Below are 55830 nucleotides of genomic sequence, written 5' to 3'. Positions count from 1 at the left end.
GCAAGCTCGACGGTGGGGTGGTGGTCGACCGCGAGTGCACGAAGATCGTCCGGGCCGGCGTGCAACTCGTCCCGGATCCGTCGATCCCGACGGAGGAGACCGGCACCCGGCACCGCACCGCCGAGCGGGTCAACAAGCAGACCGGCTACCCGGTGGTCTCGGTGAGCCAGTCCATGCGCCTGATCGCGCTCTACGTCAACGGTCGGCGGCACGTCCTGGAGGACTCGGCGGCGATCCTGTCCCGGGCCAACCAGGCGCTCGCCACGCTGGAGCGCTACAAGCTGCGCCTCGACGAGGTGTCGGGCACGCTGTCCGCCCTGGAGATCGAGGACCTGGTCACCGTTCGCGACGTGTGCGCGGTGTCCCAGCGGCTGGAGATGGTGCGCCTGATCGCCCGCGAGATCGACGGCTACGTCACCGAGTTGGGGGTCGACGGCCGGTTGCTCTCGCTGCAACTCGAAGAGTTGATCGCGGGTGTCGAGGACGACCGCAAGCTGGTCGCCCGCGACTACGTGCCGGAGCGTGCGATCAAGCGCGGCCGGACCGAGGCCGACGTGCTCGACGAACTCGACGGCCTGGCCCACGCCGATCTGCTCGACCTGCAGACGGTGGCCCGCGCGCTCGGCTTCACCTCGGGCCACGAGGTCCTCGACTCGGCGGTCAGCCCCCGCGGCTTCCGACTGCTCGCCAAGGTCCCCCGGCTCCCACCGGTGGTGATCGAGCGGCTCGTGGAGCACTTCGGCGGCCTGCAGAAGCTGCTCGCGGCCAGCGTGGACGACCTCCAGGCGGTGGACGGCGTGGGCGAGGCCCGGGCCCGCAGCGTCCGCGAGGGCCTGTCCCGCCTCGCCGAGTCCTCGATCCTGGAGCGCTACGTCTGACCGCTCGGCGGTGACACGGGAAGGGCCCCGGCGCTCGGCGCCGGGGCCCTTCCCGTTGTGTTCTCGTCCCGCGTTCGGATCCCGCCGTGTCGGTCCGCCGTTATTTGCCGACGGTGGCGGTGAAGATGAACTCGCCGGAGGGCTCCAGGCCCGCCAGCACGCCCTTGGCCCGGTAGGCGGCCTTGTCCGCCGGGGCGGCCTTGGTCTGTCCGCCGTTGGTGGCGCACTGCCGAGCGTCGGAGCGGGTCCAGCCCCAGTCCCGGGTGATCGACACGGCCTGCGAGGCGCCCTGCTGGATCTGGCGCAGGTCGGTGCCCGGGCCGGTCGCGCAGTCGGCCGAACTCCACAGCCGGTCGCTGCCGGACAACACCTCGATGTAGGCGTGGCTCGGCGCGAGGTCGACGTAGCAGGTGGGCCCGGACTCGTTGGTGACGATCACCTTCAGGGCCACGTTCTGCGAGGCGTTGTAGGCGCTCTTGCCCGCCTCCACCGGCTGGATCTGCACCCGGATCATGGCCGGCGTGCACCAGGTGCCCCCGCCCGGTGCGGGCTTGCCGCCACCCGGGACCGTGCCGCCGCCGGGGTTGCCCGCGCCGCCCGCCGACTGGCCGCTCTGCCCGCTCTGCCCACCGGGCTGACCGGAGGCTCCTGCCGATGTACCGGCGGAGGTGCCCGAGGTGCCGCCCGGCGTGCCCGTACTCCCGCCCGGGATCGGCGGGTTGGCGCCGTTGGTCGGGTTGGCCCCGGGCGTGATGGCGCTCGGATCGGGCGAGACCGAACCCGACGGGATCGGCTTCTTGTCCGAGGCGTTCTTCTTGTCGTCGGAGTCCCCACCGGCAGTGCATGCCCAGGCCACCAGCGCGATCAACAGCGCGAGGGCGAGCAGCACGACGACCCGCCGACGCCAATAGACGGTTGACGGCAGGTGACCCACGGGACGGCGCATCGAGTCCACGCGCAAACTCTAGGGGAGATCGTTACGCCGTCCGGTGTAGCCACACCGTCCGAAGCGTTGGATTTTCCGGCCGTGTCGCGCCCGAAGAAGCCCTGGTCGCGGGCCTATTCCGGCATTTGCGGGCAGAAGCCACCGTCACCCGCCCGAGTGAGCGCCCGTAACGTGCGAGGATCGGGGGGAGATGTCACACGCACTGCACGAGCCGATCCTCGACTGGTATTCGGCCAACAACCGCGATCTGCCCTGGCGCACCCCCGACGCGTCCGCGTGGGCGGTGGTGGTCAGCGAGTTCATGCTGCAACAGACCCCGGTGGCCCGGGTGTTGCCGGTCTACACGGCCTGGCTGGAGCGCTGGCCCACCCCCGCCGCACTGGCCGCCGACGAGCCGGGCGAGGCGGTGCGGATGTGGGGCCGGCTCGGCTACCCGCGCCGCGCCCTGCGCCTGCACGGTGCGGCGACCGCGATGGTCGACCGGCACGACGGCGAGGTCCCGCGCGCACACGCGGACCTGCTCGCGCTGCCCGGGGTCGGCGAGTACACCGCCGCCGCCATCGCCTCGTTCGCGTTCGGACAGCGGCACATCGTGCTGGACACCAACGTGCGCCGGGTGATCGGTCGGGCGATCGACGGCGTCGAGTATCCGCCGCAGGCCACCACGCCGGCCGAACGGCGCACCGCGACCACGCTGTTGCCCGCCGACGCCGAGACGGCGTCGACCTGGGCGGTCGCGATCATGGAGCTCGGCGCGCTGGTGTGCACGGCCAAGTCGCCCAGGTGCGTGGGGTGTCCGATCGCGGCGCTGTGCGCGTGGCGGCTGGCCGGCAAGCCCGCCTACACGGGTCCGCCGCGACGCGGGCAGACGTACGCGGGCACCGACCGCCAGGTCCGGGGCCGGCTGCTCGCGGTGTTGCGGGACAGCGCCGAACCGGTGGACCAGGCCGCGTTGGACGCGGTGTGGGACGAACCCGTCCAACGCGCGCGGGCGCTGGACGGGCTGGTCGCCGACGGGTTGGTGGAGCCGTTGGCGGCGGGTGTGTACCGCCTGCCGGCCGGTCCACTCAGTGACAGTACTTCTTCTCCGCGTCGATCGGATTCGTCGGAATCCGCATCGAATTCCGTTTCACCGAACCGGTGAAATTCTTCCAGAATCGGGACAACGACATCGGCTCGCGGGTCGCTTCCTGAAGTTCGCGAATTCCGCCGCAATTCAGCGCCCGACGGGCCGCCTCGACCTTTGCCGGGTCGACGTTGCGCAGGTCGAGCGGGGTGCCCGGCCGAGTGAAGTCGGCCAGAATCCATTCGATGTAGGTCAACTTGTCGTGCCCCGACCGGGTGCGGTAGTCGAGGTCGAGGTGTGCGCCGAGCGGATTCGCCAGGCCGAAGATGTCGATCGCCAGACCCGATGTCGGCACCAGCACGGCGGGCTGGCCGAGGGCGCCGTAGACGACCGAATCGGTGACCGGGACATGGTATTTGAGCGGCGCGGACCGGAAGTCGAAGTTCAACATCCAGAACTTGTCGGGCTCGTGGTAGTAGGTCAGATAGACGAACTGCGCGCCGGGCGTCGTCCGATCCGCCTGCCATTCCCTGCCGACCCCTTCGAGCCGCTTCACGAACGCCGCCCGATAGGACGCCGCGGTGACCGGGTTCGACTCGCCCGTCCAGGCCGTGTACCAGGTGCGGGTGTCCTCGATGTTCTTCGGCCCGAACCCCTGGTACGGCACCCGCATCGCCGCCGCGCAGACCAGCGACCACACGGCGAGCGCGGCCGCGGTACCCGCGTACAGCCGTTGCAGCGGCAGCACCAGGACCGGCAGCAGGAAGGCGAAGGTGCCCGGCAGCAGCAGCCGGGCGTGCATGAAGTCGCCGCCGACCACGATCACGTAGCCGAGCAGCACCGTGCCCGCGACCAGCGCCGTCCCGGTCAGCACCCGGATCCGGTAGCGCTCGAAGTCGCCCACCGAGCGGCCGACGGTCGCCAACAGACCGACCGCGACCACCGTCAGCAGCAGCGGCGCCCAGATGTTGTACGGGCTCGCGTAGTCCTCGAAGTACGTCCACCCGCGCCCGACGTCGGTCTTGGTCCCCTCCTTGGCGATCGCCGTGTTGGGCAGCAGCACGCCGTAGTAGCCCATCCGGAAGAGCTGGTACAGCACCGGCAGCAGCCCGCCGCACGCCGCGAGCACGGCCAGCCGCTTCCGCGTCGGCCGCAGCAGCAGCCAGGCGGCCACCGCGAACACGATGGTGCCGAGCGCGAGGTCGGGCCGCACCAGGACACCCATGCCGAGCGCGAACGAGGTCCACGCCTGGCGGCGGAACGAGGTCTCGCGGTCCAGCCGGACCAGCAGACACCAGCTCGTGCCCAACCAGACGAAGATCAGGCCCATCTCCAGGCCCGAGGTGGCGAAGTCCCAGAACGGCGGGAGCGCGGCGATCACGAGCGCGCCGGCGGGCAGCGGCCATCCGCCGCCGGGCAGGTCGCGGTAGAGCCGGCGAGTGCCCGCCGAGGCCAGCGCCAGGCCGACGACCGCGCAGGCGAGCGAGCCGTAGACCGCGACGGCCACCAGGTCGATCCCGGTCACCCCGCCGACCAGCGCGAGCAGCCACGGCCACAACGTCGAGGTCGCCGCCTCGGCCCGCTCGCCCACGTTGAAATTGGGTCCGTTGCCGTCCAGGATCTGCTGGGAGACGCGGACGAAGATCAGTCCGTCGTCGCCGATCCAGCGCCGCCGAAAGGCGGCCACGCCGAGCAGCAGGGCCGGGACCAGGACGACGGCGAGGGCCCATCCGGTCCGCGCGTCCGGCCGATACCACGGTCTTTGTGGCGATATTTCCGGACCGGAATTCTTCGCGCCCTCGACCGCGTGGTCCTCGACCAAGGCGCCTTCTACGCCCATCGTCCTGCCCCCGAGCTGTTGTGGTTCACACTTCGATCCGCGCGATAATAACATCGGTGAAATACGTGTTCGAATTACCCCTGCCCGAAGCCCGGCAATGCGATCGAAAACTGTATCGACCACCACGCCCGACATCGTCTTTGCGGGCCTATTCTTTTCCAACGTAACGAAATAACCGAGCGAACGCATTACCCGCCCACCCCGGCCCGAGCGACCGACGGTCCGAGGACCAGGGCCCCGGACCGCCCCTTCGCCGCGCGCCCCCGCTCCCCCGGCCGCCCGCGACGCGGCGCGGCGTTCTGCCCGGAATACCGGCGCGCGGCCCCCCGCCGGGCGAATACTGGTTGTGCACACGGCGGCTACGCAACGCGATCCGCCGCACAGCGCGGCGGTACACCGACAGCGAAGGGGGACGCGGTGATGGAGGACGCCGGCCACGACGAGCGCGGATCGGGCGACGCGATCCAGTGCATGGGCTGCCAGGGCACCGGCCTGGACACCTCGGGTCGGGTGTACCGCAGCCGGCACCGCGAGGTGTCGACGATCTGGGCGGGCACCCGCTGTCCGCACTGCCGGGGCACCGGTTGGCTGCGCAACGGCCCGACCGATCCCCCCGAGGGCTCCACGGGCGGCCCCTGGCGCACCGGCACCTGACTCGGGCGGACCCACCCTCAACCGCGCGCCGCACCACCCGCGACGGGTCGCAGATAACGCCGGAACCCCTGGGCGAGGGCATCGAACCCACAGGCCCGATAGAAGGCGTGCACCTCGGCGCCGTCGGCGGCGAGCAGTTGCACCTTGTAGCACCCGGCGTCGCCGGCGGCGGTGAGCGCGGCGGCCATCAGCCGCCCGCCGATGCCCCGCCGGCGATGCGACGCGGCGACCACGACGTTCTCCACGAACATGATCGAGTGCCCGCCCCGGGTCAGGTTGGGCAACACCACGCTGTCGACGGTGCCCACGACCGTCCCGTCCAGGTCGGCGACCAGCACCGTGCGCCCGCGTTGGGTGGCGATGTCCGCCCAGATCGGATGCGCCTGCTCGATCGGCAACGGCACGTCCCCGGGATGGAATTCGGCGTAGAGCGCGAGCAACCCCGACAGATCCCGGGCGGTCGCCGGGCGGATGGTCATGGTCATGCCGAGAGCCTACAAATCGGGACCGCCCGGGGCACGACGCCCGGCCGCTCCGGGGGGATCCCGGCGGATCGGGCAAAGCCTCCTACCGCCAAGCCGCCGCCTTGACCGGTCGATAGACCATGCCCAGACCCTGGTACATCCGGACGGCGGCGTGGTTCCACTCGTCGACCATCAGCGCCGCACGCCCGTGTCGGCCGCGGGCCTCGGCCAGTACGAACGCGCACACCATCCGACCCAGCCCGCGCCCACGCGCCGCCGGATCCACCCCGACCCCGGCCAGGAGCCCGATCCCGGGCGCGGACCAGGCGAGCGCCGCCACCGCGAGCAACCGGCCGTCGGCGTCGCGCACCCCCGCCCAGCGCTCCACCCCGGGCATCCCCGGCTTGGCATAGGAGCCGGGGAACCCGGCCTCGATCAGGGCGGCGACCTCGTCCGTCGCGTCCTCCCCCAACCACCGCGCCCGCCCGGCCCCGGCAACCGACGCCGGCGCCCCCTCGGCCATGTCCATCCACCCGAACGACCCCGCCTCGACCAGGCCGGGCACCCCCGCCACCAGCGCATCGATCCGCTCCGGATCGCCGAAGGGCCGATAACTCGGCCCCACCTCGGCCGACACCTCGCGCACCAGCGGCACCAGCGCGTCGACCGGCCCGTACAGCGCCAACCGGTCGTACCGGCACAACCCCGCCCCGGCCACCACCACGGCCCGCCCGTCCGCGCTCGCCCACGCCCGCCGCCCGCCGGTCAGCCCCTGCGCGACCCAGACACACATCGCGTCACCGCCGCAGCGGCGCACCAGTTCGTCGTGCTCGACCATCTCCCACACCGCACGAATCCTGCCGGAGCATGCCCGCCCCGCCCCCGCCGGGGCACCCCGCGCCGGCGACCACCCACTCACCCACTCGGGTGAAATCCCACCCGCCCGCGCACGAGCCGGCGTAGATCGCATTCCCCCAGTTGACGGCGCCGCACCGGGGTATCACCCGACCCCGCCCCGACCCCCTCCGGTTGTCGCTTCGCCCGATTCGCCGTCTGCTGGAGAACGAAGCTCCCACACGACTACCTCCGGCCGGCGGCACCCCCGCCGCGAGTCCGGGAACAGGAGCGTTGGCTCGTGAAGACGAATGTCACCCCCCAGGAACTGATCGGCCGCAAGGTCGTCGATTCCGAAGGCAGCAAGATCGGGACCATCGGCCAGGTGTACCTGGACGACCGCACCGGCGAGCCGGAGTGGGTCACCGTCAAGACCGGCATGTTCGGCGGACGCGAGAGCTTCGTACCGCTGGGCCCGGCCGACATGCAGGGTGACGACCTGCGTGTGCCGTTCGACAAGGAGCTGGTCAAGGAGGCGCCCAGTCTGGGTACCGACGAGCACCTGTCGCCGGAGGAGGAGGCCCGTCTCTACCGCCACTACAGCGTCACACCGTCGGGCGGCATGACCCGCACCGGCACCGCCGAAGGCACCGCCGGCACCGCCGCCGGAGCCGCCGGTACGGCCGCCGCCGCGGGCTCCCGGCAGCGGTCCGACATGTCCAAGTCCCAGCTCGCCGGTTCGGACGACGGCTACGAGGAGCTGACCGGCAGGCACGACCCGTCGGTGCGGACGAACGATCCGCCGGCCCGGGCCGCGGGCGCCCTGGACACCACGGCCGCGGGCACCGCGGGCGCCGTGAGCGGCCGGACCGCGCGGACCGACGCCGGGGCCGCCGGCGCCGCGACCCGGCCCGCCCCCGCCGCCTCGGGCACCGCCCGGACCGAGGCGACCTCCGGCAAGGCCGGCATGGAGTGGATGACCCGGTCCGAGGAACGCCTCGACGTGCATGTGGAGACGATCGAGGCCGGCCGCGCCGCACTGCGCAAGGTGGTCGAGACCGAGCGCGTCGACAAGGTCGTCCCGGTGATGCACGAGGAGTGGGAGATCGTCCGCGAGCCGATCGACGACTCCAACCGCGGCGCCGCACTCAAGGGCCCCGACATGCGGGAGAGCGCGCTGGAGATCGTGCTGCACGCCGAGCGGGTCGTCGTGCACAAGGAGGTCGTCCCGGTCGAGCGCATCCGGCTCGTCTCCAAGCGGGTGCAGGGCGAGCAGCGGGTGACCGAGGAGGTCCGCCGCGAGCGGATCGAACTGCACGACGGGGACAAGGTGCAGGTCCTCGACGGCAAGGGCGAACGGCTCGACAAGAACCGGTAACGCCGGCATCACACGAAGCCCCCGATCACCCCCGGTACATCACCTCCGGCGGCGATCGGGGGCTTTCGCGCGGGCCCGCGCGACCCGCACGGCCCGGGAAAATCGCGGGAAATCACCCCTTCCACCCGGCGTTACTCGCCAGTAGGGTCCGAACATGGACCTCACGGTGTTCGCCATTCCGGCCTTCACCCTCCTCCTGGTCGTCGAGTGGGTGTCGTATCGCTTCGCCCCCGACGACGACGAGCGCGGGTATGCGGTGAAGGACACCGCGACGAGCCTGACCATGGGCCTGGGCAGCATCGCCGCCGGCCTCGGCTGGGGTCTGTTGACCGTCCTGGCCTGGGACGGGCTGCACGAGCTGACCCCGTTGCGGCTCCCGCACACGTGGTGGACGTGGGTCCTGGTGATCGTCGGCGTCGACTTCTTCTACTACTGGGAGCACCGCGCCGGTCACGAGGTGCGGCTGCTGTGGGCGAGCCATGTCGTGCACCACTCCAGTCGGCACTACAACCTCTCCACCGCGCTGCGGCAGACCTGGACCGGTGCGCACCACATCGTGTTCATCGGGCCGATGTTGCTGCTCGGCTTCCCCTTCGCGATGGTGGTCACGTCCTTCTCGATCAATCTGCTGTACCAGTTCTGGATCCACACCGAGCGGATCGGCAGGCTCTGGAAGCCGATCGAGTACGTCTTCAACACCCCGTCGCACCACCGGGTGCACCACGGTTCGAACCCGCGATATCTGGACCGCAACTATGGCGGCATCCTGATCGTGTGGGACCGGCTGTTCCGCAGCTTCGAGCCCGAGGGCGAGCCGGTGAACTACGGGCTGACCAAGAACATCGAGACGTACAACCCGCTGCGGGTGGCCTTTCACGAATACGCGGCGATCGCGCGCGACGTGCGGGCCGCGCGTACCTGGCGGGTGCGGTTCGGGCGGGTGCTGCGCGGTCCCGGCTGGCAGCCCGCGCCGGCCGCGTCGACGGCCCCGGCGGGCGCCGCCGCCGAGGCCGCGGCGTGAGTGCTCGTGCGCTGCTCGTCGCCTACCTGACGCTGGGCGTCGCCGACTCGGTGCTCGCGGCGGCGGATGTGGACGGGCCCCGCTGGGTCACCAAGACGTTGTTGATGCCGGTGCTGATCGCCTTCGTGTGGGTGGCCGCGCGGCCCGGCACCGAGCACGACCTGCGGCTGCCGATCGGCGCGCTCGTGGGCGGGTTCGTCGGCGACGTGGGGTTGCTGGTGGATCGGGAGGCCACGTTCCTGGTCGGGATGGCCGGGTTCGCCGTCGGGCACGTCTGCTACCTGCTCGCGTTCCGGCGGGTGGGGATCACGCTGCCGCCGTGGCTGCCCGCGGTGTACCTGCTCGCCTGGGGCGCCATGATGGCCACCGTCCGCGGCGGACTGGACGATCTGCTGGTGCCGGTGCTCGGCTACAGCCTCCTGCTCACCGCGATGGCCGTGTGCGCGGCCGGGGTGGGTCGGCGCACCGGACTCGGCGGCGCGCTGTTCCTGGGCTCCGACGCGGTGATCGCCCTCGGCCTGGCCGATGTCGACCTGTTTCCGGGGCAGGCGGCGCTGGTGATGCCCACCTATGTGGCCGGGCAGCTGCTGCTGGCGCTCACCTGGGCGAGCCGGCCGTTTCCCCGCCGGCACGCCGACGAGGCGGCGGACCCTCGGTCCACCGCCTCGTCGGGTTGAGCGGGTCGGTCAGTCGGCGTACCTGGCCGCAGCCGCGGTGTACTCCGGCTCCGGGTTCATCGCCGCCGCGAGCCGCAGGTACGGCGCCGCCGCGGCCCCTCGGCCGGCCCGCTCCAGGGTGCGGCCGAGCGCGTGGGTGGCCCACGCGTCACACGGGTCCAGCTCGATCACCCGGCGCAGCGTGGCCTCGGCGCGGCGGAGCTGGAGCGAGAGGTAGTACGCCCGCCCGGCCAGTTGCTGCACGGCGACGTTGTCGCGCTCCTCGTCGAGGGCCGGCTCCAACAGGCGCAGCGCACGCAGCGGCTCGCGCTGCTCGACCAGTCCCTCGGCCATGCGGTAGGTCTCCAGGGTCAGCGTCACGTCGGCTCCCTTCGCGATGCTCGTGACGTCGTCGGACACCCTGCAGAACCGAATACCCCGGCCGGGTATTCCATGGGTGCGCGGGCCCCGCTCAGGCGCCCGGGACGAGCACCGCGCGACCGTTGATCCGGCCGTGGTGCAGCCGGTCGTACACCTCGGGGGCGTCGTCCAGCGTGAAGGTCTCCACATGCGCCTTCACCGCGCCGCGGCGGGCCAGGTCGATCAGTTCGATCAGCTCGGCGCGCGAGCCCCAGTACGGGGTGCTGACCGAGCACTCGTACGGGATCAGGCCGAAGCCGACCGGGAGGGTGCCGCCGCCGATGCCGACGATGGTCAGGTCGCTCTCCACGGCGGCGCACTTCGCGGCGAGGTCGACGGTGGGTTGTACGCCGGCGAAGTCGAGCACGAGTTGCGCGCCGCGTCCGTCGGTGGCCTCGCGGACGATGTCGGCGGCCTTGGCGTCGGAGGTGATCGCCATGTGCGCGCCGGAGGCCCGGGCCAACTCCAGCTTGTCCTCGCTCACGTCCAGCGCGATCACCTGCGCGGCGGAGAGCGCGCGAAGCAACTGCACGCCGATGTGGCCGAGGCCGCCGACGCCGATCACCACGGCCGTGCTGCCCGCGTACAGCTTGTCCAGCGAACGTTTGATCGCGTGGTACGGGGTCAGCCCGGCGTCGGTCAGCGGGACGGTCCGCACCGGGTCCAGGTCGCCGATCGGAACCAGGTGGCGCGGGTCGTCGATCAGCAGGTAGTCGGCGAGCGCACCGGGGGCGCCCAGGCCGGGCGGGCGGATGCCGAGTTCCGCGGCGCGCGAGCAGTAGTTCTCCCGGCCCTGCGCGCACGCGTGGCAGGTGCCGCAGCCCCACGGCCCGTACACGACGACGGCCTCGCCGATCTCCAGGCCGGTGACCCCCTCGCCGAGCGCGGCGACCACGCCGGCGCCCTCGTGGCCCAGGGTGAGCGGGGCGGCGAAGCCGAAGTCGGCGGGCGGGCGGCTCATCACGAAGATGTCGGAGTGGCACACGCCCGCGGCGGTGACCCGGAGCAGTACCTGCCCGGGGCCCGGTTCGGGTGCGGGGATCTCCCGCACCTCGACCGGCTTGCCGAACTCGACGTATTGGACGGCCTTCATGGGTTTCTCCCTTTCCGGCGTACCGGCCCCCATGCGGGCGACATGGCTGGTGCTCGGGTGGCACGGTGGGCCGGCGACGTCGTTTCCAGACTAGGACCCGCCAACCGGATGGATTACCGGGGCGGGGTATCCCGACGCGCGTGCTACGGCGCGGTGTAGCCGCCGTCGACCGGGTGGTAGCTCCCGGTGATGAACGAGGCGCGGTCGGAGAGCAGGAAGGCCACCGGTTCGGCGACCTCCTCGGGAGTGCCGAGCCGGCCCATCGGATGCAGCCGGGTCAGCGCGGCGCGCGCCTTCGGGTCGGCGTCGGCGAGCAGCGGGGTCTCGACGAAACCGGGACCGACCGCGTTGATCCGGATCCCGCGCTGCGCGTACTCGATCGCGGCGGTCCGGGTCAGGCCGAGCACGCCGTGTTTGGCGGCCACGTAGCCGGCCGCGTTCGGGAAGCCGACCACGGCGAGGATCGACGCCACGTTGACGATCGCCCCGCCGCCGCACTCCAGCATCGCCGGGATCTGGTGGCGCATCCCGTGGAAGACACCGCCGAGATCGACGTCGATCACCGTGCGCCAGCCGTCCGCCGGATATTCGCCGGTGAGCGCGTGCGGGCCGGTGACGCCGGCGTTGTTGACCGCGAGGTGCAGGCCGCCGAACGCCGCCACGGTCGCCCGCACCAGCTCCGCCCCGGAGTCCGGGTCGGCCACGTCCACCCGCATGCCCCGGGCGGTGCCGCCGGCCTCGGTGATCTCGGCGGCGACGCGGGCCGCGCCGACGTCGTCGAGGTCGGCGACCACGACCCGGGCACCGTCGGCCGCGAGCCGCCGGGCGACGGCCGCGCCGATCCCGGAGGCGGCCCCGGTGACGATGGCGGTCCTGGCGGCGAAGTCGGCGCTCATGCCTTCGATCCTGGGATCTACACACGACAGCCGCCCGCCGGAGAGGGCCTATCGGGGGACGGCGGCCGGAGCTACAGGCCGTTCAGCGCCACGTCGAGGCCGCGGCTGACGATGTCGGCCTTGACGTCGTCCGGGAGCCGGGCCAGTTCCGTGTCGAGGAGCAGCACGCTCAGGCCGTGCACGGCGGACCACATCACCACGTCGGAATACCTGCGCCGCTCCTGCGGGAGCCGGCCCAGCGCGACCAGTTCGTCCAGCGCCTCGGACATCAGCGCGTACGACTCGTCCGACACGTCGGGCGTGCCGTACCCCTTCCCGTCGTCGCCCTCGACCTCGGCCGTCTGCCGCCGGCCGACCATCGGCTCCTCCTCGGCCCCGCCGAAGAAGATGGTGCGGAACAGGCCGGGTTCGGCGAACGCGAAGCGCACATAGCCCAGACCCGCCGCGCGCAATCGGCGCATCGCCTCGTCACCGGGGTCCGGGCACGGCTCGCCCTTGGCCAACTCGGCCCGCATCGTCGCCGCGAGCAGCGCCAAGCCGTGGTCCTTGACCGCCACGACCAACTCGTGGTGGTTGGCGAAGTGCCGGTAGGCGGCGGTCGAGGACACCCCCGTCGCCCGCGCCGCCTCACGCAGCACGATCGCCTGCGGACCGGCCGCCCGGGCCCGCTCCACCGCGGCCTCGGTCAGCGCGTTCCGCAGGTCGCCGTGGTGATACCCGCGTCGGCTCGGCGTACCGGCGGCTTGCTCGCTTGGCATGGTTCTCCATTCGATCCAGCCCCATGTTGACACCGCGCACATTCAATGCAAAGTTATCGATGCCAACATTGTTATCGGCGTCAACATGACGCGCCGGACTCCGCACCCTCCGTTCCCCACGAATCGCATGGAAGGTCGATGATCATGCTCGAACGACTAGGGGACCTCGTCTTCCGCCGAGCGCGCGCCGTGCTCGTGATCGGCACACTGGTGTTGCTCGTCTCGGCCGGGGTGGGCTTCGGAGCCTTCGGCAAGCTGAAGTCGGGCGGGTTCGACGCGCCGAATTCGGCCTCCACCCGAGCCCAGAACGAGGTCAAGGACACCTTCGGCGGTCGCCCGAATCTGGTGATCGAGGTCCGGGCCAAGGACGGCTCCGGCGTGGACACCCCGGCCGTCGCGGACGCCGGACGGCGGCTCACCGCCGCCCTGGCAACCGCGCCGGGCTTCGACCAGGTGGCCTCCTACTGGACCACCAACGCACCCGGCCTCAAGGCCGACGGCGGACGCGGCGCGCTGCTCGTCGCCCACTCGGCCAAGGACGATATCGCCGAACTGCCCGAGGGCGCGCGACTGCCCGCCGACAGCCCGCTCCGGGTCCGGATCGGCGGCGATGCCGCGGTCGGCCCGGCGGTCACCGGCCAGGTCGGCACCAGTCTCGCGATCGCCGAGTCGATCGCCGTGCCGCTTACCCTGCTGCTGCTCGTGCTCGCGTTCGGCAGCCTGATCGCGGCCCTGGTGCCGCTGGTGATCGGCTTCGTCGCGATCATGGGCACGTTCGCCGAACTGTTCGTCCTCGGCAGCCTCACCGACGTGTCGATCTTCTCGATCAACCTCACCACGGCCCTGGGCCTGGGGCTGGCCATCGACTACGCGCTGCTGATCGTGGCCCGACACCGCGAACTGCTGCACTCCGGACACGACCTGCACGACGCGGTGGTGGGCACGGTGCGCACCGCCGGGCGCACGATCGTCTTCTCCGCAGCGACGGTGGCCGCCGCGCTCGCCGTGCTGCTGGTCTTCCCGCAGTACTTCCTGCGCTCGTTCGCCTACGCGGGCATCGGCGTGGTGATCATCTCCGCGCTCGCCGCGCTGATCATCGCTCCGGCCCTGTTGACCGTGCTCGGCCCACGCGTGGAGTCGATGCGCATCCGCGGCATCAGGGGCGTCCAGGGCGCCGAGGCACCGATCTGGTCCCGGCTCGCCGGCTTCGTCACCCGCCGGCCCGTGCTGACCGCGCTGCCCGTGGTCGCGGCGCTGCTGCTCGCCGCGTCGCCGCTGCTCGGGGTCACCTTCGGCACGCCCGACGAGCGGGTCCTGCCGACCAGCACCCAGGCCCGCCAGGTCGGCGACACGCTGCGCGCGGACTACAGCCTCGACGACACCCGCTCGCTCGACGTGGTCCTGCTCGGCACCGGCGCCCAGGCCCCGGTGGACGCCTACGCGGGTCGGCTCGCCGCGCTGCCCGGGGTGGCCCGGGTGGACACCGCCGGCCCCGACCGGATCCGCCCGAACGCGCGGCTGATCTCGGTGATCACCACACTGCCCGCCAAGTCGGACGCCGCACAGGACCTGGTCCACGACGTGCGCGCGGTGCCCGCCCCGAACGCCACCGAGGCCCTGGTCGGCGGCACCGACGCCCGCCTGGTCGACACCAAGGCCTCCATCGGCGACCGCCTGCCGCTCGCCTTCGGGCTGATCGTGCTCAGCACCTTCGTCCTGCTGTTCCTGTTCACCGGCAGCATCCTGCAACCGCTGCGGGCACTGCTCCTGAACGGGCTCAGCATCATGGCCGCGGTCGGCATCACCGTGTGGGTCTTCCAGGACGGGCACCTGTCGGGCCTGCTCGGCTTCACCCCGCTGCCGATGGACACCTCGATGACGGTGCTGCTGTTCTGCATCGCATTCGCGCTGTCCATGGACTACGAGGTGTTCGTGACCAGCCGGATCAAGGAACTGCACGACGCGGGCGCGTCCGACGCGGACGCGGTCCGCCAGGGTCTGGGTCGCACCGGGCGCATCGTCACCACGGCGGCTGCGCTGCTCGCGGTGACCTTCGTGGCGTTCCTGACCAGCACCGTGAGCTTCCTGCAACTGTTCGGCTTCGGCGCGGCGCTGGCGATCCTGCTGGACGCCACGCTGGTCCGGGGCGTGCTGGTGCCGGCGGCGATGCGCCTGCTCGGCCGGCACGCGTGGTACGCCCCGCCGGCGCTGCGCAGGCTGCACGCACGGGTCGGCCTGCGCGAGTCGGCCCCGGAGTCCGGCCCCGCGCTGCCCGCCCTGGCGGGCGCCGAGCGCGACACGGACGTGCCGGGCGCCGTGCGCTGACCTGTGCCGGACAATGCGGCGCCCGGCAGGCTCGCTCACGTACCGCCGCACCCTGTCACGCGGGGGAGGGTGCGGCACACGAAAAGGGGCCGCCCCCGGGATTCGCATCCCGGGGGCGGCCCCTTCGTCACACCTCGCGTCGGCTCGCGCCGGCGACTACTCCTTGGTCAGGTTCGGGCCCGAGCCGGTCGCCTCGACGGGCGGCGCGTCCGGCAGCGGTGCCTTCTCCATGCCCTCGAAGGTGAACTTCTCGTCCTTGCCCTCGCCCTCGGTGTCGACCACGATGATCGACCCCGAACGCAGCTCGCCGTAGAGGATCTTCTCGGAGAGGTTGTCCTCGATCTGGCGCTGGATCGTGCGACGCAGCGGCCGGGCGCCCAGCAGCGGGTCGTAGCCCCGCTTGGCGAGCAGCGTCTTGGCGGCCGGACGGAGCTCGATGCCCATGTCCCGGTCGCGCAGCCGCTCGTCCACCTTGGCGATCATCAGGTCGACGATCTGGATGATGTCTTCCTCGGAAAGCTGGTGGAAGACGATCGTGTCGTCGACACGGTTGAGGAACTCGGGACGGAAGTGCTGCTTCAGCTCTTCGTTGACCTTCGCCTTCATCCGGTCGTAACCGGTCTTGACGTCGGACGATCCGGAGAAACCGAGGCCGAAGCCCTTCGAGATGTCCCGCGTGCCGAGGTTGGTCGTCATGATGATGACGGTGTTCTTGAAGTCCACCACCCGACCCTGGGAATCGGTCAGCCGACCGTCTTCCAGAATCTGCAGCAGCGAGTTGAAGATGTCCGGGTGGGCCTTCTCGACCTCGTCGAACAGGACCACCGAGAAAGGCTTGCGACGGACCTTCTCGGTGAGCTGGCCACCCTCTTCGTAACCCACATATCCGGGCGGCGAACCGAACAGGCGCGAGACCGTGTGCTTCTCGGAGAACTCGCTCATGTCCAGTTGGATGAGCGCGTCCTCGTCGCCGAACAGGAACTCGGCCAGCGTCTTCGACAGCTCGGTCTTACCGACACCGGACGGGCCGGCGAAGATGAACGAACCACCGGGACGCTTCGGGTCCTTGAGTCCGGCGCGGGTGCGCCGGATGGCCTGGGAAAGCGCCTTGATGGCGTCCTTTTGGCCGATGACCCGCTTGTGCAGCTCGTCCTCCATGCGGAGCAGTCGCGCGGACTCCTCCTCGGTCAGCTTGAAGACCGGGATGCCGGTGGCGGTCGAGAGAACCTCTGCGATCAGTTCCTCGTCGACCTCGGCCACGACGTCCATGTCGCCGGCCTTCCACTCCTTCTCCCGCTTCGCCTTGTCGGCGAGCAGCTTCTTCTCGCTGTCGCGCAGGGACGCGGCCTTCTCGAAGTCCTGCGCGTCGATCGCGGACTCCTTGTCCCGACGCACGTTCGCGATCTTCTCGTCGAACTCGCGCAGGTCCGGCGGCGCGGTCATCCGACGGATGCGCATCCGCGAACCGGCCTCGTCGATGAGGTCGATCGCCTTGTCGGGCAGGAACCGGTCGGAGATGTACCGGTCCGCGAGCGTCGCCGCGGCCACCAGGGCCTGGTCGGTGATCGACACGCGGTGGTGCGCCTCGTAGCGGTCGCGCAGACCCTTCAGGATCTCGATCGTGTGCGGCAGGGACGGTTCCGCGACCTGGATCGGCTGGAACCGGCGCTCCAGCGCCGCGTCCTTCTCCAGGTGCTTGCGGTACTCGTCCAGCGTGGTCGCACCGATGGTCTGGAGCTCGCCCCGGGCCAGCATCGGCTTGAGGATGCTCGCCGCGTCGATCGCGCCCTCGGCGGCACCCGCGCCGACGAGCGTGTGCAGCTCGTCGATGAACAGGATGATGTCGCCGCGGGTGCGGATCTCCTTGAGCACCTTCTTCAGGCGCTCCTCGAAGTCGCCGCGGTAGCGGGAGCCCGCCACGAGCGCGCCGAGGTCGAGCGTGTAGAGCTGCTTGTCCTTGAGCGTCTCGGGCACCTCGCCCTTGACGATCGCCTGGGCCAGGCCCTCGACGACGGCGGTCTTGCCGACGCCGGGCTCGCCGATCAGGACCGGGTTGTTCTTGGTGCGGCGGGACAGCACCTGCATGACCCGCTCGATTTCCTTCTCTCGCCCGATGACGGGGTCGAGCTTGCCCTCGCGGGCCGCCTGGGTCAGGTTGCGCCCGAACTGGTCGAGCACGAGGGACGTCGAAGGCGTGCCCTCCTGCCCGCTGCCGCCCGGGGTCGCGGACTCCTTGCCGCTCGAGTAGCCGGAGAGCAACTGGATGACCTGCTGGCGGACCCGGTTGAGGTCGGCGCCGAGCTTCACGAGGACCTGGGCGGCGACGCCCTCGCCCTCGCGGATCAGACCCAGGAGGATGTGCTCCGTGCCGATGTAGTTGTGGCCCAGCTGAAGCGCCTCGCGCAGCGACAGCTCGAGGACCTTCTTCGCACGGGGCGTGAAGGGGATATGACCGGACGGGGCCTGCTGACCCTGGCCGATGATCTCCTCGACCTGCTGACGCACTGCCTCAAGCGAGATGCCGAGGCTCTCCAGGGCCTTCGCAGCGACGCCCTCACCCTCGTGGATGAGGCCAAGGAGGATGTGCTCAGTACCGATGTAGTTGTGGTTGAGCATCCGGGCCTCCTCCTGAGCCAGGACGACAACCCGCCGCGCGCGGTCGGTGAACCTCTCGAACATCGTTATCGCTCCTCAGAGCGGTCGTGCAGATCGGGGACGGTCCCCTCCCTGTCCTTCCGCATGCTAGTCCTGCACGCAGGACCGCTCGATTCGTCCGTGAAGACGGGCGACCCACGTGTTGCGGACCGCCTTGGACAACTAGTCAAACCCGATGGTGCGAGACGATGTTCCCGCCGGCCACGTACTGAGGCCGATTCCGAGTACGCCAGAAGCGAACGCGGCATTTTCGATCGCCGGTTTCGCCGTCGATCGCACCGAATCCGGCCGCCGTCGACGACTTCGCTTCCCCGTCTCCCCTCCATGTTCGGGTCATACCCCGGACGACACCCGCTGTATACCGGCAGGTCACGACCGGTGCGTACGCGACCGTGCCGGCACCGGGGGCGGCGCCGCGCGGCGAGCCCTCGAACCATGTCACTCATCGCGGTTGGCATATCACCTTTCGTAACCTCGCCGTCGTCCCGGAGTTGAACACGGTATGGCAGCCACGCTTGTTTTCGCGTCCCGTTCGGCGCCCGTCGTGCCCGGTCCGTTGGACGAGGCCCTGTGGTACGCGCGGGCCCTGGGCTGGCCCGCGGCTCCGGGGACGGGCGAGCCGGCCGATCCGATCCTGGCCGCGACCACCGATCCGCGGCTGCTCTCGGCGTATTGGGCAGACACGCCGTGGGCCGCCGTGCGGCTGGCCGCGGGGGTGCGGTTCGACGTCCTGGACGTGCCGGGCGCGGCCGGGGCGTGGGCGCTGGACCGGGTCGAGCGCCAGGGGCTGCCGGTCGGGCCGGTGGCGGCGGCCGGCACCGGGCGCATGCAGTTCTTCGTCGCCCCCGGCGTGGCGGGCGACCTGCCCGCGCTCCTGGACTGGCTGGACTGGGCCGACCTGGACCTGGACCTGCGCGCGTACGGCGAGGGCGACACGGTGGCCGCGCCGTCCCCGTGGCCGGCCACTTGGCGCTCGCCCTGGCCCCGGTCGTGGGAGCACGCGCGCTGGGTGCGGCCCCCTGCCGACCCCGGCCGGATGCCCCCGGTGGACGACCTCGCGGCGCGTACCGCGCTGCCACACGTGGACGTGCGCTTCCCGGACGTCACCCGGCTGATCGGCACGCTGGCGCACGCGTGCCAGCACGTACGGCTGTTCCCGAGGCCACGGGTGCGCGAGCCGAGGCTGCTGACCCACCACCGTCCCGGCGCCGCCTGAGAGCCGGGCACAAAACGACACGAGCGGTGCCCTCCCCCGGTACGTACCGGGGGAGGGCACCGCTCGTCGACGGCGTCGGCGATCAGGCGTGGGCCTTCTCGTAGGCGTCCCGGATGTTGCCCGGCACACGACCGCGCTCACTCACGTCGTAGCCGTTCTCCTTGGCCCAGGCGCGGATCTTGGCGGTGTCGCCCGAGGCGGCACCACCCTTGACCACCTGGCGAACGCCGCGACGGGCCGCGACCCGGCCACCGGTCTTGCGGCCGGCGTCGACGTAGGTCGTCAGCGCCGCGCGAAGCTGCTCTGCGTGCGTGGCGCTCAGGTCGATCTCGTAGGAGACACCGTCGAGCGCGAACGTCACCGTCTCATCGGCCTTGCCGCCGTCGAGGTCGTCAACGAGAAGAATCTGGACCTTCTGTGCCACCAGGATTCCCTTTCATCGGGAGGGTTCACAACGAGCTCAAGAAAAGGAAACCGCTTTCTGCGGGAAAATACAAACCCACGGGCGCGGAACCCGGTCGAGTCGGCAATACGTTACCGGGTTTGTGGTCACGACTTCACCGCACACCACACCGCCGTGGGCAAGAAGCGTCAAGGGCTTCGCCGGCACCGGTCGCGCGATCTCCGCCACACTCGTCCGGTCTACGCGGATCGAGATCACTGCCAGAGATGGAGCAGCATCCGCGTGTTGCCAAGGGTGTTGGGTTTGACGCGTTCCAGATCCAGAAACTCGGCCACGCCCTCGTCGTACGAACGCATCAGTTCACTGTAGACATCGCCGTCGATCGGTGTCTCCGCGATCTCGACGAAGCCGTGCTTCGCGAAGAAGTCGACCTCGAAGGTCAAGCAGAATATCCGTCGAACACCCAGCCAACGCGCGGTCTCCAGAAGTTTGCTGAGCAAGAGGTGGCCCACCCCGTGTCCGGTACACGCCGGATCCACCGCGAGAGTGCGCACCTCGGCGAGGTCTTCCCACATCACGTGCAGGGCCCCGCAGGCGACCACCTCGCTGTCGTCGTCCCGCTCGGCGACCCAAAACTCCTGCACGTCTTCGAAGAGGGTGACCGTGGGTTTGTCGAGAAGGATGCGTAGCCCCACGTACCCATCCACAAGGCGCCGAATGGACCGCACATCGGACGTTCTGGCACGTCGGATCGTCACTTCCATGGGCTGACGCTATCGCGATCACGATAGGCGTCGCCGCTCCGCCCGGTTTACCACCGATCCGCCCCGGTGCCGGTGGAAACACCCGGACGGACACGCGAAGGCCCGGGCGAGGTTTCCCACCGCCCGGGCCACACGTTCTTCATACATGCGCGGTGCCGAGATCCGAACCGTGCCCTTGTGGAGTGATCAGGCCGGATATGGACGGATTTCCCCGGCCATTACCGTGTCCGGGAATCGGCCACGCGCGTGCTCGCACAGGCCGCCTCGGCGTCGTCGGTACACGCGTTGCGGATCACCGGCCTGGCACCGGGCGCGCTGACGAAACTCGACCTCGCGATCATCTCGGATCCGGCCGCGCCTTCCGGCACGGTGAGCACGAGAATCAGCGAGACCTCGGTGCCGGGCTTGATCCGGCCGGTCTTCCACACTCCGGTGGCACTGTCGAATTCACCCTGCGAGGGCTTGGATTCGACCGTTTTCACGCCCGCCGGCAACGTGTTGCGCACGATGGCCGACTTCGCCTCGGTATCGCCGTCGTTGCGCACCGTCACCGCGTGGGTGATCCGGTCGCCGGGCTTGGCCTGCGCCGGGTCGGCCACGCGGCGCAGTTCCAGCTTCGGCAGCGCGGCGACGTCGACGGGCGGCGACGGCGGTACGGGCGGCTTGGTCGGGACGGTCGCCGGCGGCGGTTCGGTGGTCTCCGGCGGCACCGAGGGTTTGCTCGGGGGCGTGACCGAGGAGGTGTCGCGGCCACGGTCGGGCAGGTCGGGCAGGTCGACGCCCGGCGGCAGCGCACCGGTCAACCGGCTCGTCAGGTCGGTGAACGAGCCCTGGAGCTGCCGGCCGAGCGTCGCCCGCAGGCCGTCGAGGCGGGTCCGCAGGTCGGCCATGGCGTCGTCGAGGGCGGTTCGGCCGGCGGGGGTGGAATCGCGCGTGGAGGACCACCACGTCCAGCCGTACGGGCCCGTGTAGGAACCTCCCGACCGGGCCTCGGTCGAACTCGTCGAACTCGTGTACCAGGTCCAGGAGGAACCGGTGGAGGAGTTGCCGGCATGGGCCGGGGCGGGTTGCGGCCGGTATTGCGGCGCGGGGGTCGCGGCCGCCGTACCGCCCGCGGTCAGGTTCGCGCCCACCGCGACGGTCGCCCCGACCGCGACCGCCGCGAAGGCGCGTCCCGCTCGGGTTTTCGCTCGCATCATGTCGGCCCACTTTCCGTTCCGCTGCTTCCGTTCCACCACGCGGAAGTCCGCTTTTCTTACGTAGATCATTAATACGATTACGCAGAGTTGCGCCCCCAAGACGCTGCGGATTGCGCCGAACGAATTAGCAAGGTCCCCGATCAGCCCAGGGAAGTACCGAAGATCGCGCGAATCGGCTCACGGCAGCGCAACCCGCAGCGCGTCGCGCAACACCTCGATCTGTTCGGGCGTCATGCCCTCGACGAAGTGCACCAGGGCGCCGGCTCGACCACCGCCGGAGATCCAGTCGTCGCGCATCAACTCGGCGGTATGGGCGTCGCGCGAGTGCACCGCTTCGTAGAGATAGGCCCGACCGACCAACCGACGACGCAGCAGTCCCTTGCGGAAGAGTTTGTCGAGCACGGTCATCACCGTCGTATAGGCGGGCTCACGGTCGGGCAGCAGCGCCTCCTGCACCTCGCGTACCGACGCGGGGCTGTTGCGCCGCCAGATCCGGAGCATCACCTGGGCTTCGAGTTCGCCTAGTCGATTCATGTCCGGCCCTCCGGGAAACCTTGTGGTGCCGTGAACTGCGTCACGCCTGCCGCGATGTCTCCTATGCGGCGTCGTAGCGGGAGCTTCGTCCGAGTTCGCCCGGTTTCAAACCGAGAGCCTCGGCCCGACGGGTTCAGGGCCGGGCGTGGGGGCGGGTTTTGCTACTACGCGGAGGCGTAGTGTCCGCTCCATTACGACTTGGTGTATATGCGGCGGATTGTTACCACTGGTGTCGGCCCTGTTGTCGACACCCCCGAGGTATTCGTGCCGCACTCCCCCGCCACGCCGCCCACCGAAACCCCCGCCACGCCCGTCGACCGCCGCGCCCGGTTGCGCGGGGCGCGTCCGGGTCGGGCGGTCGTCGTGGTCTCCGGCCTCGCGCTGCTGGCCGTGGCGGTCACCGCCGGCGTCCAGGGCACGGGGACGGACTCGACCGGGAAGCGGGCGGCCGGTGCCGCGAGCGCGGATCCGGAGACGGCGCGGCGGCTCGCCGACCGTGGCGCGGACGTCGCGGCCCGCTCCGAGGAGCGCTCGACGCTCGACGCGGCGGGGGCTGTGGAGGCGGCGCGCCAGGCCCGCGAGACGCGCGAGGCGGAGCAGGCGGCCGCCGAGGCCGAGCAGGCCCGGGAGGCCGAGCGTGTGGCACAGGCGGCGCAGGCCGAGCAGGCCGAGCAGGCCGAAAAGGCCGAGCAGGAGGCCGCGGCGGCGCGGGCGGACGCGGAGCGGGCCGCCTCGGGGTGGGTCCTGCCGACCTCGGACTACACGCTGACCGGCCGCTTCGGCAACAGCGGCGCACGCTGGGCGCACACGCACACCGGCCTGGACTTCGCCGCCCCCTCGGGCACCCCGATCCGCGCCGCCGCGGCCGGGACCATAACCTCCGCCGGCCCGGCCGGCGCGTTCGGCAACCGCATCGTGCTCACCCACCCCGACGGCACCCGCACCTGGTACTGCCACCAGTCGCGCTTCGCCAAGACCTCCGGCTCGGTGGCCGCGGGCGAGGTGATCGGCTACGTGGGCACGACCGGCAACTCGACCGGCCCGCACCTGCACTTCGAGGTGCACCCCGACGGCGGCGCGGCCGTGGACCCGAACACGTGGCTGACCGGCCGGGGCGTCAAGCCCTGACCGGGCGACGGGCGCGGCGGGTCGGCCGCCGCGCTCAGTGCCCCGGGGCCAGCGAATCCAACCAGTCCCACCAGCCGCCGTCGGCGATCAGCGCGGCGAGTTTGGCGTAGCCCACGGCGTCGCAGTGCGCGCCGTCGCCGTACGCCTCGATGCCGGCCCACCACTGCGGGTCCTCGCGCAGCGCGCGCTGTATCGGCACGAAGGGGATGCCCCGCGCGGCGCAGGTCTTGGCGTAGGCGTCCTCCAGCGCGAGCGCGGCCTCGCCGTGGTCCCGCTCCCCGGGTACGGGCGGCGCGCCGACCACCAGGCAGGTCCAGCGGGCGCCGGTCGCGGTGTCCAGTATCGCGTCGAGGTTGGCGACGCTGTCGGCGTGGGCGACCCGGCGGCGGCCGTTCTCGATCCGCACGTCGTTGACGCCGAACGCGAAGACCATGCCGGTGCCGTCGGCGTGCCGCATCCTCGGTACGGCCTCGCCGTACCAGCGCTCGGCGACGTCGGCCGAGGTCTCGTAGCGCACGCCCAGGTTGTACGCGGTCACCTGCCGGCCCCGGCGACGGGACTCGGCCGCGAGGCGGCCGACCCATCCGCCGCCGGAGAGGTCGCCGACACCTTGTACGAACGAGTCGCCGGCGACGCAGATCCGGAGATCGGGGGCTGCTGCTTCCATGCGGCCGACCCTATGCGTACGAACGGGTGACGCGCCCGGAAATGCGACAGGAGCCCCCTCGGGGGCGACGAACCGTCACCGAAGGGGCTCCCGCCTTGTCGATCAGTCGGTGGTCGGCTTCACCAGCGGGAACAGGATCGTCTCGCGGATGCCGCGACCGGTGAAGGCCATGATCATCCGGTCGATGCCCATGCCCACGCCGCCGCTCGGCGGCATCGCGAACTCCAGCGCGCGCAGGAAGTCCTCGTCGATCCGCATGGCCTCGACATCGCCGCCCGCGGCGAGCAGCGACTGCTCGGTGAGCCGCCGGCGCTGCTCGACCGGGTCGACCAACTCGGAGTAGCCGGTGCCCAGTTCCATGCCGAAGCCGATCAGGTCCCACTTCTCCGCGACGCCGGCGACACTGCGGTGCTGGCGGGTCAGCGGCGATGTCTCGATCGGGTAGTCGCGGACGAAGGTCGGCTCGATCAGGGTGTGCTCGACCAGCGCCTCGAAGATCTCCTGGACGAGCTTGCCCTGGCCCCAGGACTTGTCGTGTTCGATCTCGCGGGCGTCGGCGAGCTTGCGCACGGCCTCGATCGGCGTCTCGGGGGTGACCTCCTCGCCGAGCGCCTCGGAGACCGAGCCGTAGACGGTGATCTCGCGCCAGTCGCCGGAGATGTCCACCTCGCGGTCGCCGTAGCGGAAGATCTGCGAGCCGAACACGTCCTGCGCGACGTGCTGGTAGACCTCGCGGGTGAGGGTGGCCACCGTGTTGTAGTCGCCGTACGCCTCGTACGCCTCCAACATGGTGAACTCGGGGTTGTGCGTCGAGTCCGCGCCCTCGTTGCGGAAGTTGCGGTTGATCTCGAAGACCTTCTCGGCGCCGCCGACGACCAGGCGCTTGAGGTACAGCTCCGGCGCGATGCGCAGGTACAGGTCCATGTCGTACGCGTTGATGTGGGTCACGAACGGGCGCGCGGTGGCGCCGCCGTGCACCGGCTGCAACATCGGCGTCTCGACCTCCAGGAAGTCCCTGGCGTCGAACCACTCGCGAATGGCGCGCACGATCCGGCTGCGGGTGCGCAGGATCGCCCGCGACTCGTCGTTGACGATCAGGTCGACGTAGCGCTGGCGGACCCGGGCCTCGGGGTCGGTCAGGCCCTTGTGCTTGTCCGGCAGCGGACGCAGGCACTTGGACGTGATCGCCCAGGAGTCGACCATGATCGACAACTCGCCGCGCCGGGAGGTGATCACCTGGCCCTCGACACCGACGTGGTCGCCCAGGTCGACGTCGCTCTTCCAGGCGGCCAGCGACTCGGCGCCGACGCCGTCCAGCGAGACCATCACCTGGATGTCGCCGTCACCGTCGCGCAGCGTCGCGAAGCACAGCTTGCCGCCGGTGCGGTACAGCACGACCCGGCCGGTGACGCCGACCCGGCGCCCGGTCTCCACATCGGCTTCGAGACCGTCGAACTCCGCACGCAGCGCGCCCACCGTGGTGGTGCGGGGGAAGCCGACCGGGTACGGGTCGGTCCCCTCGGCCCGAAGCCGGTCGAGCTTGTCGCGGCGAACCCGCATCTGCTCGGGAAGGTCGTCGATCTGCGGCTGCGCTGCGCTCTGCTCGGTCACGGGACAAGGCTACCGACCCGCCACACCCACCCCGAACCGATATCCGACCGAGCCGCAAAGCCCACACGCCGAAGGGCGGGACCGCCGCCGCGACCCCGCCCTCCGAAACACATGCGAATCAGACCGCGAGCCCCGCGGCCTTTTGCCGCCGCACCACGAACAACGCCCCGCCGCCGACCGCGAACAGGGCCACGGCCCCACCGGCGATCACCATCGTCGACGAAGAGTCGGACCCGGTGTCCGCCAACTCCGCACCGTGGCCACCGCCGGTCGCCCCCGCGCCGCCGGCCGTACCCGCCCCACCGCTCGAACCGGACCCACCGGAGGCCGCGCCCGGTGCGGGCTTGGTGGAGTTGAGCACGACCTGGGCGACATCGTCGGCTCGGTTGTCGTCCACCGAGCTGCTCTGAAGCATGCCGGCAGCGTCCGGAACGACCTTGTCGATCCTCATCTCGAACTCGAAGAAGCCCTTGCTGCCGGGCTTGTACGTACCGCCGTCACCGTGCCAGGCGCAGACGTACGCGGGGCGACCCTTGGCGTCGAAACCGGGGTACAGCGGCCCCTCGAAATCCTGCTCCTCTTCCGTGGAGAGACGGCAGAGCTCGGGGACCTTGGTCACCGTCGCGCCTTCGGGCACCGCCATCTTGACGGACCACAGGAGGTCCGCGAGCGCGTAGTCGTCGACCCGCCCCGGGCCGCGGTTCTCGATGCCCGGGCGGATCTTCACGGTCTGCCCCTGCGCTCCGCTCGCGGTGGCACCGATGGCGGCGAAGTCGGCCTTGAGCGTGGTGTGTGCCGAGAAGGACGTGGAGTTGTTCCAGTCGTCGAGGTCGGCCGCCGAGCGCAACGCGGAGTTCGGCTGCTGCTTGACGAGCTTGAGGGCGCCCTCGGTGCCCGGCGCGCCCTTCGCCGCGGCCCTCACCAGCATTTCGGCGGCGATGTCGTCGGCCGCGTAGAAGGCGATTCCCGCTCCGCCCCACATCATGTCCGAGGACGCCCGCAGCGGAACCGACTTGTCCAGGGCGTACGCGTCACCGGGCTTGGCCTCGACGTCGTCGAACCGGCACAGGGCCTGCTCGCCGAACACCGCCAGGGCGGGGAAGTATCGGCAGTTCTGGTACCGCTGCGCGAAACCGATCCCCGGCCGCGCGTCCAGGGCGACGAGGACACCCTTGGCGGGCCGGTCCCCGACGTTGGAGAAGGATCCCGGCATGTCCAACGCGGCCCCGGGAGCGACCTCGCGACGGCTGTCGGCCAACGGCTTGGCCACCAGGTCGTAGCCGCTGTTGACCACGATCTCGGCGCCATAGCTGGGGAGATCGACCCGCACCGTGGCGTTCGAAGCGGTCCCGCTGTACTTCAGCTTGCCCTTGGTCCCGGGTTTCGTCGCCGCGTCCGTGCGGAGCTTGAGATCGAGGGTGGGCTTGGCCGCGCCCGACTCGGGGTTGTGGGGCTTGACCTCACCGACACGACACGTCGCCACGGTGGACTTGACGGTGCACTGCGAGGGAAACACCACCGAGGTCACCCCTTTGAGGTCCGCCGTGTCCACGGTGACGACGAGATCCTTCACCGTGGCGGGACCGTAGTTCTCGATGTCGATCGAATACGTCCGGTCCTTTCCGGGGACAGCCGTGTACGTGTCCCGCGAATCAAGCCAGAGGTACGTCTCGGCGGGTGTATCGGCCACTGCCGACGTCGCGGCGGGACCGAGGAGCAGCGCGGCGGCCGTACCGGCGGCAAGAGCCGAGGCGCACGCAGGGGTCAGTCGTATGAAGGGCATGAATTCTTTCCGGGGCGGGAGGAAGACGAAAGGCCGCCGGCCGAAGATCACCGGCAACCGGGAAATCGCATCGGTGTGGAGCCTCGCCGGGGCAGACGACGAAAGGCGCGCCGCAGACGAGAGGAATGAACGCCTCGAAACCGGTTCGGGACGCACGGGGCCGTCGTACGGACGGCCACGGGCCGAAGCCGCGGCTTCGACGCTTGGTCAGCGTCGGTTCGGACAGAAAGGGGTCGAGCCGCAGGGAGGATCGATCGGCAGGCGACGGAACGCGCCGTCGCATGCCTCATCCGCCATCACGATGCTCGCGGTGGCAACCGGGAGCGAGAGAGAGAACGGGCGACTTCAAGACCCCCAAGGATCTGCAAAAACCTTTCCGTAGCGTAATGGTTGGTTGCACCGCTTGCCAGGCGATTTGAATCACGAAATGGCATCGTGAGGTTTGGCCCCCTAAACTGCCGCGACAAGTCGACAAGAAAACTTTCGGGACATGTCGCGTCCTTCGAAATCCTCCGGCGCCCCCGGATGTCGGGGCCTTGGCCTACCGGTCGAGGCTCAGCCGGTGCCGGTCTGGAGGACTTCCGGGGCGGGGAGTTGGCCGAGGATGCGGCCTTGGCGGCGATGGGGGATCACCGGGGAGAGGGTTTCGCGCGGTGGGGTTTCCGGGCCGGGAGCCGGGGTGGGTTCGGGCTCTTCGCCGGCGGGAGCGGGGTCGGTCGAGGATTCGGGAGTCGGTGCTTTTGTGGTCGAGGGCTCCGGGGTGACCGGCGTCGGCCGGAGGGCCGCGTCTTCGGGGGCCACTGCGGGCTCGGGGCTCTCGGATGCGACGGCTGTGCAGTCGACGGCTCCCGAGTCGACAGCCTCGAGCTCGACGACCCCGGATTCGACGACTTCGCAGGCGGCGACCTGGGGCTCGATGGCCTCGGGCTCTGTCGTGGCCGTGTCGGCCGGTTGGGGCTCGGGGAGCGGCCGAGGCGGTTCCTCGCGGTGGACCCGTCCCGTCCGCCCGGTCGTCGCCGGTCGCGGCGGGGAGTCGGCCGGAGTCGGGTGGGTGCGGCCCGGGATGAGGATGTCCAACGGGTCCGGGCGGATGGCGCGGTCGGCTTCGGCGGCGGCTCGGCGGTGGGCGCGGGCGGTGAGGCGTTGTTCGAGGGCGGCCTCGGCCAGGTGCGTGCAGCGGCGCAACAGGGCCGCGCGGCTTGCCCGTTCGTGGGGGCCGCAGGGGAGGTCGACGACCGTGCGCAGCGCGGCCAGGTCCTCGGCGGACGGCACGTGCGCGATCTCGTCCACCGCGTTGCGCAGGCAGGACAGGAAGGTGGCCGCGCTCCCCGGCAACGCGGCGCGATAGCGGCGCAGTTCGGCCGTCATGAAGGCGCGCAGCCGCTCCCGCTCGTCGTGCGCCTCGCCGATCGCCCGGCCCAGCAACCAGAAGTCGACCGAGTCGCGCCCGCCGCGCAGCGCGACGGTCAGCGCCCGACGCAGCACCCGCACCTCGTGCGCGCTGAAGGCCATCCCCTGGTCACCATGTGGCGTCGGCATACCACGCACTGTATGCGGCGAGCCGGACAATCCTGCTTATTTCGTGCTTGTGTTTTTCCGACTTGGACGGCGAGTCCGGGCCCGGGCCGCGCTCAGACCGCCGCGTTGCGCTCGTACACCATCCGAAGCCCGATCAGGGTCAGCCACGGCTCGTGCACGTCGATCACCGACGCCTCGCCCAGGACCAGCGTGGCCAGCCCGCCGGTGGCCACCACCGTGACCGCGTCCGGGTCGTCCGGGGACAGCTCGGCCGCCATGCGCTTGACCACACCGTCCACCTGGCCGGCGAAGCCGTACAGGATGCCGGCCTGCATCGCCTCGACCGTGCTCTTGCCGATCACGCTGCGCGGGCGCATGAGCTCGATCTTGCGCAACTGCGCGCCGCGGGCGCCCAGCGCGTCCACCGAGATCTCGATGCCGGGGGCGATCGCGCCGCCGACGTACTCGCCCTTGGTGCTGACCGCGTCGAACGTGGTCGCGGTGCCGAAGTCGACCACCACGCACGGGCCGCCGTACAGCTTGACCGCCGCGAGCGCGTTGATGATCCGGTCGGTGCCGACCTCCTTGGGGTTGTCCATCAGGACCGGCACGCCGGTCTTGACCCCGGGTTCGACCACGACCGTGGGAATGTCGCCGTAGTAGCGCCGCACCATGTCCCGCATCTCGTGCAGCACGGACGGCACGGTGGAGCAGATCGCGATGCCGTCGATGCCCTCGGCACCGAGCAGCGGATGCTGGCCGAGCAGGCCCGCGAGGACGACCGCGAGTTCGTCGGCGGTCCGCCGGGCCTCGGTCGAGATGCGCCAGTGCTCGACGATCTCGTCACCGTCGAACAGGCCGAGCACGGTATGCGAGTTACCGACGTCGATGGTGAGCAACATCGTGGGCGTCCTTGGTGTTCTGGCTCGGGCCGTGGGGGACGGAGCGCGGCTTCGAAAGGGCGGGATGAGCGGGGACGGTTGATCCGGTGAACGGTACCGGTCGCTCAGGCGCGCAGGTCCACACCGATGTCCAGGATCGGGGCGGAGTGGGTCAGCGCGCCGACCGAGAGGTAGTCCACACCGGTCTCGGCGACCTCGCGGGCGGTCTCCAGGGTGAGCCCGCCACTGGCCTCGAGCCGGGCCCGGCCCGCGACCAGGGCCACCGCCTCGCGCATCTGTCGGGTGCTCATGTTGTCCAGGAGGATCAGGTCGGCGCCCGCGTCCAGGACCGGCGGGATCTGCTCGAGGTGGTCCACCTCGACCTCGACGGGAAGGTCCGGGAACGCCGCACGCACGGCCTTGAACGCCTCCGCGACCCCACCCGCGGCGACGACGTGGTTGTCCTTGACCATCGCCGCGTCGGACAGCGACATGCGGTGGTTGACCCCGCCGCCGCAACGCACCGCGTACTTCTCCAGCGCGCGCAGACCCGGCGTGGTCTTGCGGGTGTCGCGGACCGCGGCGCCGGTGCCGTCGATCGCGTCCACCCACGCGCGGGTGGCGGTGGCCACCCCGGACAGCCGGGAGAGCAGGTTCAGCGCCACCCGCTCCGCGGTGAGCAGCGCGCGGGTGCCCGTCTCGGCACCGAACAGCACCGTGCCGGGCGCCACCGCGTCGCCGTCCCGGACGTGCCGGGTGACCACCAGGTCGGCGCCGCAGACGAGTTGGAGGACCGCCTCGGCGACCGGCAGGCCCGCGACCACGCCCGCGGCGCGGGCGGTGAAGTCGGCGTGCCCGCGCGCGGTTTCCGGGATGGTGGCCACCGAGGTGACGTCCACGCCGCCGGCCAGGTCCTCCGCGACGGCGGCGGCCACGAGCGCGGTGACGGCGAGCGGGTCGAGCCCGGCCTGGGCCAGGCGAGCGGTGAGGTCGGCGGACAGCTGGTCGGTGCTCACGCGGTGGACTCCTTCGGTTCGTGGGCCTGATAGGCGACCCGCAGCTCGCCATCGCGCAGCGTCGTGACCAGATTGCCGCGCCATGCCGTGTCGTCGGGGTCGGGGTGGTCCTCGCGCCAGTGGCAGCCGCGCGTCTCCTCGCGCAGCCGCGCGGCACGAGTGAGCGCGCTCGCGACCAGGTGCAGGTTGGTGGTCTCCCACGTCGACGTGCACGGATCGTCGCCGGCACGCGCCGCGAGGCCGGTCAGCGCGGCCTCGGTCGCGGCCAGCCCGGCCGCGTTGCGCAACACCCCGGCGCCCGAGGTCATCGCGCGTTGCAGCGGCAGGCGCACCTCGCCCAGCAGCCCGGCGGGTGCGCTCGGGGCGACCGGCTCGGCGAACGGCGGCAGCTCGCGGGCCAGGTCGGCGGCGATGCGCTCGGCGAAGACCAGGCCCTCCAGGAGCGAGTTGGAGGCGAGCCGGTTGGCGCCGTGCACGCCGGTGCAGGCCACCTCCCCGCAGGCGTACAACCCCGGCACGCTCGTACGGCCGTGCAGGTCGGTGCGGACCCCGCCACTCGCGTGGTGCGCGGCGGGAGCGACCGGGATCGGCTCGGTCACCGGGTCGATCCCGTGCGCCAGGCACGCGGCCAGGATGGTCGGGAAGCGGTGCTTCCACATCTGCGCGCCGAAGTGCCGGCCGTCCAGGTACATGTGCTCGGCGCCGGTCTCGGCCATCCGACGCATGATGCCCTTGGCCACGATGTCGCGCGGGGCGAGTTCGCCGAGCGGGTGTCGATCGGTCATGAACCGCACGCCCGCCGCGTCCACGAGGTGCGCGCCCTCGCCGCGAACCGCCTCGGAGACCAGCGGCTGCTGTCCCTCGGCGTCCGGGCCCAACCACAACACCGTCGGGTGGAACTGCACGAACTCCAGGTCGGTGACCTCGGCCCCGGCGCGCAGCGCGAGCGCGACCCCGTCCCCGGTGGACACCGAGGGGTTGGTGGTGGACGAGAACACCTGGCCCATGCCGCCGGTGGCGAGCACGACGGCCCGGCCCACCGCGGCGCCGACCCCGTCGCGCGCGCCCTCGTCCATCACGTGCAGCGTGACCCCGGCGGCCCGCCCGCTCTCGTCCTTCAACAGGTCGAGCACGAGCGCGTTCTCGATCACCTCGATGTCGGGCAGGGCGTGCACCGCGGCGACCAGCGCGCGCGATATCTCCGCCCCCGTCGCGTCGCCGCCCGCGTGCACGATGCGGTTGCGCAGGTGGCCGCCCTCGCGGGTGAGCAGCACGTCGCCGTCGGGGCCCCGGTCGAACTCGGCGCCGGTGTCGATCAGTCGGCGCACCGCGTCGGGGCCCTCGGTGACCAGCACCCGGACCGCTTCCTCCAGGCACAGCCCGGCGCCGGCCACGAGCGTGTCGCGCAGGTGCTGTTCGGGGCTGTCGCCCTCGTCGAGCGCGGCCGCGATCCCGCCCTGCGCCCAGCGGGTGGAGCCCTCGTCGAGCCGGCCCTTGGTCACCAACAACACCCGCCCGGCCCGCCGGGCCCGCAGCGCGACGGTCAGGCCGGCCACACCGGAGCCGACCACGATGACGTCGGCCCGTACGGTCCAGCCGGGATCGGGCGCGGCCAGGCGCATGGGTTGTGCGGGCGCGTTCATGACGTGGTCCGGACGGGGGCCACGCGGTCGCCGCGCACGGTCTCCCCGCCGGGCAGCGCCTCGGCCGGGTCGTGCCCGGTGCCGGTGATCGTGTTGGCCGCGTCCACGAACACCACGCGCGGCTTCATCGCCCGCGCCTCGGCGTCGGTGACCTGCGCGTACGCGATGATGATCACCAGGTCGCCGGTGTGCACCAGCCGTGCCGCGGCGCCGTTGATGCCGATCACGCCGGTGCCGCGCGGGCCCGCGATCGTGTACGTCTCCAGGCGGGCGCCGTTGTCGATGTCGACCACGTGCACCAGTTCGCCGGGCAGGATGTCGGCGGCTTCGAGCAGATCCTCGTCGATGGTGATGGATCCGACGTAGTGGAGGTCCGCCTGCGTGATCGTCGCGCGGTGGATCTTGGACTTGAACATCGTGCGCATCATGACCGGGGGACTCCCGTGATCGTCAGGCGGGCGTTGTCGATGAGGCGGGTGGTGCCGACGCGGGCCGCCAGCGCCAGGATCGCCGGGCCCGCGTGGTCCGCGGCCACCGGGGTGAAGTCGTCGGGATCGACCAACTCCACGTAGTCGGGCTCGAGTACGGCCCGCAGCACCCCCTCGGCCGCGGCCCGCACCGCCGCCGCGCCGTCGGCGGCGCGCCCGGCGCCCGCGTCGAGCGCGCGCCCGAGGGAGAGCGCGATCTCCCGCTCGGACGCGGAGAGATAGCGGTTGCGGCTGGACCGGGCCAACCCGTCGGGTTCGCGGACGGTGGGCACGCCCACGATCTCGACGGGGAAGTTCAGATCGCGCACCATCCGCCGGATCAGCGCCAGTTGCTGGGCGTCCTTCTCGCCGAAGAAGGCGACCTTCGGGTCGGTCAGGTGCAGCAGCTTGGCCACCACGGTGAGCATGCCGTCGAAGTGGCCGGGGCGGGAGGCGCCTTCGAGGACCGAGCCGGTGGGTCCGGCGGTGATCCGCACCTGCGGCTCGCCACCCGGGTACACCTCGTCCACCGAGGGCGCGAACACCACGTCGGCGCCCGCCCGCGCGCTCACCGCCAAGTCGGCGTCCAGGGTGCGCGGGTAGCGGTCCAGGTCCTCCCCCGCGCCGAACTGGAGCGGATTGACGAACACGGTGACCACCACGTGTCCGGCCGGGCCGACGAACGCGCGCGCGGCGTGGATCAGCGCGGCGTGCCCCTCGTGCAGCGCGCCCATCGTCATCACCACCGCGCGCAGCCCGTGCGGGCGGGTGTCCTCGGCGAGTTCGGCCGCGGTCCGGGCCAGTCGCACATCGGTCACGGTCGGCCTCCCTCGGCCAGTACACCGAGCAGCGCCTCGGCCGCCTCGGCCTTGAGCAGCCCGGCGTTGAGCGCGCGGTCCGCGGTCAGTCGGGCCATCGCCACGTAGGCGGCCAGCGCCTCGGGCGAGACCCGACGCAGCTCGGCCACGTGCGCGGCCACCGTGCCCGCGTCGCCGCGCGCGACCGGACCGGTGAGCGCGTGGTCGCCGGCGCGCAGCGCGTTGTCCAGGGCGGCGCCGAGCAGCGGCCCGAGCATCCGGCCCGGGGCCCGCACGCCGGCCGCGCCGAGCAGTTCGATCGACTGCGCGACCAGGGTGACCAGGTGGTTCGCGCCGTTGGCCAAGGCCACGTGGTAGAGCGCGCGGTCCTGCTCCTCGATCCACTCGGGCTCGCCGCCCATCTCCACCACCAGCGCCTCGGCGACCGGTCGCAGCACCTCGGGCGAGGTGACGCCGAAGGAGCAGCCGGCCAGCCGTTCCAGGTCGACGGTGCTGCCGGTGAAGGTCATCACCGGGTGCAGCGCGAGCGGCAGCGCGCCGGCGCGGGTGGCCGGCTCCAGGATGGCGACGCCGTAGCGCCCGGAGGCGTGCACCAGGAGTTGGCCGGCCTTGATCGCCCCGGTCTCGGCCAGGCCGCGCACCAGGGCTTCCAGCGCGTCGTCGGGCACGGTCAGCAGGGTCAGGTCGGAGGCCGCGATGACCTCCTGCGGGGTGACCAGCGGGACACCCGGGAGCAGTTCCTCGGCGCGGCGCCGGGATGCCTCGGAGACGCCGGAGGCGGCCACCACCGAGTGCCCGGCGAGGGCGAGGGCGGCGGCGAGGGTCGGGCCGACGCGGCCGGTGCCCACCACGCCCACGCGCAGCCGCGCGGGGCGGTCGGCGGGGTCGGGCGAGCGGCCGTGCGGGTACGGGCGTGCGGTGATGTCGTTGTTCACGCGAGCGAGCCTTCCGTTCCAGTCCGCGGCGGGTACCGGACGAGTACTGGCCCGATCAGGGTACTCACGCGCCGGGCGGACCGGTCCCCGGGATGGTCGGCGGGTGGGCCGGCCGCGGACTCGGCGCCGGCCACCGGTAGCGGGAGGCGCCGGCCACGTAGGAGGCCCGCAGGGCGACCTTGCGGCGGATCAGCTCCGGTCCGCGCATGCCGATCGCGCCGAGCGCGGTGAGCACGAGGCCGGTCAGCAGCATCGTGCCGGTGACCACCCGAGCGACCCGCGCGCTGCGCGGACCGCCCTGGGTCTGCAGCGAGTAGGCGGACGGGCTCGCTCCGTCGCCTCGGGGCGCGGATTCCACCGACGCGACGGCGCTACTGCGCTCGGGTGACGGAGCGGGAGCCGGGCCGGCGTCCAGGGCCCCGGCCGCCGCGACGATCCCGACCGCGGCGACCGCGAGCGCACAGCGGCGTCCCGCGCGTATGACCAGTTGACGGCTGCCCATGGGAAGCCTCCCGGAGACCGGTGCCGATGAAACCGAGTACGAGCCAGTGCTGACCAGGTACGAGGATTCGGCCCCCTTCGCCTTCCCCGAGTCGATCGTCTATGTGTCCCCTTTCGACCGGTGTCGCATGCCTGTCACGCTTCGGGAAACCGGAAAAAGCGCATGCCGAGACCCCGGACGGGCACGGCCCGCCCGGGGTCACCCTCGGTCGTCGTTCGCTACCCCAGCCGCACCGGCAGCCGGGTGAGCGCGTTGTTGAGGTTGGAGCACAACCGCTCGGGCTCGCCGGTCCGCTCGATCACGGGATGCGCCGCGAGCAGCTCCTCGAAGAACACCCGGCCCTCCAGTCGGGCGATGTGCACGCCCAGGCAGAAGTGCTCGGCGAAACCGAAGGACAGGTGTGGGTTGGGCCTGCGGGTGATGTCGAAGCGTTGCGGGTCGGCGAAGACGTCCTCGTCGCGGTTGGCCGAGGTGTAGTACATCGCCACCTTCTCGCCCGCCCGGATCCGCACACCCCGCAGTTCGGTGTCCCGGGTGGCGGTGCGGCGGAAGTAGTGCAGCGGGTTGGCCCAGCGCAGGATCTCCTCCACAGCGCCCGGCACCAGCGCCCGATCCGCGCGCAGCGCGGCGAGCTGGTCGGGGTGCGCGAGCAGCGCGTCCAGCCCGGCGGAGAGCATCGTCTTGGTGGTGTCGTTGCCCGCGGTCACCAACTGCACGAAGAACCGGCCGAAGTCGACGTCGGTCATCATCCGGCCGTCGAACTCGGACTCCAGGATCAGCGACGTGATGTCCGCGCGCGGTTCCTCGATCCGGCGCCGCGCCGCGAAGCCCATCGCGTAGCGGGCCATCTCGATCGCCGCCGTGCCGCCCTCACCCGCCGTGTTGCGTTCGGCGAGCGCGTGGATGTGGTCCCAGTCCGCGGCCGGCAGACCCATCAGCTCGCCGATCACCTGGGTGGGCAGCCCGGAGGTGACGTCGTGCACGAACTCGACCTCGCCGCCGCCCACCCGGGTCAGGATCTCCCGGCAGATGGCCCGGATCCGGTCCTCCATGCCGCCGACGACCCGCGCGGTGAAGGACTTGACCAGCGGCTTGCGGTAGGCCCGGTGCCGCGGCGGATCCATCGAGAGCAACGTGCCGCGCAGCGCCTCCAGGCGGTCCGGTTCGAGGTCCTCGACGAGGATCCCGCCGGCCTCGGCGGAGAAGATCTCGGGGTGCTGCGAGACGTACTCGACGTCGGCGTGCCGCAACACCGCCCAGTAGCCCGGCTGTCCCGGGATGTCCTGCCAGTACACCGGCCGGGTCCGGCGCAACTCGGCGAACAGCGCGTGCGGCGGGCCGTCCACGTACCGCTCGGGGCGGTACAGGTCCGGTTCGGCCCGTTCGGCGATGGCGGTCATCGTGCCCCCTCGCAACCTCGGCTCGCGGACATCCTCAACCCACCAGCACGTTCGGCCGGCCGAAACCCTGCGCCTCGCACAGCGCGCGGTAGGCCCGCAGCGTGCCGGGACCGTCGGTCACCGAGGTGATGTTCCCGTCCGCGTCCAGGTTGAGGTTGGCGCCGTACATCTGGAACCAGACCCGGGTGTCCGGCTCCACGCAGGTGAGCGTGTGCACCGAACCGGCGGGCTCGTACAGGAACGAGCCGGCCCGGTTGACGTAGTCGTACTCGGCGTACTTCCACGCGCCCGAGGTGGTGTAGCCGTACACGGGTCCGGTGTGCCGGTGCGTCTCGACCGCGAAGCCGGGCTGGAAGACGTTCTCCACGATCCACAAGCCCTCCTCCTCCTTGACGCACAACACCTTGAGCTTGTTGCCGCCGCCGATGTCGACGAACGGCAGGTCGTCGGCGCCGAGGTGGACGGCGGGGCGGCCGGGTGCGCTGGTGGTCATGCGATCTCCTTGGTCATGGCGGGTCCCCCTGGACGGGCGCCGCGTCCGCAGCGGCGCGACAGCATGTCTGTAACGGTGTAACAGCATGCCTCGAACGACGCCGAGTTTCGAGGGCCGCACAGGATGGGCAACACCATCGATCGCACGCGTACGCGCGGGGACACGTGCGGCGACGGGCACAGGGGACGGGTACAGGGGATGGGGAGCGCAGATGGGACAGCTCGACGGACGGGTCGCCGTGGTCACCGGCGGCGCCGACGGGATCGGCCGCGCGTGTTGTGAGCGCTTCGCCGAGGAGGGCGCCGACATCGTGGTCGCGGACGTGCGCGACGAGGCCGCGATGGACACCATCGAGGCGGTCGAGAAGCGCGGCCGGCGGGCCACCTACATGCACACCGACCCCAGCAGTCCGACCGACACCGGGACGGTGATGCAGCACGCGATCGACACGTTCGGCGCGATCGACGTGCTGGTCACCGCGGCGGGCATCACCACGGCCGACCACGTCGGGGGCCGGCGCCGGCGGGCCGCCCCGGCCGAGTCGGACCCGATCAGGCGGTTCACCGACAGCCCGCTCGCCGAGTGGCAGCGGGTGCTGGACGTGAACCTGACCGGCACGCTCCTCGCGGTCCAGGCCGCCGCCCGCTGGATGGTCGCCCAGGGCCGGCGCGGCTCGATCATCACCGTCGCCTCGATCGCCGCGCGCCATCCCGAGACCGGCGGGCCGGGCTACGCGGTGTCCAAGGCGGGCGTGTGGATGCTGACCAAGCAGGCCGCCCTCGCGCTCGGCCCGGCCGGGATCCGCGTCAACGCCATCGGCCCGGGTTTCATCGAGACCAACATGACCGCGGTCCTGCGCGGCGTGCCGGAGCTGGAGCAGCGGCTGCTCGGCAGCGTGCCGCTGGGCCGGATGGGCACCACGCGCGAGGTAGCCAACGCGGCGCTGTTCCTGGCGAGCGACCAGTCGTCCTACTTCACCGGCGAGATGTTGCACCCGGACGGCGGCTTCTACACCGACTGACCGACCCGACCGAGCCGACCGGGCGCGCGGGCCGGGCGGTCGGCGCGCGCGCCCGGGACGCTACCTGCCGCGGGCCTTGACCAGGCCGGTCTCGTACGCCAGCACCACGACCTGGACCCGGTCGCGCAGCCCGAGCTTCATCAGGATCCGACCGACGTGCGTCTTGATGGTGGCCTCGGACAGGAACAGCCGCTGTGCGATCTCCGCGTTGGACAGGCCCTGGGCGACCAGCATCATCACCTCCAGCTCGCGCTCGGTCAGCGCGTCCACCACGTCCGGGCGGGGCTCGTGGTCGCTGGGCAGGATCGGCGCGAACCGGTCGAGCAGGCGCTTGGTCGTGCTGGGCGCCACCACCGCGTCGCCCGAGGCCACCGCCCGGATCCCGGACAGCAGTTCCGGCGGCGGCACGTCCTTGAGCAGGAAGCCGCTCGCCCCGGCCTTGAGCGCGGCGAACGCGTACTCGTCGAGGTCGAAGGTGGTCAGCATGAGCACCTTGGGCCGCACCCGGCCCTCGGGCAGCACCAGGGCGTTCTCCCCGCCGTCCGCGCAGATCCGTCGGCACGCCTCGACGCCGTCCATGCGCGGCATCCGCACGTCCATCAGGACCACGTCGACGTCCACGTGCCGCAGCTTGTCGAGCGCCTCGACGCCGTCGCCGGCCTCGGCCACCACGCTCATGTCCGGCTGCGCCTGCAACACCATGGTGAAGCCGGTCCGCAACAATTCCTGATCGTCTACCAGCATCACCTTGATGCTCACTGGGCTCCTTGAAGAGTCGTTCGGGACGGGCCTGCGGCGGCGGACGCGGAATCGGACCGGCCGGCGTAGGGCAGCATGGCACTGACCGACCACCCGCCGCCGACGGTGGGGCCGGTCCGCAACCGGCCGCCCAGCATCGCGACCCGCTCGCGCATGCCGACCAGGCCGTGCCCCATCCCGTCGCCCGGCGCCGCCGCGCCCCGCCCGTCGTCGCTGATCTCCATCTCCAGGCCGGCCTCCCCGTAGCCGACACCGACCTTCGCGGTGACGTCGGGGCCGCCGTGCTTGCGGGTGTTGGTCAGCGCCTCCTGGACGATCCGGTACGCGGTCAGCGCCACGCTCTGCGGCAATTCGACCGGCACGCCCGCGACCGTGAGCTCCACGTTCAGGCCGGTGGTGCGCACCTGCTCGACCAGTTCGTCGAGTTGCTCGACGCCGGGCTGCGGCACGTACGCCTCGGCCTCGCTCTGCGAGCGCAGCACACCCAGGAGGCGGCGCATCTCGGCCAGTGCCTCACGTCCGGTGGCGGCGATCGTGCCCAGCGCCTCGCGGGCCCGATCCGGCGCCGCGTCGATCGCGTACGCCGCGCCGTCGGCCTGCACCACCATCACCGACACGTTGTGCGCCACCACGTCGTGCAACTCGCGGGCGATCCGGGCCCGCTCGGCCGCGGCGGCGATCTGCGCCTGCTGGTCGCGCTCGAACTCGAGCCGGGTGGCCCGCTCCTCCAGCTCGGCGTAGAACGCCCGCCGGGTGCGCATCGAATCGCCCAGCACCCACGCGATGGCGAGCAGGACCACGGTGAACGTCAGGCCGAAGAGGTTGGCCTTGAACGAGGATTCGGCCGAGGAGGGGAACCGGGCGAGCAGTACGGCGGGACCGATCAGAGTCATCGCCAGGCCGGCCCGGGAGAGCCAGCGCGGGCCCGATTTGGCGGCGGTGTACAACGACACGAGCATCGCGTAGTTGGCGGCGGTGATCGTGTTGTCCCAGACCAGCTGCATCAGTCCGCCGACCACGACCAGCGCGGTGGCGGTGAACGGGCGCACCCGGTGCAGCATCATGCCCAGGCTGAGCAGCGTGGTCAGGAGCAGCCACCACCAGGTGGGGGCGTCCGAGCTCGACCCGTCGGAAATGACCTGAAGCACACCGAGGCCGAAGACCGGAATCGTGCACACCGAGTCGACCCACAGGGGGTGTGCTCGCAGCCACGCGTAGATTCGTTGCACACTTCGACGCTACGTGGGCCCCGCCCGGCGCGCGTCCACCGACTTACCGAATCATCCCTCCGCCACAAGTCGCACCCCGCGCCCGGTGCGTCTCGCTCCGGAGGCCGGCCGGATCGGCTCAGGCACCGTCCGCGGGTCGTACCGGCAGCAGCGCGCGCACCTGCCAACCGCCGCCGGGCGCGGGCCCGGTCTCCAGTCGGCCGCCGAACATGGCGACCCGCTCGCCCATGCCGACCAGGCCGTGCCCCATCCCGTCGCCCGGCGCCGCCGCGCCGCGCCCGTCGTCGCCGACGTCCAGCTCGACGTCGTCGCCCAGGTAGCGCAGCCGCACCAGCGCCTTGACGTTCGGGCCGCCGTGTTTGCGGGTGTTGGTCAGGGCCTCCTGGACGATCCGGTACACGGTCAGCGCCACGCCCTGGGACAGCTCGACCGGCACGCCCTGCACGGTCAGGTCGACCGGGAGGCCGGCGCTGCGGACCCGGTCGAGGAGGTCCTCCAGCTGTTCGACGCCCGGTTGCGGGACGTAGGTGTCGGTCTCGGTCTGCGAGCGCAGCACACCGAGCAGGCGACGCATTTCGGCCAGCGCCTCGCGCCCGGTCGAGGAGATCGTGCCCAGCGCCTCGCGGGTCAGCTCGGGCGCGTTGTCGAGCGCGTAGGCGGCGCCGTCGGCCTGGACGACCATCACCGACACGTTGTGCGCCACCACGTCGTGCAGCTCGCGCGCGATCCGGGCCCGTTCGCCGGCCGCCGCGATCTGCGCCTGCTGGTCCCGCTCGCGCTCCAGCCGGTCGGCCCGGTCCTCCAGCTCGACGTAGTAGGCCCGCCGGGTGCGCATCGAGTCGCCCAGCACCCAGCCGATCACGAACGGGCCCATCAGCAGCAGCGTAAAGAAGATCACCCCGGTGGCGCCGACGTCCGGGTTGTCCCACCAGCGCAGCACCGCCGCGATCGGCGCGAGCACGCCGGCGACCAGCGCCGTGCGCGAGACCCAGCGAGGGCTGTACGCGGCGGCGCTGTAGGCGATCGCGGGCATCGCCAATGCCTCCAGGCCCGGCGCCACGTCGTCGAAGAGCTGGAAGATCCCGATCACGAGGGTGGCCACCAGCGCGAGGGTGGGATTGCGCCGGCGGATCAGCAGCACCAGCGACATCGCGCCGAGGGCGACCAGGTGCGGCACGTCGGGCGGGCCGGGTTGATCGATGATCACCTCGAACCCGCCGAACATGAGCAGCAGCAGCGCCCACGCCCCGTCGACGAGCAGGGGGCGCCCACGGAGCCAGGCGTACAGGTGATGCACACAGGCAGGGTAGACGGGCACACACGTTCGCCCACACTCCGGACGGATCGCCACGGACCCGACCTCGATCGCACGGCAGCATCGGCGGGCCGGTACCGTCGGGTGCGATGGAACGATGGCTGACCTGGCAGGAAGCCACCCGTCGGGCGCTGTACGGAGCAGAGGGCTTCTACCGCCGGGCCGAGGGGCCGGCCGGGCATTTCCGCACCTCGGTACACGCCTCCCCGCTGTTCGCCCGGGCGCTGGCGGACCTCGCGGCGGCCTCGGGCCTGGACACCGTGGTGGACGTGGGCGCGGGGCGCGGCGAGTTGTTGATCGCGCTGTGCCGGATCGCGCCGCATCTGGAGTCGGTCGGCGTCGACGTCGCGGACCGCCCCGAGGTGTTGCCGCCGTCGATCGGGTGGGGGCCGGAGATCCCGGCCGGCCGGAATGTGCTGCTGGTCGCCAACGAGTGGTTGGACAACATCCCCGTCGACGTGGTCGAGGTGGACGCGCGCGGGGTGGTGCGGGTGGTCGAGGTGGACGTGCGCACCGGTCACGAGCGGCTCGGCGCGCCGGTCGGCGGCGAGGACGCGCGCTGGCTGGAGCGGTGGTGGCCGCTGGGGGACGCGCGGCCGGGGCGGCGGGCGGAGATCGGCGCGCCCCGGGACGCGGCGTGGGCGCGGGCGGTCGGGCGGCTGGAGCGGGGTGTCGCGGTCGCGATCGACTACGGGCACGTGGGCGGGGGGCGACCGCCGTACGGGTCGCTCGCGGGGTATCGACAGGGCCGGCAGGTGCCGCCGGTGCCGGACGGCACGTGCGACGTGACGTGCCATGTGGCGATGGACGCGGTGGCGGCGGCGGGCGAGGCCGCGGGGGCGGGCGGCACGGTCCTGACCACCCAGCGGCAAGCGCTACGCGCACTGGGCGTAACCGGGCAACGCCCCCCTTACGCACTCGCCCGCACCGACCCCACCGCATACCTGTCCGCCCTCCGCGACGCAGGCGAGGCAGGCGAACTCACCGCCAGGGGCGGCCTCGGCGACTTCCACTGGCTGACCCAAACAGCCCCCACCCGGTAACCCCGCGCCGAACCGGACAAACAGCGGCAACGAGCGGCGTCCCCGCCAGGACGGCACGCAAGGCCGGCCCGGAACGGGCAGCGCGCATAGCCGAGCCAAACGCAACGGCACGTAAGACCACATTGGCCCACAAGCCCAACCTCACCACCCAACACAAGCGCCCCCCACCCCGACCGGGACGGGCGCCCCCCAACCCAACCAACACAACCCACCCCGACCGGCACGGGCAGCACCCCAACCCGACCGACACAACCCAGCCCAACCGGCACGGGCAGCACCCCAACCCGACCGACACAACCCAGCCCGGCCGGCGTTTGAGGCCACCCCAGCCCAACCAACGCATGAGCCGGGCCCAGCCACACAAGCCCACCCCGGGCCGGCCCGCGCCCAACGCGCGCGCGGCGCGTGGGCGCGGCCCCGCGCCGTGGGGATCAGCTCGTGCCGAGCGCGCCCGCTGCGCGGAGTTCGGCGATCTTGGCCTCGTCGTACCCGAGCAGATCCGCGAGGACGGCCGCGCTGTGTTCGCCCACCGTCGGCGCCCGCTCCGGCACGGGAAGCGTCTCGCCGACGAACTTGATCGGCGACGGCAACTGCTCGCAGCCGAGCCGATCCCGGCCGATCCACGGGAACCGGTGCCGGAACTGCGGGTCCTCGGCGATCGTCTGCGGCGTGTTCACCGGCGCGATCGGCGTGTTCGCCTCGTTGCCGAACTCGATCCACTCGCGCGCGGTCCGCGTGGCGAAGATGTCCCGCAAAATACCCCGCAGTTCGACGTTGCCGACCGCGTGGTCCGCATACTTCGAGCCGGGCCAGCGCTCGAACAGGTCGGCCCGGTCCACCGCCTCGCAGAAGTTCTTCCACAACGACTGCTCGGACGCCATGAACAGCACGTGCCGGTCGTCCTTCGTCGCGTAGATCTGGTACCGGACACCCTTCTCCATGCCACCGGTGCCGGGCGCCCGGCGGGCGTAGCCGTCCGACTTGTTCCCCGTCACCTCGGACTCGGGGCGCTCGTACGCCTTCCAGGTCTCGCTGCGCAGCCAGTCCATCGACGCGGCGGCGTCCGACTGGGCGATGTCGATCACACTTCCCTCGCCGGTGGCCCGGGCCCGGATGATGCCCGCGAGCACGCCGAGCGCGCCGAACATCGGACCGGCGTGGATGCCGATCGAGGCGTGCTCGGGCAGGTACGGGAAGCCGTCCTCGTCGATCGCGGGCTTCACCACCCCGGCCCAGGTGTCGTAGGCCACACCGTGGCTGGGCATGTCCCGGTACGGTCCGGTGGCGCCGTAGCCGGAGATCGTGCAGAAGACGATCCTCGGGTTGATCTTCCGCAGGTCCTCGAAGCCGATCCCGCGGCGCGCCAACCCGCCCGGCCGCATCGCCTCGATCACCGCGTCGGCGTCCTTGACCAGGGCCTTGAAGGTCTCGATCGCCTCCGGCTTGCGCAGGTCCAGCACCAGCGACTTCTTGCCGCGGTTGACGTGGAGGTGCATCAGCGAGGTGCCCTCCACGATCGGCCACGTCATGTCGCGGATGTAGTCCCCCTGCGGTGGCTCGATCTTGATCACCTCGGCGCCGAGGTCCACCAGCGACGAGGTGATCGCGGCCGGCCCCAGCATCGAACATTCGATGATGCGAACCCCCGCGAGCGGGGCCCCACCCTTCGACTCGACCTGACTCATCGCTGCCTCCCTGCGAATATGACGATGCGTCAGATATTAACCGGCGCCCTCGTCGAGGGAAGAGGCGGAACCTGACGATCTGTCAGATGCCCCCTGGATCCAGCGTTCCGTGCCCGCTCCACGACGCCCGGTACGCGAGCGTTCGGCCTGTTCAGCGACGATCGTGTCCGCCTCCACCGCGTCCCGTCGGGCCGCCCGCACGTGTACCGGGCCCGGGGTCGAGTCGAGGTGCACCGTGGCCAGGCCCAATCGGCGCTCCCACGGCCCCTGGGTGCGTCGTACGCTCTGCACCTTCGCGTGCGGGATCACGTCGAGGATCCGGTGGAAGCGCCCGCTGCGCGCGACGAACACCTCGCCGTCCGCTCCGTACGCGTAGGCGGACCAGCCCACCGGGTCGTGCCAACGGGCCCGGCGCGGAGCCGGGATCAGCTCGATCGCGTCGATGTCCACACCCGGCAGGATCTGGCCGAGCAGCCCGTGGGCGACCGCGCGCGGCGCCACCGGCAGCAGGATCGTCTCCTTGGCGTCCGTGTCCTTGCCGCCGTAGCCGGCCACGTTGATCTCGACCCGGACCCAGCCGGGCAACCGCCACAACCACGGCTGCACGATCCGTACCGCCTGGACCCGACCGGGCGGCACCGTCTGATGCCGCTGTTCCAGCAGCCCGTGCCGCAGCCGCAACCCGTCCGGCGAGCGCGCCACGGTGAAGTCGAAGTTGCGGATCACTCGGCCCGCGGTGAACTGCCACGCGGCCAGGAACAACGGCAATGTGCCGAACACGAAGGCGAGTTCGTGCAGCACGAAGGCCAAGATCAGGATCGCCACACTCGGCGCCAACGCGGCCCACGTACCCGCCGACAGCAGTACCGAGCCGACCACCGCCGACAGCGGCACCGCCACCAGCGGCTGCTCGGGCGCCTCCCCCACGTCCGGCCGCACCCCGGCGGCGCGCGCGAGCAGTTCGGCCCGCAACCGCTGCGCGTCGGCCTCGCCCAGATAGGACAGACTCGCCTCGGCCTTGTCCCCGCCCGCCACCTGCAACTGCAACTCCGCCAGCCCGAACAGCCGGGCCACCAGCGGACGCACCACGTCGACCGCCTGGAGCCGGGACAGGCGCACGTGCCGGGTCCGGCGGAACACCATCCCGGAATCGATCCGCAGGTCGTCGCCCTCGATCCGGAACGTGGTGAACCACCACGACAGATAGCCGTAGGCGAGCGCGAGCGGCACCAGCACGCCGAGCCCGATGATCAGCCGACTCGGGGTCGCCCAGCCGGAGTTGACGTTGTGCACGACCACGCCGAGGCAGGCCGCGATGACCACCCAGCCGCGCGCGGGCGGGGTCAGCGGGTGCAGCCGACGCGGCTCGACCGTCGGCACGCCCGAGCGATCGCCCGGCTGCTCGACCGGCGGCTCCACCGGTCGCTCGTCGCCGGTCACAGCCCCGCCGATCGGGCCTCGCCCAGCGCCGCGAGCCGGTCGCGCAACCGCGCGGCCTCGGCGGGCGGCAGGCCGCGTACCCGTGCGTCCGAGGAGGCCGACGCGGTGTGCAGGGTCACCGTGGCGATCCCGAAGTGCCGCTCCAGCGGACCCGCCGCGACGTCCACGAACTGCATCCGCCCGTACGGCACCACCACGAGCCTGCGCAGCAGCACGCCGTGTTCGATCAGGAGGTCGTCGGCCCGCTCCGCGTAGCGCCACGAGCGCTGGTTGCGCCGGATCAGCGGGAGCGCCCATGCCCCGAAGCCGGCCACGCCCACCACGAACACCGCGCCCGCCCACCACACGACCAGCCACCCGAGCAGGCCGCCGCCGAGTATCGCGAACAGGATGCACACGCCGAACAGCAGCGCCCGACGCATCCGGTACAGCTGTTCCGAAACGGAACGCCAGTCGAGGTCGGGGGGTGCCAGGGCGTCGTCGGCCGGTTTCATAGGGGCAACCTTCCCAGGCGGGCACACAAGGGTGCGAAGGAGGCCGTGACTACTGGCAGACTCAGGGTCCATGACCGCCAGGACCGTGGGCGTGGGTATCGGCGCCGACCAGCTCGACACGACCGACATGGTGCTCAACATCGGGCCCCAGCACCCCTCCACGCACGGCGTGTTGAGGTTGCGACTCGTGCTCGACGGCGAGCGGATCGTCTCCGCCGAGCCGATCGTCGGCTACATGCACCGGGGCGCGGAGAAGTTGTTCGAGGTCCGCGACTACCGACAGATCGTGATGCTCGCCAACCGGCACGACTGGTTGAGCGCGTTCGCGAACGAGCTGGGCGTGGTGCTCGCGGTGGAGCGCATGCTGGGCATGGAGGTGCCGCGGCGCGCGGTGTGGGCGCGGACCCTGCTCGCCGAGCTGAACCGGGTGCTCAACCACCTGATGTTCCTCGGCTCATATCCGCTGGAGCTGGGCGCGATCACCCCGATCTTCCACGCGTTCCGCGAGCGCGAGGAGATCCAGGCGGTGATGGAGGAGATCTCCGGCGGTCGTATGCACTTCATGTTCAACCGGGTCGGCGGCCTCAAGGAGGACCTGCCGGCGGGCTGGACCGGGCGGGTGCGGCACGCGGTGGCGACGGTGCGCACCCGGCTGGCCCGGCTCGACGACCTGGTCTCCGACAACGAGATCTTCCGCGCCCGCACCCGGGGGGTGGGCGTCCTGACGCCGGCCGTGGTGGCGGCGTACGGGGTCAGCGGGCCGATCGCGCGCGCCTCGGGGGTCGACTTCGACCTGCGCCGGGACGAGCCGTACCTGGCCTACGGCGAGCTGACCGACGTACTGCGCGTGGTCACCCGCGAAGAGGGCGACTGCCTGGCCCGCTTCGAATGCCTGCTGGAGCAGGTACACGTGAGCCTGGACCTCGCCGACGCGTGTTGCGACCGTCTCGACGGCCTTCCGCAGGGCCCGGTGAACCTGCGGCTGCCGAAGGTGCTCAAGGCGCCCGAGGGTCATACGTACGCGTGGACCGAGAACCCGCTCGGCCTGAACGGCTACTACCTGGTGTCCCGGGGCGAGAAGACCCCGTGGCGGCTCAAGCTGCGCTCGGCGTCGTACAACAACGTGCAGGTGCTCGGCGAGGTGCTGCCGGGCTGCCTGATCGCGGACATGGTGGCGATCCTGGGCTCGCTGTTCTTCGTCGTCGGCGACATCGACAAGTAGGCGGACCCGCCGGGGTCCGCCTACGGGCCCTCAGGCGTGCTTGCGGATGTCGATGCGGGGGATTTCCTCGGTGTCGTCGTGCGCGGTGAGGTCCACCGGGAGCGGCTTGCGCTGCGCGGCTCCGGTGGGGGTCCCGCCGGGCTCGGTGGGGGCGAAGCGCACACCCTGGCCGCGGTGTACCGGCGCGGGCTGTGCGGCCGGGGCCTCGGCCTCGGCGTGCACCGGGTCGGCGATCCGGTCGGCCTCGATGTCGTCGGTCTCGGACGGGACGTCGGCCGGCTCGACCAGGTCCACGTGCGGGCGGCCGGCGATGAGCGCGTCGTAGCGCGCGTCGGAGCCGAACAGTTCGTCGGTGAGGAAGCCGGTGGCCTCCGGCTCGGCCAGGGGCGCACGCGGAGCGAAGAAGTCGAACCGACCGGACGCACCGGCGCCGGCCACCCGACGGGTCACCTCGAGCACCTTGTCCCGCACCATCCGGGTCACCTCGGCGGTCTCGGCGGCGACAGGCACGCTCGCGGGGCTCCCGACGCCAGGTGCGTGCGCTGCGGCTTCGGTCGCGGCGGGTACATCCGCGGGGTCCTCGGTGACCGGGACATCGGCCGGCGCCTCGGCGGCACGCGGTTCGGCGCCGGCGGGCTGCTGCTCGGCGACGCGAACGGCCTCGGTGTACCGGGTGAGTTCGGTGGGCGGCGCGATCGGCGCCGCAGGACGCGCGGCCACAACGGCCGGCACGGGCTCGGACGCAACCTCGGACCCACGTACGGTCCCGGCCACAGGCGTTGGCGCAGCCTCGGACCCGGACTCGGCATCAACCGCCGCCACAGGCACATCCGCCTTCCCGAACCCGGGCGTCGACGCCGGCACGGCATCGGACTCGGGCGCGGTCTCAGCCACGCGCGCGGCCCCGAACGCGGGCGTCGACGCGGTCACAGGCGCGGCTTCGGGCTCGGTCGCGGGCCCGGCCGCGCGGGCGCTCCCGAATCCGGGCGTCGACGCAGTCGCGGGCACAGACTCGGACGCAGTCGCACGCGCGGTCCCGAACGCCGGCGTCGACACGGTCGTGGGCGCGGTCGCAGACTCGGACGCGGCGCCCGCCCGGGGCGTACCGGCCGCCCGAGGCGCGGCACCCGCCTCCGGCATCGCCCGCACGCCCGCCGCAGGCGCGACGCGCCGCTCGTCGCCCCGCACCGCCTCGTTCGCAGCCGCCGCCACCGCGGCCGCCGGCGCGACCGGAGGCCGTGCGCCCGACCGCGCACCCGGGCCGAATACCGAGGCGGCGTAGGCCCGAACCAGGTCCGGCGAGGACACCGGAGGCCGCCGCACGGCCGGCACGATGGACGGCGCCGTGGGCCGGGCCCCACCACCGCGGCGGTCCAGCAGATCGAGCACGGCCGAGGCCCGCGCGAACAGATCGGGGGTCAACTGCTGCGGACGCGAGGTCAGATGCTCGGCGGCCACGTCCAGAACGAGCCCGTGTTCCTCGGCCCGCTCGACGGCCAGCCGCAGTTCCTCGGCCATGCGCTCGCGCTCGCGACGCCGCGCGATGCTCTCCTCGGCCAGGCGCCGCTGGTGCGCGGTGCTCCCGCGAACCACCCACGCGACCGCGCCGACGGCGGACGACACACCGAGCAGCACGGCGATTCGAAGGGTGTTCGCACCCCCCGCGACCACCGCCAGCACGACGGCGACCAGCGCCGGTGCGCATATGGCGGCAAGCAGGGATATGCGTGTGGCGGTCGAGACCGAGCGATGGCGTCCACGGGGCATATGGAGACGTTAGCGCGCACACGGTGTTCGGCTCGGTGCGGGGGCTGTCGTCCGCGCGTGTCGTTTTCCGCCCTCGCCACCCGCAACTCCGCTCGGGACGGCCCCGAACGCCGACCGGCCATATGCAACTCCGGTCGGCGTTCGGGTATTTGCCGGCGACGAGGTTTTACCGAAAAATCAGATCAGGTTCTTCGACTTCAGGTATGCCTTCGCCACATCGGCCGGCTTCTTGCGGTCCTCGTCGACCTGCTTGTTCAGCGCGGTCAGGTCCTCGGTGGTGAGCACCGGCGCGAGCTTGTTCACCAGCGGCAGGATCTTGTCCGCCTTGCCCGAGTTGACCACCGGAAGCACGTTGTCGGCGTTCTGCAGCTTCTTGTCGTCGGCGAGCACGACGAGACCGAACTGGTCCAGCGTGGCGTCGGTGGAGGTGGTCAGGACCAGCTGGTCGCTGCCGTTCTTGACCGCCTGCTTGGCGGCGGTGGTACCGACGCCGAGCGGGTCCACGCCGGAGACCTTGATGCCGTACGTCTTCTCCAGGCCCGGTGCGCAGAACGGCCGCGTCTTGCACTCCTCGCCCGCCGCGATCTTCACGTCGACGCCGGCCTTGCCGAGGTCCGACAGCGTCTTGAGGTTGTACTTCGCGGCGAAGTCCTTGGTCACCGCGAACGCGTTCTGGTCCACCGCCTGCGAAGGTTCGCCGCTCTTGAGCCCGGCCGGACCCGCGAGCGTGTTCAACGCGGCGACGGTGGCCGTCACATCGGGCGAGGCGACCGGAGCCGCGTCGGGGCCGTTCTTCTTGCGGTTCAGGAATTCCGCCATCGTCGCCGCGTATTCCGGCACGACCGCGATCTTGCCCTTCTCCAGCTCGGGTTCGTAGAGCTCACGGTTCTTCACCGTCTTGATGCTCGCCTTCACCCCGCCCTTGTCGAGCAGCTGTTTGTACATCTGCGCCAGAATCTCGGACTCGGTGAAGCCGGCCGAACCGACCGTCGTCTTGTCGTCGTCCGAGGACGAACACCCCGTCGCGCCCACCAGGAAGACCAGCGAGAGTCCCGCCGCCACACCGACCGTCATACCCGTTCCACCGCGCCGCTTCGGCATGCGATGCACCGCCCTTTCCGTTCTCACGAGGTCACACCGCCACGCGGTGTCCGGGCCGTGAACCGCTGCACGAGCGCGAACAGGCCCTCCACCACCAGAGCCAACGCGGCCACGAGGAAGGCCCCCGCGACTACTTGACCGTTGTCCTGCAGGTCGAAACCGGCCGTGACGATGCGCCCGAGACCGCCCCCCGCGACCAGTGCCGCGAGTGTTGCCGTGGCAACAACCTGAACGGCACACGTACGAATTCCCGTCATGATCAACGGAAGCGCGAGCGGGAGCTCGACGCGCAGCAACATCTGGCCGCCGGTCATGCCCATGCCGCGCGAGGCCTCGACCACGTCCCGGTCCACTCCGCGCATGCCGACGTAGGCGTTGGTGAGCACCGGCGGGATCGCGAACAGCACCAGCGCGATGATCGTCGCGGTGTCGCCCATGCCGATCGGACTGAGCCCGAGCAGCACCAGCACCGCGAACGTGGGGATGGCCCGGCCGACGTTGGAGATGTTGATCGCGAGCGCGCCGCCCCGGCCCAGATGACCCAGCCACAGCGCGATCGGCAACGCGATGGCGACCGAGATCAGCACACACACCACGGTCAGCAGGACGTGTTCGGTGAGCCGGTTCCACACCCCGCTCTCGCCGCTCCAGTTCGCGCCGTCGGCCAACCAGTCCCAGGCATCTGCCAGTACGGTCACGCCGCCGCCCCCGCTCGTGTGTCGACCTCGGCGGTCGGCGCGGACACGAGCGGCAACCGCCGCTTGCGCCCGCCCGCCCGCTCCCACGGCGTCAACAACCGCTGTACGCCCAGCAACAGCAGATCCGCCACGATCGCCAGCGCCACGCACAACACCGACGCGGTGAGCACCTGCGCCCTGAACAGCGTGTCGATGCCCGAGTAGATGAGATTGCCGAGGCCGCCGGAGCCGACGATCGCGCCGACCGTGGTCAGCGCGACGGTGGAGACCGTGGCGACCCGCACGCCCGCCATGATCGCGGGCAGCGCGAGCGGCAGTTCGACCTGGAAGAGCAGTCGCCCCGGCCCGTAGCCCATCCCCTTCGCCGCCTCGACCACGTCGGGCGGCACCGCCCGCAGACCGGCCAGCATGTTCCGGACCAGGATGGTCAGCGAGTACAGCACCAGACCGATGATCACGGTGGTCTCGGTCAAGCCGGTGAACGGCTGCAAAATAGCGAACATCGCCAGCGAGGGGATCGTGTACAGGATCGTGGTGGAGCCGAGCAGCACGCTGCCCGCCGGGCGCCACCGCCGGGCCGCGAGGGCCATCGGGAACGCGACGAGCACGCCGATCGCCACCGAGACGACGGTCAGATAGATGTGTTCGCGCAAGGCCGTGGTGATCTCCCCGGAGTACTCGTCGAAGTACTTCCCGCAGATCCACGAGTTGCGCTTCAGGCAGTCACCGGAGGCCACAATCACGGGCGGACAGTACCCCGGCGCTCGGACACGCATGCCCGTGACGGCGGACACACCCGGTGTGCGGGCAGGGGCACCCGGGTACGTTGCCTCCCCTGGGGGTCGGGAAACACTCGGGTCTCCGGACACCTGCCACGACCGCCTGCCATGCCCCGGAGGGCCTCCATGATCCGGCTGGACCGCGTCACCAAGCGGTACCCCGACGGCACCGACGCGGTGGCGGACCTGTCCCTGGACGTCGCCACGGGCGAGCTGGTCACCCTGGTCGGTCCGTCCGGCTGCGGCAAGACCACCACGATGAAGATGGTCAACCGGCTGATCGAGCCCACGTCCGGGCGGATCTTCCTGGACGACGAGGACATCACCCGGGCCGATCCGGTCAAGCTGCGCCGACGGATGGGCTACGTGATCCAGTCCGGCGGCCTGTTCCCGCACCGCACCGTGCTGGAGAACACCGTCACCGTGCCCAGTCTGCTGGGCTGGGACCGGAAGAAGGCCAAGGCACGCGGCGTCGAACTCCTGGAACTGGTCGGCCTGGACCCGGCGAAACTCGGCGACCGCTACCCGCACCAGCTCTCCGGCGGTCAGCGCCAGCGGGTCGGCGTGGCCCGCGCGCTCGCGGCCGACCCGCCGGTGCTGCTGATGGACGAGCCGTTCGGCGCGGTGGACCCGGTGGTGCGCGAGCACCTGCAGACCGAGTTCCTGCGCCTGCAGCAGGAGTTGCGCAAGACGATCCTGTTCGTCACCCACGACATCGAGGAGGCGGTGCGGCTCGGTGATCGAATGGCGGTGTTCTCGATGGGCGGTCGCATCGAGCAGTTCGACACGCCCTCCAGCGTGCTCGGCGCGCCCGCCAACGACTACGTCGCCGATTTCGTCGGCGCCGACCGCGGGCTCAAGCGGCTGTCGGTGACCGAGATCACCCCCGACGACCTCGAACTGCCGCCGATCGTGCGCCTGGACGACCCGATGCCGGAGGCGCTGGCGAAGCTGCGCGCGGCCGGCTCGCGCTGGGCGGTGGTGCTCGACGACGCGGGCGATCTGCACGGCTGGGTGGACGACCGGGTGGCCACCGGCACGGTGCGCGACCGGGCCCGGCGGATGGAGGCGTGGGTGCCCGTGCACGCCTCGCTCAAGCAGGCGTTCGGCGAGATGTTGCAGCACGACGCCGGCTGGATCGCGGTGGTGGACGGCGACCGGTTCGTGGGGGTGCTGACCCCGGCGCGGTTGCACGAGGCGCTGCGGCGGTCGATCGGCGCCGAGGAGCGGGACATCCCGCCGGCCGAGGTCGTCCTGGACACCATCGAGGGATGAGCCGGCCGGCGGCCCGGACCGCCTACCGGATGGTGGGTACCGGTCCCCGGTTCACTTGTCCTCGGGATCCTCGGGCACGCGCAGTATGCGCTCCAGGAACAGGCACCCGCCGACCAGGAGCACGCCCGCGCCCACGGCGAACGCGCACCGCTGGGCCTGTGCGGAGCGCTCGGTGACCTCCAGGAAGTGCGAGAGGTAGAGCGCGTAGCCGCCGTACAGCCCCACCACCAGGGCGCCGACGAGCGAGCCCGCCTTGGCGAAGACCACCGCGCGCGCGGCGACCAGCGGGTCCACCGCGCGCGCGTTCGGGCGCCGCTCGCGCTGCGCCCTCAGCCGCGAGCGCAGCGACAACGCCGTGGCCAGCGCGACCGCGGCCAGGCACAGCAGCACGATGGGCGCCAGGATCGGGACCACGGGCGGTGTCCCGCGCGAGTCCCACAGGTCGATACCGGCATACGCGATGCCGCCCGCCCCCAGCGCGAGGGCGAGCAGGACGAGCGGGCGCGTGGGCTTCATCGGTCTGCGGTCAGCTCCAGATCGTCACGGCGGTGCACGCCGGCCGGGCCCACCCGCACGAGCAGGTCGGCGATCGGGCCGTGGCCCGGCAGTTCCGCCTCGGGGTCGATGTCGTGCCAGGGCGCGAGCACGAACGAACGCTCGTGCGCGCGCGGATGCGGCAGGGTCAGCCGCGGGTCGTCCTGCGTCACGTGCTCGAACCAGATCACGTCCACGTCGAGCGTGCGCGGTCCCCAGCGCTCGACCCGGACCCGCTGGAACGCCTCCTCGATCGAGTTGGCGCGCTCCAGGATCAGATCCGGGGTGAGCAGCGTGCGCACCTCGACCACCGCGTTGAAGTAGGTGCCCTGCTCGGGGCCGCCCACCGGGTCGGTCTCGTAGACCGGGGACACCCGCAGCAGGGTCACCCCGGGGGTGTCGGCGATCTCGTCGATCGCGCCCTGGAGGGTTTCGAGCCGGTTGCCCAAATTGCTGCCGAGCGCGAGCACGACCCGGCTCCAGGACAGCTGCGCGCGCTGCGCGGTGGTCTCGGCGGGGTGCTCCGGGGCCGGCTCGCGCGGGGTCCGGGCGGCGGAGGTGTCGGTCATCGGTCGCGCCCCCGCACGATGGTCACGGTCACGTCGTCGAAGGGGACGGTGATCGGGGCGTCGGGCTTGTGCACGATCACTTCCACCTCCTGCACCAGCGGCCGGGCCAGGCATACGTCGGCGATCCGCTGGGCCAGCGTCTCGATCAGGTCCACCGCGTCGCCCTGGACCACGCCGACCACGTCCTCGGCGACCTCGCCGTAGTGGACCGTGAGGGTGAGGTCGTCGGCCTGCGCGGCCGGCCGGGTGTCCACCCCGAGCACGACGTCGACGACGAACGTCTGGCCCTCTTCGCGTTCCTTCGCGAACACTCCATGGTTGCCGCGGGCCTTCAGCCCCCGCAGCGAGACGCGGTCCAGCATCAGTCGCCTCCTCGGCGCGTATCCCATCACTGCGCACCCCGAACGGTCGGTCGCCCTTCCGGTCGAGGGGCGGTCGCGCCGACGGCCGGACCACCTCTGTGCGGTACGAATGTACCCAGCGGTCCCGACAGGTTCCGTCGTCCGGGTGCCTCGAACGCCCCCGAACGACACCTCGAAGCGGTCGGGATCGGTCAGATCTCCTCTTCGGCGTCGACCTCCGCCATCACCGGGGACGCGTGGTGCAGCCACAACCGCCAGCCCGCGGGGGTGCGCCGGAAGACGTTGGTGACCACCGCGCGCCCCCCGGCGAAACCCGTCTCGTCGCCGCCGTCCTCCTCGGCCATCCCGGTCAGCATGTTGGCCGTGCAGGACAACACCGCGACCTCGCCGGCCAGCTTGACCTCGACGTCGGTCAGGAAGAACTGCACGTACGCGGTATTGGCCATGATCAGCGCGTAGGAGCGCAGGATCTCCGCGCGTCCGTGCAGCGCGGGCCAGCCCGGATGCACACAGGTCACGCTCGGCGCGTCGGGGCCGTCGGCCCAGATCGCGCCGAGGGCGTCGATGTCGCCCTCCTCGACGGCCGTCCACAGCGCGAGGTTGACCTCGCGTACCGCGTCCGCCTCGGGCGACGTCTGGTCGTCGATCGGGTTCATCGGGCCTCCTGCCAGGCAGCCGCCACCTTGACCGCGTCGAGCGAAGCGGGCACCTCGTGCACACGGACGGCCCACGCGCCCGCGGCGGCGGCCAGCGCGGAGACCGCGGCCGTCGCGTCGTCGCGCCCGCGGGGCGGGCGCAGTGTGCCGTCCTCGGCGGCGAGCAGCCGGCCCAGGAAGGTCTTGCGGGACGCGGCCACCAGCAGCGGACGACCGAGGTCGTGCAGCGCGTCCAGGTGGGCGAGCAGTGGCCAGTTGTGTTCGGCCGTCTTGGCGAAGCCCAGGCCGGGGTCGAGCACGATCGCGTCGGGGTGGACCCCGGCGGAGACCACCTTGTCCATCCGCTCCGCGAGTTCGGCGCGCACCTCGGCGACCACGTCGGAGTAGACCGCCCGCTCCTGCATCCCCCGCGAGTGGCCGCGCCAGTGCATGACCACGACGGGCACTTCGCTCTCGGCCACGTATGCGGCCATCGCCGGATCCGCGAGCCCGCCGCTGACGTCGTTGACCAGCCGGGCGCCGGCCGCCACCGCCGCGCTCGCCACCTCGACCCGGGTGGTGTCCACACTGACCACCGCGCCGGCCGCGGCCAACTCGCGCACCACCGGCACGACCCGCCGCAGTTCCTCGTCGGCGTCCACCCGACCGGCCCCCGGGCGCGTCGACTCGCCGCCCACGTCGATCAGGTCGGCCCCCTGTTCGATCAGCGTGAGCCCGCGCGTGATCGCGGCCTTCGCGTCGAACCAGAGCCCGCCGTCGGAGAACGAATCGGGGGTCACATTGACCACACCCATGACCGCGCACCGGCCGAACTCGGGCAGGCCGCGCACCCTCGGCGGGCGGTCGGGAGCCCGATGGCGCGGGCCGGTCGTCGCTGTCATGGGGAACAGAGTAGGGGGGGGGGGGGGGCCCCCCCCGGCCCCCCCCCCCCCACCCCCCCCCCCCGGGGGGCGGCGCCCCCCCCCCCCCCCCCCCCCGGCGGCCGCCCCCCCCCCCCGGCGGCCAAAAGAGAAATAAAA

General features: G+C 71.6%; 54 protein-coding genes (1 of these 54 only partly in view). 13 read left to right on the top strand and 41 right to left on the bottom strand.

All coding sequences use genetic code 11. The features are described 5' to 3' along the window. Window positions 1–878: the 3' portion of a DNA integrity scanning diadenylate cyclase DisA gene (disA, locus tag ACH4XV_RS26295; protein ID WP_395793863.1), read on the top strand. 232 nt of this gene lie to the left of the window's left edge; the window shows 878 of its 1110 coding nt (coding positions 233–1110); its start codon lies beyond the left edge, outside the window; its stop codon occupies window positions 876–878. Window positions 879–978: 100 nt separating this feature from the next. Here disA and ACH4XV_RS26290 read toward each other — a convergent pair whose 3' ends face one another. After that, complete coding sequence (locus tag ACH4XV_RS26290) at window positions 979–1833, bottom strand: hypothetical protein (protein ID WP_395793861.1); 855 nt, start codon at window positions 1831–1833, stop codon at window positions 979–981. 181 nt (window positions 1834–2014) lie between these two features. Between ACH4XV_RS26290 and ACH4XV_RS26285 the strand changes: the two genes are divergently transcribed. Then, on the top strand, window positions 2015–2968 hold the full coding sequence (locus tag ACH4XV_RS26285) for an A/G-specific adenine glycosylase (protein ID WP_395793859.1): 954 nt from the start codon (window positions 2015–2017) through the stop codon (window positions 2966–2968). Here the strand turns inward: ACH4XV_RS26285 and ACH4XV_RS26280 are convergent. Next, a complete protein-coding gene (locus ACH4XV_RS26280) occupies window positions 2892–4730 on the bottom strand; it encodes a hypothetical protein (protein WP_395793857.1) in 1839 nt (612 codons plus the stop codon). The two genes, ACH4XV_RS26285 and ACH4XV_RS26280, sit on opposite strands and share 77 nt — an antisense overlap. A 417-nt stretch (window positions 4731–5147) precedes the next feature. Here ACH4XV_RS26280 and ACH4XV_RS26275 point away from each other — a divergent pair, with 417 nt between their 5' ends. Next, window positions 5148–5384: a hypothetical protein gene (locus ACH4XV_RS26275; RefSeq protein WP_379999092.1), complete on the top strand. Its 237-nt coding sequence runs from the start codon at window positions 5148–5150 to the stop codon at window positions 5382–5384. A 17-nt stretch (window positions 5385–5401) separates the two neighbouring features. Here ACH4XV_RS26275 and ACH4XV_RS26270 read toward each other — a convergent pair whose 3' ends face one another. Both ACH4XV_RS26270 and ACH4XV_RS26265 read right to left on the bottom strand, forming a co-directional pair. Then, on the bottom strand, window positions 5402–5869 hold the full coding sequence (locus tag ACH4XV_RS26270) for a GNAT family N-acetyltransferase (protein WP_379999090.1): 468 nt from the start codon (window positions 5867–5869) through the stop codon (window positions 5402–5404). A gap of 82 nt (window positions 5870–5951) precedes the next feature. After that, complete coding sequence (locus ACH4XV_RS26265; protein ID WP_395794438.1) at window positions 5952–6686, bottom strand: GNAT family N-acetyltransferase; 735 nt, start codon at window positions 6684–6686, stop codon at window positions 5952–5954. Between the two features lie 297 nt (window positions 6687–6983). On the opposite strand from ACH4XV_RS26265, the gene ACH4XV_RS26260 reads away from it, so the two are divergent. From ACH4XV_RS26260 to ACH4XV_RS26250, 3 genes are all read left to right on the top strand, one after another. Next, window positions 6984–8060 (top strand): DUF2382 domain-containing protein, encoded by a 1077-nt coding sequence (locus ACH4XV_RS26260; RefSeq protein WP_395793855.1) that lies wholly within the window; start codon window positions 6984–6986, stop codon window positions 8058–8060. A gap of 154 nt (window positions 8061–8214) precedes the next feature. Beyond that, complete coding sequence (locus ACH4XV_RS26255) at window positions 8215–9081, top strand: sterol desaturase family protein (RefSeq protein ID WP_395793853.1); 867 nt, start codon at window positions 8215–8217, stop codon at window positions 9079–9081. Continuing rightward, a complete protein-coding gene (locus tag ACH4XV_RS26250; RefSeq protein WP_395793851.1) occupies window positions 9078–9758 on the top strand; it encodes a lysoplasmalogenase in 681 nt (226 codons plus the stop codon). The genes ACH4XV_RS26255 and ACH4XV_RS26250 overlap by 4 nt, the downstream gene beginning before the upstream one ends. Window positions 9759–9767: 9 nt before the next feature. Here the strand turns inward: ACH4XV_RS26250 and ACH4XV_RS26245 are convergent, their stop codons facing one another. From ACH4XV_RS26245 to ACH4XV_RS26230, 4 genes are all read right to left on the bottom strand, one after another. Further along, window positions 9768–10157: a tetratricopeptide repeat protein gene (locus ACH4XV_RS26245; RefSeq protein ID WP_395793849.1), complete on the bottom strand. Its 390-nt coding sequence runs from the start codon at window positions 10155–10157 to the stop codon at window positions 9768–9770. 52 nt (window positions 10158–10209) lie between these two features. After that, entirely contained in the window at window positions 10210–11250 is a 1041-nt protein-coding gene (locus ACH4XV_RS26240) for an NAD(P)-dependent alcohol dehydrogenase (RefSeq protein WP_395793847.1), read from the bottom strand. A gap of 143 nt (window positions 11251–11393) precedes the next feature. After that, window positions 11394–12146 (bottom strand): SDR family NAD(P)-dependent oxidoreductase, encoded by a 753-nt coding sequence (locus tag ACH4XV_RS26235; RefSeq protein WP_379999077.1) that lies wholly within the window; start codon window positions 12144–12146, stop codon window positions 11394–11396. A 71-nt stretch (window positions 12147–12217) separates the two neighbouring features. Continuing rightward, window positions 12218–12904: a TetR/AcrR family transcriptional regulator gene (locus ACH4XV_RS26230; protein WP_395793845.1), complete on the bottom strand. Its 687-nt coding sequence runs from the start codon at window positions 12902–12904 to the stop codon at window positions 12218–12220. Between the two features lie 144 nt (window positions 12905–13048). Between ACH4XV_RS26230 and ACH4XV_RS26225 the strand changes: the two genes are divergently transcribed. Beyond that, a complete protein-coding gene (locus tag ACH4XV_RS26225; protein WP_395793843.1) occupies window positions 13049–15229 on the top strand; it encodes an MMPL family transporter in 2181 nt (726 codons plus the stop codon). A 156-nt stretch (window positions 15230–15385) separates the two neighbouring features. On the opposite strand, the gene ACH4XV_RS26220 is transcribed toward ACH4XV_RS26225, so the two are convergent. Further along, window positions 15386–17908: an ATP-dependent Clp protease ATP-binding subunit gene (locus ACH4XV_RS26220; RefSeq protein WP_126639262.1), complete on the bottom strand. Its 2523-nt coding sequence runs from the start codon at window positions 17906–17908 to the stop codon at window positions 15386–15388. 478 nt (window positions 17909–18386) lie between these two features. On the opposite strand from ACH4XV_RS26220, the gene ACH4XV_RS26215 reads away from it, so the two are divergent. Next, window positions 18387–19100, top strand: coding sequence for an SCO3374 family protein (locus tag ACH4XV_RS26215; RefSeq protein WP_395793841.1), 714 nt, complete (start codon window positions 18387–18389; stop codon window positions 19098–19100). 82 nt (window positions 19101–19182) lie between these two features. Here ACH4XV_RS26215 and ACH4XV_RS26210 read toward each other — a convergent pair whose 3' ends face one another. The 4 genes from ACH4XV_RS26210 to ACH4XV_RS26195 form a co-directional block, all read right to left on the bottom strand. Continuing rightward, window positions 19183–19524, bottom strand: a complete 342-nt coding sequence (locus tag ACH4XV_RS26210; RefSeq protein WP_379999071.1) for an Lsr2 family protein — start codon at window positions 19522–19524, stop codon at window positions 19183–19185. 233 nt (window positions 19525–19757) lie between these two features. Next, the gene (locus ACH4XV_RS26205; protein WP_395793839.1) at window positions 19758–20267 is read right to left on the bottom strand and encodes an amino-acid N-acetyltransferase; all 510 of its coding nucleotides are present in this window, start codon (window positions 20265–20267) and stop codon (window positions 19758–19760) included. A gap of 218 nt (window positions 20268–20485) precedes the next feature. Continuing rightward, entirely contained in the window at window positions 20486–21466 is a 981-nt protein-coding gene (locus tag ACH4XV_RS26200) for a DUF11 domain-containing protein (RefSeq protein WP_395793837.1), read from the bottom strand. Between the two features lie 177 nt (window positions 21467–21643). Beyond that, window positions 21644–22000, bottom strand: coding sequence for a BlaI/MecI/CopY family transcriptional regulator (locus ACH4XV_RS26195; protein ID WP_379999065.1), 357 nt, complete (start codon window positions 21998–22000; stop codon window positions 21644–21646). Between the two features lie 264 nt (window positions 22001–22264). Between ACH4XV_RS26195 and ACH4XV_RS26190 the strand changes: the two genes are divergently transcribed. After that, a complete protein-coding gene (locus tag ACH4XV_RS26190) occupies window positions 22265–23128 on the top strand; it encodes a M23 family metallopeptidase (RefSeq protein ID WP_395793835.1) in 864 nt (287 codons plus the stop codon). A gap of 34 nt (window positions 23129–23162) precedes the next feature. On the opposite strand, the gene ACH4XV_RS26185 is transcribed toward ACH4XV_RS26190, so the two are convergent. From ACH4XV_RS26185 to ACH4XV_RS26125, 13 genes are all read right to left on the bottom strand, one after another. Beyond that, the gene (locus ACH4XV_RS26185; RefSeq protein WP_379999061.1) at window positions 23163–23795 is read right to left on the bottom strand and encodes a GDSL-type esterase/lipase family protein; all 633 of its coding nucleotides are present in this window, start codon (window positions 23793–23795) and stop codon (window positions 23163–23165) included. A 102-nt stretch (window positions 23796–23897) separates the two neighbouring features. Next, entirely contained in the window at window positions 23898–25406 is a 1509-nt protein-coding gene (gene lysX / locus ACH4XV_RS26180) for a bifunctional lysylphosphatidylglycerol synthetase/lysine--tRNA ligase LysX (protein ID WP_395793833.1), read from the bottom strand. A 118-nt stretch (window positions 25407–25524) separates the two neighbouring features. Further along, window positions 25525–27189, bottom strand: coding sequence for an LAETG motif-containing sortase-dependent surface protein (locus ACH4XV_RS26175; protein WP_395793831.1), 1665 nt, complete (start codon window positions 27187–27189; stop codon window positions 25525–25527). Between the two features lie 555 nt (window positions 27190–27744). Next, window positions 27745–28728, bottom strand: coding sequence for a hypothetical protein (locus ACH4XV_RS26170; protein WP_395793829.1), 984 nt, complete (start codon window positions 28726–28728; stop codon window positions 27745–27747). A 92-nt stretch (window positions 28729–28820) separates the two neighbouring features. Beyond that, window positions 28821–29609, bottom strand: a complete 789-nt coding sequence (locus ACH4XV_RS26165; RefSeq protein ID WP_395793827.1) for a type III pantothenate kinase — start codon at window positions 29607–29609, stop codon at window positions 28821–28823. A 104-nt stretch (window positions 29610–29713) separates the two neighbouring features. After that, window positions 29714–30604, bottom strand: coding sequence for a carboxylating nicotinate-nucleotide diphosphorylase (nadC, locus tag ACH4XV_RS26160; protein ID WP_395793825.1), 891 nt, complete (start codon window positions 30602–30604; stop codon window positions 29714–29716). Further along, entirely contained in the window at window positions 30601–32247 is a 1647-nt protein-coding gene (locus ACH4XV_RS26155) for an L-aspartate oxidase (RefSeq protein WP_395793823.1), read from the bottom strand. The genes nadC and ACH4XV_RS26155 overlap by 4 nt, the downstream gene beginning before the upstream one ends. After that, window positions 32244–32675: an aspartate 1-decarboxylase gene (gene panD / locus ACH4XV_RS26150; RefSeq protein ID WP_395793821.1), complete on the bottom strand. Its 432-nt coding sequence runs from the start codon at window positions 32673–32675 to the stop codon at window positions 32244–32246. The genes ACH4XV_RS26155 and panD overlap by 4 nt, the downstream gene beginning before the upstream one ends. Beyond that, window positions 32672–33532 (bottom strand): pantoate--beta-alanine ligase, encoded by an 861-nt coding sequence (gene panC / locus ACH4XV_RS26145; RefSeq protein WP_395793819.1) that lies wholly within the window; start codon window positions 33530–33532, stop codon window positions 32672–32674. Before panC ends, panD begins: the two co-directional genes overlap by 4 nt. Further along, a complete protein-coding gene (locus ACH4XV_RS26140) occupies window positions 33529–34467 on the bottom strand; it encodes a Rossmann-like and DUF2520 domain-containing protein (RefSeq protein WP_395793817.1) in 939 nt (312 codons plus the stop codon). The genes panC and ACH4XV_RS26140 overlap by 4 nt, the downstream gene beginning before the upstream one ends. 64 nt (window positions 34468–34531) lie before the next feature. After that, complete coding sequence (locus ACH4XV_RS26135) at window positions 34532–34969, bottom strand: hypothetical protein (protein ID WP_395793815.1); 438 nt, start codon at window positions 34967–34969, stop codon at window positions 34532–34534. A 218-nt stretch (window positions 34970–35187) separates the two neighbouring features. Continuing rightward, window positions 35188–36369 (bottom strand): cytochrome P450, encoded by a 1182-nt coding sequence (locus ACH4XV_RS26130; RefSeq protein WP_395793813.1) that lies wholly within the window; start codon window positions 36367–36369, stop codon window positions 35188–35190. Between the two features lie 34 nt (window positions 36370–36403). Next, entirely contained in the window at window positions 36404–36862 is a 459-nt protein-coding gene (locus ACH4XV_RS26125; protein ID WP_395793811.1) for a 2,4'-dihydroxyacetophenone dioxygenase family protein, read from the bottom strand. A 211-nt stretch (window positions 36863–37073) separates the two neighbouring features. Here ACH4XV_RS26125 and ACH4XV_RS26120 point away from each other — a divergent pair, with 211 nt between their 5' ends. Further along, a complete protein-coding gene (locus ACH4XV_RS26120; protein WP_395793809.1) occupies window positions 37074–37883 on the top strand; it encodes an SDR family NAD(P)-dependent oxidoreductase in 810 nt (269 codons plus the stop codon). 60 nt (window positions 37884–37943) lie between these two features. Here the strand turns inward: ACH4XV_RS26120 and ACH4XV_RS26115 are convergent, their stop codons facing one another. From ACH4XV_RS26115 to ACH4XV_RS26105, 3 genes are all read right to left on the bottom strand, one after another. Beyond that, window positions 37944–38642 carry a response regulator transcription factor gene (locus tag ACH4XV_RS26115; protein ID WP_078976573.1) on the bottom strand — a complete coding sequence of 233 codons (699 nt, stop codon included), beginning with the start codon at window positions 38640–38642 and terminating at the stop codon, window positions 37944–37946. Then, window positions 38639–39871 (bottom strand): sensor histidine kinase, encoded by a 1233-nt coding sequence (locus ACH4XV_RS26110; RefSeq protein WP_395793807.1) that lies wholly within the window; start codon window positions 39869–39871, stop codon window positions 38639–38641. Before ACH4XV_RS26110 ends, ACH4XV_RS26115 begins: the two co-directional genes overlap by 4 nt. A gap of 118 nt (window positions 39872–39989) precedes the next feature. Next, on the bottom strand, window positions 39990–41168 hold the full coding sequence (locus tag ACH4XV_RS26105; RefSeq protein ID WP_395793805.1) for a sensor histidine kinase: 1179 nt from the start codon (window positions 41166–41168) through the stop codon (window positions 39990–39992). Between the two features lie 107 nt (window positions 41169–41275). Between ACH4XV_RS26105 and ACH4XV_RS26100 the strand changes: the two genes are divergently transcribed. After that, window positions 41276–42229 (top strand): SAM-dependent methyltransferase, encoded by a 954-nt coding sequence (locus ACH4XV_RS26100; protein ID WP_395793803.1) that lies wholly within the window; start codon window positions 41276–41278, stop codon window positions 42227–42229. Window positions 42230–42660: 431 nt separating this feature from the next. Here the strand turns inward: ACH4XV_RS26100 and ACH4XV_RS26095 are convergent, their stop codons facing one another. From ACH4XV_RS26095 to ACH4XV_RS26085, 3 genes are read right to left on the bottom strand one after another with little or no spacing between them, the layout of a single operon-like run. Further along, window positions 42661–43914 carry a CaiB/BaiF CoA transferase family protein gene (locus ACH4XV_RS26095; protein WP_395793801.1) on the bottom strand — a complete coding sequence of 418 codons (1254 nt, stop codon included), beginning with the start codon at window positions 43912–43914 and terminating at the stop codon, window positions 42661–42663. A gap of 36 nt (window positions 43915–43950) precedes the next feature. Continuing rightward, window positions 43951–45354 carry a PH domain-containing protein gene (locus tag ACH4XV_RS26090; protein WP_395793799.1) on the bottom strand — a complete coding sequence of 468 codons (1404 nt, stop codon included), beginning with the start codon at window positions 45352–45354 and terminating at the stop codon, window positions 43951–43953. Then, window positions 45351–45848, bottom strand: a complete 498-nt coding sequence (locus ACH4XV_RS26085; RefSeq protein ID WP_101897100.1) for a PH domain-containing protein — start codon at window positions 45846–45848, stop codon at window positions 45351–45353. Before ACH4XV_RS26085 ends, ACH4XV_RS26090 begins: the two co-directional genes overlap by 4 nt. 70 nt (window positions 45849–45918) lie before the next feature. On the opposite strand from ACH4XV_RS26085, the gene ACH4XV_RS26080 reads away from it, so the two are divergent. Beyond that, window positions 45919–47070: an NADH-quinone oxidoreductase subunit D gene (locus ACH4XV_RS26080; protein WP_395793797.1), complete on the top strand. Its 1152-nt coding sequence runs from the start codon at window positions 45919–45921 to the stop codon at window positions 47068–47070. A gap of 30 nt (window positions 47071–47100) precedes the next feature. Here ACH4XV_RS26080 and ACH4XV_RS26075 read toward each other — a convergent pair whose 3' ends face one another. The 4 genes from ACH4XV_RS26075 to ACH4XV_RS26060 all read right to left on the bottom strand — a co-directional run bounded on the left by ACH4XV_RS26075 (window position 47101) and on the right by ACH4XV_RS26060 (window position 51373). Continuing rightward, window positions 47101–48837, bottom strand: coding sequence for a hypothetical protein (locus ACH4XV_RS26075; protein WP_395793795.1), 1737 nt, complete (start codon window positions 48835–48837; stop codon window positions 47101–47103). Window positions 48838–49014: 177 nt separating this feature from the next. Next, window positions 49015–49911, bottom strand: a complete 897-nt coding sequence (locus tag ACH4XV_RS26070) for an ABC transporter substrate-binding protein (protein WP_078976567.1) — start codon at window positions 49909–49911, stop codon at window positions 49015–49017. Between the two features lie 50 nt (window positions 49912–49961). Next, window positions 49962–50636, bottom strand: coding sequence for an ABC transporter permease (locus ACH4XV_RS26065; protein WP_395793792.1), 675 nt, complete (start codon window positions 50634–50636; stop codon window positions 49962–49964). Beyond that, entirely contained in the window at window positions 50633–51373 is a 741-nt protein-coding gene (locus ACH4XV_RS26060; RefSeq protein ID WP_395794436.1) for an ABC transporter permease, read from the bottom strand. The genes ACH4XV_RS26065 and ACH4XV_RS26060 overlap by 4 nt, the downstream gene beginning before the upstream one ends. A gap of 168 nt (window positions 51374–51541) precedes the next feature. Here ACH4XV_RS26060 and ACH4XV_RS26055 point away from each other — a divergent pair, with 168 nt between their 5' ends. Beyond that, window positions 51542–52690 carry an ABC transporter ATP-binding protein gene (locus ACH4XV_RS26055; protein WP_379999011.1) on the top strand — a complete coding sequence of 383 codons (1149 nt, stop codon included), beginning with the start codon at window positions 51542–51544 and terminating at the stop codon, window positions 52688–52690. Window positions 52691–52741: 51 nt separating this feature from the next. Here ACH4XV_RS26055 and ACH4XV_RS26050 read toward each other — a convergent pair whose 3' ends face one another. The 5 genes from ACH4XV_RS26050 to folP form a co-directional block, all read right to left on the bottom strand. Further along, window positions 52742–53206 (bottom strand): DUF3180 domain-containing protein, encoded by a 465-nt coding sequence (locus tag ACH4XV_RS26050; protein WP_395793790.1) that lies wholly within the window; start codon window positions 53204–53206, stop codon window positions 52742–52744. Further along, window positions 53203–53793: a 2-amino-4-hydroxy-6-hydroxymethyldihydropteridine diphosphokinase gene (folK, locus tag ACH4XV_RS26045; protein WP_395793788.1), complete on the bottom strand. Its 591-nt coding sequence runs from the start codon at window positions 53791–53793 to the stop codon at window positions 53203–53205. Before folK ends, ACH4XV_RS26050 begins: the two co-directional genes overlap by 4 nt. Beyond that, window positions 53790–54152: a dihydroneopterin aldolase gene (gene folB / locus ACH4XV_RS26040; RefSeq protein ID WP_078979399.1), complete on the bottom strand. Its 363-nt coding sequence runs from the start codon at window positions 54150–54152 to the stop codon at window positions 53790–53792. Before folB ends, folK begins: the two co-directional genes overlap by 4 nt. A 194-nt stretch (window positions 54153–54346) precedes the next feature. Next, complete coding sequence (locus ACH4XV_RS26035) at window positions 54347–54811, bottom strand: nuclear transport factor 2 family protein (protein WP_395793786.1); 465 nt, start codon at window positions 54809–54811, stop codon at window positions 54347–54349. Further along, window positions 54808–55692 (bottom strand): dihydropteroate synthase, encoded by an 885-nt coding sequence (folP, locus tag ACH4XV_RS26030; RefSeq protein WP_395793784.1) that lies wholly within the window; start codon window positions 55690–55692, stop codon window positions 54808–54810. The genes ACH4XV_RS26035 and folP overlap by 4 nt, the downstream gene beginning before the upstream one ends. Between the last annotated feature and the right edge of the window lie 138 nt (window positions 55693–55830).

It is taken from the genome of Embleya sp. NPDC020630, from assembly GCF_044334985.1.
GTDB lineage: Bacteria > Actinomycetota > Actinomycetes > Streptomycetales > Streptomycetaceae > Embleya.
Note: the sequence above shows the minus strand (reverse complement) of the source record. Positions and strands in the feature narration are given on the sequence as shown.

What these genes read in the sequence shown, in the direction of transcription:
- ACH4XV_RS26285 (WP_395793859.1), top strand. Translation starts at nt 2,015, where the DNA reads ATGTCACACGCACTGCACGAGCCGATCCTCGACTGGTATTCGGCCAAC.
- ACH4XV_RS26280 (WP_395793857.1), bottom strand. Translation starts at nt 4,730, where the DNA reads ATGGGCGTAGAAGGCGCCTTGGTCGAGGACCACGCGGTCGAGGGCGCG.
- ACH4XV_RS26270 (WP_379999090.1), bottom strand. Translation starts at nt 5,869, where the DNA reads ATGACCATGACCATCCGCCCGGCGACCGCCCGGGATCTGTCGGGGTTG.
- ACH4XV_RS26265 (WP_395794438.1), bottom strand. Translation starts at nt 6,686, where the DNA reads ATGGTCGAGCACGACGAACTGGTGCGCCGCTGCGGCGGTGACGCGATG.
- ACH4XV_RS26255 (WP_395793853.1), top strand. Translation starts at nt 8,215, where the DNA reads ATGGACCTCACGGTGTTCGCCATTCCGGCCTTCACCCTCCTCCTGGTC.
- ACH4XV_RS26240 (WP_395793847.1), bottom strand. Translation starts at nt 11,250, where the DNA reads ATGAAGGCCGTCCAATACGTCGAGTTCGGCAAGCCGGTCGAGGTGCGG.
- ACH4XV_RS26235 (WP_379999077.1), bottom strand. Translation starts at nt 12,146, where the DNA reads ATGAGCGCCGACTTCGCCGCCAGGACCGCCATCGTCACCGGGGCCGCC.
- ACH4XV_RS26230 (WP_395793845.1), bottom strand. Translation starts at nt 12,904, where the DNA reads ATGCCAAGCGAGCAAGCCGCCGGTACGCCGAGCCGACGCGGGTATCAC.
- ACH4XV_RS26225 (WP_395793843.1), top strand. Translation starts at nt 13,049, where the DNA reads ATGCTCGAACGACTAGGGGACCTCGTCTTCCGCCGAGCGCGCGCCGTG.
- ACH4XV_RS26220 (WP_126639262.1), bottom strand. Translation starts at nt 17,908, where the DNA reads ATGTTCGAGAGGTTCACCGACCGCGCGCGGCGGGTTGTCGTCCTGGCT.
- ACH4XV_RS26215 (WP_395793841.1), top strand. Translation starts at nt 18,387, where the DNA reads ATGGCAGCCACGCTTGTTTTCGCGTCCCGTTCGGCGCCCGTCGTGCCC.
- ACH4XV_RS26205 (WP_395793839.1), bottom strand. Translation starts at nt 20,267, where the DNA reads ATGGAAGTGACGATCCGACGTGCCAGAACGTCCGATGTGCGGTCCATT.
- ACH4XV_RS26200 (WP_395793837.1), bottom strand. Translation starts at nt 21,466, where the DNA reads ATGATGCGAGCGAAAACCCGAGCGGGACGCGCCTTCGCGGCGGTCGCG.
- ACH4XV_RS26195 (WP_379999065.1), bottom strand. Translation starts at nt 22,000, where the DNA reads ATGAATCGACTAGGCGAACTCGAAGCCCAGGTGATGCTCCGGATCTGG.
- ACH4XV_RS26185 (WP_379999061.1), bottom strand. Translation starts at nt 23,795, where the DNA reads ATGGAAGCAGCAGCCCCCGATCTCCGGATCTGCGTCGCCGGCGACTCG.
- ACH4XV_RS26175 (WP_395793831.1), bottom strand. Translation starts at nt 27,189, where the DNA reads ATGCCCTTCATACGACTGACCCCTGCGTGCGCCTCGGCTCTTGCCGCC.
- ACH4XV_RS26170 (WP_395793829.1), bottom strand. Translation starts at nt 28,728, where the DNA reads ATGCCGACGCCACATGGTGACCAGGGGATGGCCTTCAGCGCGCACGAG.
- ACH4XV_RS26165 (WP_395793827.1), bottom strand. Translation starts at nt 29,609, where the DNA reads ATGTTGCTCACCATCGACGTCGGTAACTCGCATACCGTGCTCGGCCTG.
- ACH4XV_RS26155 (WP_395793823.1), bottom strand. Translation starts at nt 32,247, where the DNA reads ATGAACGCGCCCGCACAACCCATGCGCCTGGCCGCGCCCGATCCCGGC.
- panD (WP_395793821.1), bottom strand. Translation starts at nt 32,675, where the DNA reads ATGATGCGCACGATGTTCAAGTCCAAGATCCACCGCGCGACGATCACG.
- ACH4XV_RS26135 (WP_395793815.1), bottom strand. Translation starts at nt 34,969, where the DNA reads ATGGGCAGCCGTCAACTGGTCATACGCGCGGGACGCCGCTGTGCGCTC.
- ACH4XV_RS26130 (WP_395793813.1), bottom strand. Translation starts at nt 36,369, where the DNA reads ATGACCGCCATCGCCGAACGGGCCGAACCGGACCTGTACCGCCCCGAG.
- ACH4XV_RS26125 (WP_395793811.1), bottom strand. Translation starts at nt 36,862, where the DNA reads ATGACCACCAGCGCACCCGGCCGCCCCGCCGTCCACCTCGGCGCCGAC.
- ACH4XV_RS26120 (WP_395793809.1), top strand. Translation starts at nt 37,074, where the DNA reads ATGGGACAGCTCGACGGACGGGTCGCCGTGGTCACCGGCGGCGCCGAC.
- ACH4XV_RS26100 (WP_395793803.1), top strand. Translation starts at nt 41,276, where the DNA reads ATGGAACGATGGCTGACCTGGCAGGAAGCCACCCGTCGGGCGCTGTAC.
- ACH4XV_RS26095 (WP_395793801.1), bottom strand. Translation starts at nt 43,914, where the DNA reads ATGAGTCAGGTCGAGTCGAAGGGTGGGGCCCCGCTCGCGGGGGTTCGC.
- ACH4XV_RS26085 (WP_101897100.1), bottom strand. Translation starts at nt 45,848, where the DNA reads ATGAAACCGGCCGACGACGCCCTGGCACCCCCCGACCTCGACTGGCGT.
- ACH4XV_RS26080 (WP_395793797.1), top strand. Translation starts at nt 45,919, where the DNA reads ATGACCGCCAGGACCGTGGGCGTGGGTATCGGCGCCGACCAGCTCGAC.
- ACH4XV_RS26075 (WP_395793795.1), bottom strand. Translation starts at nt 48,837, where the DNA reads ATGCCCCGTGGACGCCATCGCTCGGTCTCGACCGCCACACGCATATCC.
- ACH4XV_RS26070 (WP_078976567.1), bottom strand. Translation starts at nt 49,911, where the DNA reads ATGACGGTCGGTGTGGCGGCGGGACTCTCGCTGGTCTTCCTGGTGGGC.
- ACH4XV_RS26055 (WP_379999011.1), top strand. Translation starts at nt 51,542, where the DNA reads ATGATCCGGCTGGACCGCGTCACCAAGCGGTACCCCGACGGCACCGAC.
- ACH4XV_RS26050 (WP_395793790.1), bottom strand. Translation starts at nt 53,206, where the DNA reads ATGAAGCCCACGCGCCCGCTCGTCCTGCTCGCCCTCGCGCTGGGGGCG.
- folK (WP_395793788.1), bottom strand. Translation starts at nt 53,793, where the DNA reads ATGACCGACACCTCCGCCGCCCGGACCCCGCGCGAGCCGGCCCCGGAG.
- ACH4XV_RS26035 (WP_395793786.1), bottom strand. Translation starts at nt 54,811, where the DNA reads ATGAACCCGATCGACGACCAGACGTCGCCCGAGGCGGACGCGGTACGC.
- folP (WP_395793784.1), bottom strand. Translation starts at nt 55,692, where the DNA reads ATGACAGCGACGACCGGCCCGCGCCATCGGGCTCCCGACCGCCCGCCG.